General features: G+C 63.6%; 48 protein-coding genes, 1 tRNA gene and 1 pseudogene (1 of these 50 running past the window's edge). 22 read left to right on the top strand and 28 right to left on the bottom strand.

Annotated elements, in window-relative coordinates; translation table 11 throughout:
• Positions 1-248 precede the first annotated feature (248 nt).
• The 4 genes from CO656_RS18865 to rpsU all read right to left on the bottom strand — a co-directional run bounded on the left by CO656_RS18865 (position 249) and on the right by rpsU (position 3,615).
• The gene (locus CO656_RS18865; RefSeq protein ID WP_037420355.1) at positions 249-1,481 is read right to left on the bottom strand and encodes an adenylate/guanylate cyclase domain-containing protein; all 1,233 of its coding nucleotides are present in this window, start codon (positions 1,479-1,481) and stop codon (positions 249-251) included.
• Positions 1,482-1,647: 166 nt separating this feature from the next.
• Positions 1,648-2,121 carry a DUF992 domain-containing protein gene (locus CO656_RS18860; RefSeq protein ID WP_097526707.1) on the bottom strand — a complete coding sequence of 158 codons (474 nt, stop codon included), beginning with the start codon at positions 2,119-2,121 and terminating at the stop codon, positions 1,648-1,650.
• A gap of 145 nt (positions 2,122-2,266) precedes the next feature.
• Complete coding sequence (locus tag CO656_RS18855) at positions 2,267-3,157, bottom strand: tetratricopeptide repeat protein (RefSeq protein WP_037420349.1); 891 nt, start codon at positions 3,155-3,157, stop codon at positions 2,267-2,269.
• Between the two features lie 245 nt (positions 3,158-3,402).
• Entirely contained in the window at positions 3,403-3,615 is a 213-nt protein-coding gene (rpsU, locus tag CO656_RS18850) for a 30S ribosomal protein S21 (RefSeq protein ID WP_012709405.1), read from the bottom strand.
• Between the two features lie 328 nt (positions 3,616-3,943).
• Here rpsU and CO656_RS18840 point away from each other — a divergent pair, with 328 nt between their 5' ends.
• The 4 genes from CO656_RS18840 to CO656_RS18825 all read left to right on the top strand — a co-directional run bounded on the left by CO656_RS18840 (position 3,944) and on the right by CO656_RS18825 (position 9,139).
• A complete protein-coding gene (locus tag CO656_RS18840; protein WP_037420346.1) occupies positions 3,944-5,197 on the top strand; it encodes a sarcosine oxidase subunit beta family protein in 1,254 nt (417 codons plus the stop codon).
• A 69-nt stretch (positions 5,198-5,266) separates the two neighbouring features.
• Positions 5,267-5,608 carry a sarcosine oxidase subunit delta gene (locus CO656_RS18835; protein WP_097526706.1) on the top strand — a complete coding sequence of 114 codons (342 nt, stop codon included), beginning with the start codon at positions 5,267-5,269 and terminating at the stop codon, positions 5,606-5,608.
• Positions 5,605-8,598, top strand: a complete 2,994-nt coding sequence (locus CO656_RS18830) for a sarcosine oxidase subunit alpha (RefSeq protein WP_097526705.1) — start codon at positions 5,605-5,607, stop codon at positions 8,596-8,598. The genes CO656_RS18835 and CO656_RS18830 overlap by 4 nt, the downstream gene beginning before the upstream one ends.
• Complete coding sequence (locus CO656_RS18825) at positions 8,591-9,139, top strand: sarcosine oxidase subunit gamma (protein ID WP_037420338.1); 549 nt, start codon at positions 8,591-8,593, stop codon at positions 9,137-9,139. Before CO656_RS18830 ends, CO656_RS18825 begins: the two co-directional genes overlap by 8 nt.
• Before the next feature lie 228 nt (positions 9,140-9,367).
• Here CO656_RS18825 and CO656_RS18820 read toward each other — a convergent pair whose 3' ends face one another.
• The 12 genes from CO656_RS18820 to CO656_RS18765 all read right to left on the bottom strand — a co-directional run bounded on the left by CO656_RS18820 (position 9,368) and on the right by CO656_RS18765 (position 31,023).
• Positions 9,368-9,856 (bottom strand): MaoC family dehydratase, encoded by a 489-nt coding sequence (locus tag CO656_RS18820; RefSeq protein WP_097526704.1) that lies wholly within the window; start codon positions 9,854-9,856, stop codon positions 9,368-9,370.
• Positions 9,857-9,933: 77 nt separating this feature from the next.
• Positions 9,934-11,898: a glycogen debranching protein GlgX gene (glgX, locus tag CO656_RS18815; protein WP_097526703.1), complete on the bottom strand. Its 1,965-nt coding sequence runs from the start codon at positions 11,896-11,898 to the stop codon at positions 9,934-9,936.
• 266 nt (positions 11,899-12,164) lie between these two features.
• Positions 12,165-13,793 carry an alpha-D-glucose phosphate-specific phosphoglucomutase gene (locus CO656_RS18810; protein ID WP_097526702.1) on the bottom strand — a complete coding sequence of 543 codons (1,629 nt, stop codon included), beginning with the start codon at positions 13,791-13,793 and terminating at the stop codon, positions 12,165-12,167.
• Between the two features lie 5 nt (positions 13,794-13,798).
• Entirely contained in the window at positions 13,799-15,241 is a 1,443-nt protein-coding gene (gene glgA / locus CO656_RS18805) for a glycogen synthase GlgA (RefSeq protein ID WP_097526701.1), read from the bottom strand.
• 8 nt (positions 15,242-15,249) lie between these two features.
• Entirely contained in the window at positions 15,250-16,512 is a 1,263-nt protein-coding gene (glgC, locus tag CO656_RS18800) for a glucose-1-phosphate adenylyltransferase (RefSeq protein ID WP_037420325.1), read from the bottom strand.
• A 114-nt stretch (positions 16,513-16,626) separates the two neighbouring features.
• Positions 16,627-18,837, bottom strand: coding sequence for a 1,4-alpha-glucan branching protein GlgB (gene glgB / locus CO656_RS18795; protein ID WP_097526700.1), 2,211 nt, complete (start codon positions 18,835-18,837; stop codon positions 16,627-16,629).
• Positions 18,834-21,296: a glycogen/starch/alpha-glucan phosphorylase gene (locus CO656_RS18790; RefSeq protein WP_179864790.1), complete on the bottom strand. Its 2,463-nt coding sequence runs from the start codon at positions 21,294-21,296 to the stop codon at positions 18,834-18,836. The genes glgB and CO656_RS18790 overlap by 4 nt, the downstream gene beginning before the upstream one ends.
• Positions 21,297-21,571: 275 nt before the next feature.
• Positions 21,572-22,813 carry a VWA domain-containing protein gene (locus tag CO656_RS18785; protein WP_037420319.1) on the bottom strand — a complete coding sequence of 414 codons (1,242 nt, stop codon included), beginning with the start codon at positions 22,811-22,813 and terminating at the stop codon, positions 21,572-21,574.
• A gap of 183 nt (positions 22,814-22,996) precedes the next feature.
• On the bottom strand, positions 22,997-23,875 hold the full coding sequence (locus tag CO656_RS18780) for a transglutaminase family protein (RefSeq protein WP_037420317.1): 879 nt from the start codon (positions 23,873-23,875) through the stop codon (positions 22,997-22,999).
• A 251-nt stretch (positions 23,876-24,126) separates the two neighbouring features.
• On the bottom strand, positions 24,127-26,535 hold the full coding sequence (locus tag CO656_RS18775) for a circularly permuted type 2 ATP-grasp protein (RefSeq protein WP_097526698.1): 2,409 nt from the start codon (positions 26,533-26,535) through the stop codon (positions 24,127-24,129).
• Positions 26,536-29,862, bottom strand: a complete 3,327-nt coding sequence (locus CO656_RS18770; RefSeq protein ID WP_097526697.1) for a transglutaminase family protein — start codon at positions 29,860-29,862, stop codon at positions 26,536-26,538.
• Positions 29,863-29,988: 126 nt separating this feature from the next.
• The gene (locus tag CO656_RS18765; RefSeq protein WP_037420310.1) at positions 29,989-31,023 is read right to left on the bottom strand and encodes an aldo/keto reductase; all 1,035 of its coding nucleotides are present in this window, start codon (positions 31,021-31,023) and stop codon (positions 29,989-29,991) included.
• Between the two features lie 108 nt (positions 31,024-31,131).
• Here CO656_RS18765 and CO656_RS18760 point away from each other — a divergent pair, with 108 nt between their 5' ends.
• Positions 31,132-32,085 carry a LysR family transcriptional regulator gene (locus CO656_RS18760; protein WP_037420307.1) on the top strand — a complete coding sequence of 318 codons (954 nt, stop codon included), beginning with the start codon at positions 31,132-31,134 and terminating at the stop codon, positions 32,083-32,085.
• Between the two features lie 47 nt (positions 32,086-32,132).
• Here CO656_RS18760 and CO656_RS18755 read toward each other — a convergent pair whose 3' ends face one another.
• Together CO656_RS18755 and CO656_RS18750 are read right to left on the bottom strand one after the other, a co-directional pair.
• Entirely contained in the window at positions 32,133-32,897 is a 765-nt protein-coding gene (locus CO656_RS18755) for a VOC family protein (protein WP_097526696.1), read from the bottom strand.
• Positions 32,898-32,953: 56 nt separating this feature from the next.
• Positions 32,954-33,427: a DUF1579 domain-containing protein gene (locus CO656_RS18750; protein ID WP_037420303.1), complete on the bottom strand. Its 474-nt coding sequence runs from the start codon at positions 33,425-33,427 to the stop codon at positions 32,954-32,956.
• Between the two features lie 260 nt (positions 33,428-33,687).
• On the opposite strand from CO656_RS18750, the gene CO656_RS18745 reads away from it, so the two are divergent.
• Complete coding sequence (locus CO656_RS18745) at positions 33,688-34,158, top strand: MarR family transcriptional regulator (RefSeq protein WP_097526695.1); 471 nt, start codon at positions 33,688-33,690, stop codon at positions 34,156-34,158.
• Here CO656_RS18745 and CO656_RS18740 read toward each other — a convergent pair whose 3' ends face one another.
• Positions 34,159-34,620 carry a MarR family transcriptional regulator gene (locus CO656_RS18740; protein WP_097526694.1) on the bottom strand — a complete coding sequence of 154 codons (462 nt, stop codon included), beginning with the start codon at positions 34,618-34,620 and terminating at the stop codon, positions 34,159-34,161.
• A gap of 93 nt (positions 34,621-34,713) precedes the next feature.
• On the opposite strand from CO656_RS18740, the gene CO656_RS18735 reads away from it, so the two are divergent.
• Positions 34,714-35,118, top strand: a complete 405-nt coding sequence (locus CO656_RS18735; RefSeq protein WP_037420295.1) for a GFA family protein — start codon at positions 34,714-34,716, stop codon at positions 35,116-35,118.
• Between the two features lie 3 nt (positions 35,119-35,121).
• Here the strand turns inward: CO656_RS18735 and CO656_RS18730 are convergent, their stop codons facing one another.
• Together CO656_RS18730 and ilvD are read right to left on the bottom strand one after the other, a co-directional pair.
• Positions 35,122-35,697: a nucleoside 2-deoxyribosyltransferase gene (locus CO656_RS18730; protein ID WP_097526693.1), complete on the bottom strand. Its 576-nt coding sequence runs from the start codon at positions 35,695-35,697 to the stop codon at positions 35,122-35,124.
• Between the two features lie 111 nt (positions 35,698-35,808).
• Positions 35,809-37,647, bottom strand: a complete 1,839-nt coding sequence (gene ilvD, locus CO656_RS18725) for a dihydroxy-acid dehydratase (protein WP_097526721.1) — start codon at positions 37,645-37,647, stop codon at positions 35,809-35,811.
• A gap of 315 nt (positions 37,648-37,962) precedes the next feature.
• Here ilvD and CO656_RS18720 point away from each other — a divergent pair, with 315 nt between their 5' ends.
• The 4 genes from CO656_RS18720 to CO656_RS18705 all read left to right on the top strand — a co-directional run bounded on the left by CO656_RS18720 (position 37,963) and on the right by CO656_RS18705 (position 43,462).
• On the top strand, positions 37,963-41,223 hold the full coding sequence (locus CO656_RS18720; protein ID WP_097526692.1) for an adenylate/guanylate cyclase domain-containing protein: 3,261 nt from the start codon (positions 37,963-37,965) through the stop codon (positions 41,221-41,223).
• 90 nt (positions 41,224-41,313) lie between these two features.
• A complete protein-coding gene (locus tag CO656_RS18715) occupies positions 41,314-41,994 on the top strand; it encodes a peroxiredoxin-like family protein (RefSeq protein ID WP_097526691.1) in 681 nt (226 codons plus the stop codon).
• 280 nt (positions 41,995-42,274) lie between these two features.
• Entirely contained in the window at positions 42,275-42,442 is a 168-nt protein-coding gene (locus CO656_RS18710) for a hypothetical protein (protein WP_083854105.1), read from the top strand.
• Positions 42,443-43,159: 717 nt separating this feature from the next.
• Positions 43,160-43,462: a DUF982 domain-containing protein gene (locus CO656_RS18705; protein WP_245428531.1), complete on the top strand. Its 303-nt coding sequence runs from the start codon at positions 43,160-43,162 to the stop codon at positions 43,460-43,462.
• Positions 43,463-43,827: 365 nt separating this feature from the next.
• On the opposite strand, the gene CO656_RS30845 is transcribed toward CO656_RS18705, so the two are convergent.
• From CO656_RS30845 to CO656_RS18690, 3 genes are all read right to left on the bottom strand, one after another.
• Positions 43,828-44,052 carry an NADH dehydrogenase ubiquinone Fe-S protein 4 gene (locus tag CO656_RS30845; protein WP_272938912.1) on the bottom strand — a complete coding sequence of 75 codons (225 nt, stop codon included), beginning with the start codon at positions 44,050-44,052 and terminating at the stop codon, positions 43,828-43,830.
• A 193-nt stretch (positions 44,053-44,245) separates the two neighbouring features.
• Positions 44,246-44,755, bottom strand: coding sequence for an Hsp20/alpha crystallin family protein (locus CO656_RS18695; protein ID WP_097526688.1), 510 nt, complete (start codon positions 44,753-44,755; stop codon positions 44,246-44,248).
• Positions 44,756-44,850: 95 nt separating this feature from the next.
• Positions 44,851-45,312 carry an Hsp20 family protein gene (locus CO656_RS18690; protein WP_037420281.1) on the bottom strand — a complete coding sequence of 154 codons (462 nt, stop codon included), beginning with the start codon at positions 45,310-45,312 and terminating at the stop codon, positions 44,851-44,853.
• Positions 45,313-45,648: 336 nt separating this feature from the next.
• On the opposite strand from CO656_RS18690, the gene CO656_RS18685 reads away from it, so the two are divergent.
• From CO656_RS18685 to CO656_RS30835, 7 genes and pseudogenes are all read left to right on the top strand, one after another.
• The gene (locus CO656_RS18685) at positions 45,649-45,963 is read left to right on the top strand and encodes a co-chaperone GroES (protein WP_037420378.1); all 315 of its coding nucleotides are present in this window, start codon (positions 45,649-45,651) and stop codon (positions 45,961-45,963) included.
• Between the two features lie 29 nt (positions 45,964-45,992).
• Positions 45,993-47,621, top strand: coding sequence for a chaperonin GroEL (groL, locus tag CO656_RS18680; protein WP_097526687.1), 1,629 nt, complete (start codon positions 45,993-45,995; stop codon positions 47,619-47,621).
• 144 nt (positions 47,622-47,765) lie between these two features.
• A pseudogene (locus tag CO656_RS18675) lies at positions 47,766-48,553 on the top strand (PDZ domain-containing protein); the annotation flags it as partial.
• Positions 48,554-48,632: 79 nt separating this feature from the next.
• Entirely contained in the window at positions 48,633-48,989 is a 357-nt protein-coding gene (locus tag CO656_RS18670; protein ID WP_179864787.1) for a hypothetical protein, read from the top strand.
• Positions 48,990-49,072: 83 nt separating this feature from the next.
• Positions 49,073-49,531 (top strand): ABC transporter permease, encoded by a 459-nt coding sequence (locus CO656_RS30840; RefSeq protein ID WP_272938910.1) that lies wholly within the window; start codon positions 49,073-49,075, stop codon positions 49,529-49,531.
• Positions 49,450-49,686 (top strand): ABC transporter permease subunit, encoded by a 237-nt coding sequence (locus CO656_RS31255; protein ID WP_272938909.1) that lies wholly within the window; start codon positions 49,450-49,452, stop codon positions 49,684-49,686. Before CO656_RS30840 ends, CO656_RS31255 begins: the two co-directional genes overlap by 82 nt.
• 48 nt (positions 49,687-49,734) lie before the next feature.
• On the top strand, positions 49,735-49,932 hold the full coding sequence (locus CO656_RS30835) for a hypothetical protein (RefSeq protein ID WP_234819794.1): 198 nt from the start codon (positions 49,735-49,737) through the stop codon (positions 49,930-49,932).
• 93 nt (positions 49,933-50,025) lie between these two features.
• Here CO656_RS30835 and CO656_RS18660 read toward each other — a convergent pair.
• Positions 50,026-50,100 (bottom strand) — tRNA-Val (locus tag CO656_RS18660).
• A gap of 302 nt (positions 50,101-50,402) precedes the next feature.
• Positions 50,403-50,765, bottom strand: a complete 363-nt coding sequence (cpdR1, locus tag CO656_RS18655) for a response regulator CpdR1 (protein ID WP_037389271.1) — start codon at positions 50,763-50,765, stop codon at positions 50,403-50,405.
• Positions 50,766-50,955: 190 nt separating this feature from the next.
• Between cpdR1 and CO656_RS18650 the strand changes: the two genes are divergently transcribed.
• Both CO656_RS18650 and hisN read left to right on the top strand, forming a co-directional pair.
• Complete coding sequence (locus CO656_RS18650; RefSeq protein WP_037420278.1) at positions 50,956-51,837, top strand: N-formylglutamate amidohydrolase; 882 nt, start codon at positions 50,956-50,958, stop codon at positions 51,835-51,837.
• A gap of 345 nt (positions 51,838-52,182) precedes the next feature.
• A complete protein-coding gene (gene hisN, locus CO656_RS18645) occupies positions 52,183-52,959 on the top strand; it encodes a histidinol-phosphatase (RefSeq protein ID WP_097526686.1) in 777 nt (258 codons plus the stop codon).
• Positions 52,960-53,028: 69 nt separating this feature from the next.
• Here the strand turns inward: hisN and CO656_RS18640 are convergent, their stop codons facing one another.
• Positions 53,029-54,012, bottom strand: a complete 984-nt coding sequence (locus tag CO656_RS18640; RefSeq protein ID WP_097526685.1) for an alpha/beta hydrolase — start codon at positions 54,010-54,012, stop codon at positions 53,029-53,031.
• A 382-nt stretch (positions 54,013-54,394) separates the two neighbouring features.
• Here CO656_RS18640 and CO656_RS18635 point away from each other — a divergent pair, with 382 nt between their 5' ends.
• Positions 54,395-54,856, top strand: a complete 462-nt coding sequence (locus CO656_RS18635; protein ID WP_037420270.1) for an Hsp20 family protein — start codon at positions 54,395-54,397, stop codon at positions 54,854-54,856.
• A gap of 80 nt (positions 54,857-54,936) precedes the next feature.
• Here the strand turns inward: CO656_RS18635 and CO656_RS18630 are convergent, their stop codons facing one another.
• A complete protein-coding gene (locus CO656_RS18630; RefSeq protein WP_097526720.1) occupies positions 54,937-55,983 on the bottom strand; it encodes a low specificity L-threonine aldolase in 1,047 nt (348 codons plus the stop codon).
• A gap of 644 nt (positions 55,984-56,627) precedes the next feature.
• Here CO656_RS18630 and gltB point away from each other — a divergent pair.
• Positions 56,628-57,620, top strand: the start of a protein-coding gene (gene gltB, locus CO656_RS18625; RefSeq protein ID WP_097526684.1) for a glutamate synthase large subunit. Its footprint extends 3,732 nt past the window's final position; only the first 993 of its 4,725 coding nucleotides appear in the window; the start codon lies at positions 56,628-56,630; its stop codon lies beyond the right edge, outside the window.

Genomic DNA, 57,620 nt, shown 5'->3' with positions numbered 1-57,620 from the left:
ACGGCCCGCCAAGCGCGGGCCTTTTTGCGTTCGCCTCCCCGCGCAACCCCCGCTGAAGCCGGCACAAGCCCCGCCGACGCGTGGATTTCTACCTCTCGGAGCAGGCAAGGGTGCAGGCGGCGCCGTGTCGCCGTCACGAGCTGCAGGTCTTCCAAAAAACCTTCGATCTCCAGGATTTAAACGCTTTCCGCAGCAAGTGCCGAAGCCTTGCCACTTGTAGGCAAGGGCGATGCTCCGGCTCGAAATGGTCAGTCCGGCTCTGGCGCGCCGGCGATCTCCGGATCCCAGGTGAACAGTTCCTTCGCTCTTGCGACGCCGCGAAGCGCGAAGCGGCCGAGCGAAACGGCGTTGGCGCGATGGGCGGCCGGAGAGGCCTCGATGAACTCCGAAGACATGATGAGGTGCCGTTCCACCGAGCGACACATCGAAACAATGCGGCTCACCTCGTTGACGGCCGGGCCGACCACGGTGAAGTCGAGCCTGTTCCGGCTGCCGATGTTTCCGTAGAAGACCTCGCCGATATGCAGGCCGAGATACACGTCGGTGGTCGGCTTTCCTTCCCCGAGCCGTTGCTCGTTCAGCTCGGCGAGCATGACGCGCAGTTGCCGCTCGGCGGCGATCGCCGCATTGCAGGCATCGGCCGGCTGGCGGCCGTTGAAAATCGCGAGGACGCCGTCGCCGATCAGTTTCAGTACGCTGCCGCCATGCTCCTCGATTGCCGTGATCACCGTACCGGAATAGTCGTTGAGGAAGGGAATGACCTCCTCCGGCGCAATGCTCTCGGCGATGCGCGTGTAGTTGCGCAGGTCCGAGAACCACATGACCGCCTCGATGCGCTCGGCCGCCCCCCGTTCGATGCTGCCCTCGACCACGCGCCGCCCGGCGTCCTGGCCGAGATAGACGTCTGCGAGCGTGCCGATGATGCGGACGCAGGAGGCCGCCTTCACGGCGAGCGCAAGCGTCGGCACCAGCGTCCGGAGCACGTCAAGGTCCTCGTCGCTGAAGCCTGCACGTCTCTTCGTCGCCCAGTGGGAGTAAAAGCAATCCATCTGGCCTACCCGGCCGCGGTCGGTGAAGCGGTGGATGAAGCCGACACAGTCGGTGTGTCCCTCGGACTTGAGCGTGTCGAGGGTGGTGAAGGGGATGTCTCGCTCCTGCGCAAGGCGAATGCGGCGTTCTGTTTCGTCTGCCTGGAGCATGTGGAAGAAGAGAGAGCGCTGCCAGTTCGCCAGGGCCTCGCCGCTGGTCGTCGAGCCGTAGTGCAGAACGTCCGGCACTTCATCGCTTTCTCTGTTCCACTGGAAGGCGCGACCCTCGAATTCCGGGTGGAGCGTGTCGATCAGCCCGAGCGCGCGGTCGACGTGAACGCCGGCAGCATGGCAACGGTCGCAGAAGCCCGCAAGAAGGTCCTGTTCCTTGAGCCCGCGAATTGCCTCGTCCGACATCCATAGAACGATGTCGCGGATTGCCTGGTCCTTCATCCTCTATCCCGTCGTACTGTCGCGCCGGTTTCACCCGGCGATCAGCAGCACAGTGGCGCGCCTTGCCGTCGCGCGCAAGTCGGCGGGGTTTCAGTCGAGGGGGCTGCGGGAGGCGTGAACCTGCTGGGGGCCCGCGACGGGCCCCCAGCAGTATCTGAGTGTTCGGTCAGCCCGCCGGCGCCAAAATCAGATGATCAATGCCAAGCGCGACGTTCAGGCCCTCCTGGACCTGGACATTGATCGGCTGCAGCATGAAGGCCTTGTTGGTGCCGCCGGCGATAACCTTTGCGCCGCCGCCGACGGCGAAGCTCGCATCGGCACCGAGACCGGTATATTCGCCGGCCAGCGCATACTCGGTGAAAGGCGTGCCGGTCTTCGCCAGCACGTCCCAGACCATGACGGTCTTGCCGGTCGAGCCAATGTCGATGCCGATCTTGGTGATCCTGCCGGCATAGACGGCTCCTGGCGATCCATCCGCAGGCTTGAAGGTGCACATCAGGTTTTTAGTGGAGGTGACGATGAGCCCCGTGCCGCCCTCGGAGCCGCAGGTCAGGCGACCGAGCGCCATATAGTTCTGGGCGGGCGCCGTTCCTGAAAGGGCCGCAAGGGCGGCCGCCGCGATGACAATGTGTCTGATCATGGCTCAGATCTCCGTTTGGAAGCTCTGGTCAAACGGATAGAACCCCTGATGGTTCCGCAATCTGCCGGTGCTACCAGATCGGCATTCCACAAAGAAAACGCCCGCGGCATCGCCACGGGCGTCTGAAATTAGCGAGGGAGCGACCTCAGGACATTGCCTTGACGCGCTCCAGCCCGGCGCGGGCCGGCTCATATTTCGGATCGAGCTGCAGCGCGTGCGAATAGGACTTCTGCGCCTTGGCCTTCTCGCCGCGACGCTCGTAGATCAGCGCCTGGTTTGCCCAGGATTCTGCGAGCTTGCCGTTGAGGTTGATGGCTGTGTTGAAATCCGAGAAGGCGTTGTCGTCGTCGCCTTGCGCCGCATAGGAAATGCCGCGGCCGTTATAGGGCTCGGCCGAGCTCGGCGACAGCGAGATCGCCGTCGAGAAATCCTCGATCGCCTTGGCGTGATCATTGCGCGCCTGATAGATCAGGCCGCGATTGTGGTAGGCGCGGGGATCGGTGGTGTCGAGCTGGATCGCCTTGCTGAAATCGTTGAGGGCAGGGTCCAACTGGTTGGCCTGGCGATAGAGATTGCCGCGGCCGATATAGGCGACGTCGTAATTCGGATTGAGCTGGAGCGCCGCATTGTAGTCGGCAAGCGCCGCCTGCTGGTCGCCCATGTTGCGATGGACGAGCCCGCGGTTGGCATAGGCCTGGTAGAAGCTCGGGTTGAGCTTGATCGCCTGGTCGAAATCGGCAAGCGCCCGGCGGAATTCGCCGGCGCGGCCATAGGCCGAACCACGCACATTATAGGCTTCCGGGTCGCTCGGATTGGAGGCGATGACGCTCGACAGCGACGCGATGTTTTCTTCCGAGCCCTGCTTCCGCTCGACGCGGATCATCGATTCGGAGGCGTTGTCGGTCTGGCATCCGGCAAGCAGCAGAGCCGAGCCGAGTATCAGCATGGCAGCAAGCTTCGGATTGCGCTGGCGGCGGCGGTGCGCCTCTTGAAAGGTGAAACCGGAGACGTCCGCAGTCATGGCAGCAAGTGTCAAAGTCGATCCCTCAAGCGACAGGTCCCAGTGCTTTCCTTTACGGAGAGCGGCGAAGGCGCGGGGCTCCGGGGCTCAATGAGCGCCTCGGATGAACCGACCGGCCTATTTCCGGGCGGCTGACCGTCGCCAACTGATGCGGCAGTCACGCTAAACTGCCGACGGACAGGGTGTCCATATCAAAATGGCGGCGGCGATGCCTCGCCCCCGCCACGATTTACATTGGAAAGCGTCGAAAAAACGACCAATCAGCGGGCCAGGAGGCCTTCACGCTGCGCGCGCTTGCGAGCCAGCTTGCGAACGCGGCGGACAGCCTCGGCCTTTTCGCGCGCACGCTTCTGGGACGGCTTTTCGTAGAAGTCACGCATCTTCATTTCGCGGAAAATGCCTTCGCGCTGCATCTTCTTCTTGAGTGCGCGAAGCGCCTGATCGACATTGTTATCGCGGACAAGTACCTGCACGTGAATCCCGTTCCTTTGTTCGAGTTGGCAGCCTCACCATCAGGTTTGGGAGGCAATAAGTCTACGTTCGCCGAGCCGAAAGCTCTACGATTAGAGGAGCGGATACCAGATGACGGGCCGAAAGTCCAGCGGCGAGAGCATCGCTGCCGGCAAAAATGCGCCACAGCGGGACAGAAGGAGGGCTTGCGCCTCGAATGCTTGTCGCCCATGTCGCAAGTCCGACCAAGTCCGCCGGATCGCGTCGCAAAAGAAACGTTGCGCCGTCACCGGATTTGCGATTTCTAACGCCGACAGAACGTATTTTCGGGGTTCATGGAGTAGCAGGCGGATGCGCAAATATTCTGTTTTCGCCGTGGCGCGTGAGGCACTGCGCGGCCACAAGGGCTGGGGCCCCCACTGGGCCTCGCCGGAGCCACGCCCGCACTATGATGTGATCATCATCGGCGGCGGCGGGCATGGCCTTGGGGCAGCCTATTATCTCGCCAAGGAGCACGGCATCACCAATGTCGCCGTGCTTGAAAAGGGATGGATCGGCGGCGGCAATACCGGCCGCAACACGACGATCATCCGGTCCAACTATCTCTATGAAGAGAGCATGGATATCTACGAGCATTCGTTGAAGCTCTGGGAGAACCTGTCGCAGGACCTGAACTATAACGTCATGTACTCGCCGCGCGGCGTGATGATGCTGTCGCACAACATCCACGACCAGCAGTCCTTCAAGCGGCATATCAATGCCAACCGGCTCTACGGCATCGACAACGAGTGGCTGACGCCGGAACAGGCAAAGGCCTATTGTCCGCCGCTCGATATTGCCAAGACCGCCCGCTACCCGATCAACGGTGCGGCACTGCAGCGCCGCGGAGGCACGGCGCGTCACGATGCGGTCGCCTGGGGCTATGCGCGTGGAGCGTCCGACCGGGGCGTGCACATCATCCAGAATTGCGAAGTGACCGGCATCCGCCGCGACGAAACCGGCCGCGTTACCGGCGTCGACACCAATCGCGGCTTCATCGGCGCGAAGAAGATCGGCATTTCAGCCGCCGGCCACAGTTCGGTGCTGATGCAGATGGCGGATGTGCGCGTGCCGCTGCAGAGCCAGCCGCTGCAGGCGCTGGTCTCCGAGCCGCTGAAGCCGATCTTCCCCTGCGTGGTGATGTCGAACTCGGTGCATGCCTATATTTCGCAGTCCGACAAGGGCGAGTTCGTCATCGGCGCCGGTACCGACCAGTACAATTCCTATTCGCAGACCGGCGGCCTGCAGATCATCACCCATACGCTCGACGCGATCTGCGAGCTCTTCCCGATGTTCCGCCGCGTCAAGATGATGCGGCAATGGGGCGGCATCGTCGACGTGACCCAGGACCGCTCGCCGATTCAGGGGGTGACGCCGGTGCCGGGGCTTTACCTCAATGCCGGCTGGGGCACGGGCGGCTTCAAAGCGACGCCGGGTTCGGCCAATCTCTTCGCCCATCTGATCGCACGCGGGGAGCCGCACCGGCTCGCCGCCGGGCTGACGCTGGAGCGCTTCCGCACCGGGCGGCTCATCGACGAGGCGGCTGCCGCCGCCGTTGCGCACTAGAGTTGAAGGATAGAGCGACCTTTGCGCCTTCCGGGGAAGACGCGGCGCTCTAACGCGAGGAATTACCAGATGCTTCTGATTTACTGCCCCTATTGCGAGGAAGAGCGCTCGGAGCTCGAATTCCGCAACGGCGGTGATGCCCACATCGCCCGTTCGACCAACATCGCCGAGATCAGCGACGAAGAATTCGAGGCCTATTTCTTCCTGCGCGACAACCCGAAGGGCGTGATCTTCGAGAGATGGCGCCACATCCACGGCTGCGGCCGGTTTTTCAACGCCGCCCGCGATACGGTCAGCGACCGGTTCCTGACGACCTACAAGGCCGGCGAGCCGAAGCCCAATCTCGACGCGGCGCCCGAGACGAGCGCGACGGTCGAAACCTACGAGGCCCTGGAAGGAGCAGCCCAATGAGCGGGGTCAATCGCATTTCCGGTGCGGGGCGCCTGACGCCGGCCCGCACCGCACGCTTCAGCTTCGACGGCCGCACGCTGACGGCGCTAGAGGGCGATACGGTCGCCTCGGCGCTGATCGCCAACGACATCCATCTCGTCGGCCGTTCGTTCAAGTATCACCGCCCGCGCGGCATCCTTTCGGCCGGCGCTGAGGAGCCGAATGCGCTTCTCGACGTCTCGCGCGATGCGGCCCGCCGCCAGCCGAACGTGCGCGCCACCGTCCAGGAAGTGTTCGACGGCATGAAGGTCGCGTCGCAGAACCGCTGGCCGTCTCTTGCCTTCGACGTCGGCGGCTTCAACGATCTCCTGTCGCCCTTCTTCGCCGCCGGCTTCTACTACAAGACCTTCATGTGGCCGAAGGCGGCGTGGCACGCGCTCTACGAGCCCTTCATCCGCCGGGCAGCCGGCCTCGGCGTGGCGCCGACCGAGCCCGATCCGGATCATTATGCGAGCCGCTATGCCCATTGCGACGTGCTGGTGGTCGGCGCCGGCGTTGCCGGTCTCGCGGCCGCGCTCGCCGCGGCAAAGGCGGGGGCGAAGGTGATCCTCTGCGACGAGCAGCCGGATGTAGGCGGCGCGCTACGTTATGACAGCGGCACGACCATCGACGGCAAACCCGGTTACGACTGGGCCCAGGAGACCGGCAGGGCGCTTGGCGGCATGGACAACGTCACCGTGCTGGCGCGCACGACGGCCTTCGGTTACTACAACCACAATTTCGTCGGACTGGTCGAGCGGGTGACCGACCATCTCGCCTCGCCTGACAAGGCGCTGCCGCGGGAGCGGCTCTGGCAGGTGCGCGCCAAGAAGGTGATCCTCGCCAACGGCGCGATCGAGCGCCACATGGTGTTCGCCAACAATGACCGGCCGGGCATCCTGCTGGCCTCGGCCGGCCGCACCTTCCTCAACCATTTCGGCGTTGCCGTCGGCAAGAAGGTCGGCATTTACACCGCGCATGATTCCGCCTACGAGGCCGCCTTCGACCTCAAGAAGGCCGGCGTCGCGGTTCCGGTCCTCGTCGATTGCCGCGAAAAACCGGGCGAAGCGGTGCTGGAAAAGGCGAGAGAGCTCGGCATCGAGGTGCTCAAGGGGCACTCCGTCGTCAACACGACGGGGAAGCTGCGGATCGCCTCGATCACCGTCGCCCGCAATGGCGGCAGCGGGGCACGCAAGATCGCCGTCGATGCGCTGCTCGTCTCGGCCGGCTGGACACCCTCGGTGCACCTCTTCTCGCAGTCGCGCGGCAAGGTGAAGTTTGATGCGGAGACCGAGCGCTTCCTGCCGGGCACTTATGCGCAGGACTGCCTGTCGATCGGCGCATGCAACGGCACCGACGATCTCCAGGCGACGATCGACGAGGCGCTTGCCGCCGGCGAGCTGGCGGCGCGGGCCTCCGGCGCAGAAGGTGGTGCGCAGGTAACGCTCACCGGTCAGAACGCCTTCGAATGGACCGGCGGTATGATCGGGGCGGCCGAAGGGGCGGGGCCCGATACGACGGTCAAGGCCTTCATCGATTTCCAGCACGACGTCTGCGCCAAGGACATTCGCCTGGCCGTGCGCGAGGGCATGCACTCTGTCGAGCATATCAAGCGCTTCACCACGAACGGCATGGCCTCCGACCAGGGCAAGCTCTCCAACATGCACGGGCTCGCGATCGCCGCGGAAGCGCTCGGCAAGGGGATCCCCGAGGTGGGGCTGACGACCTTCCGCCAGCCCTATACGCCGGTTACCTTCGGCGCGATCGTAAACCATTCGCGCGGCAGCCTGTTCGATCCGGCCCGCAAGACGCCGATGCATGCCTGGGAGGAGGCGCAGGGCGCCGAGTTCGAGGATGTCGGCAACTGGAAGCGCGCCTGGTTCTATCCGAAAGCCGGTGAGAGCATGCATGACGCCGTCGCCCGCGAGTGCAAGACCGTCCGCGACGTTGCCGGCGTCTTCGACGCCTCGACGCTCGGCAAGATCGAGGTCGTCGGCCCCGATGCAGCCCAGTTCCTGAACCTGATGTATACCAACGCGTGGGACAACTTGAAGCCCGGCCGGTGCCGCTACGGCATCATGCTGCGCGACGATGGCTTCGTCTATGACGACGGCGTGGTGGGCCGGCTCGCCGAGGATCGCTTCCACGTGACGACGACGACCGGCGGCGCGCCGCGCGTCCTGCAGCACATGGAAGACTATCTCCAGACGGAGTTCCCGCATCTCAAGGTGTGGCTGACCTCGACGACGGAGCAATGGGCCGTCATCGCCGTGCAGGGACCGAAGGCGCGCGAGATCATCGCGCCGCTCGTCGAGGGCATCGATCTTTCGAACGAAGCCTTCCCGCATATGAGCGTCGCCGAAGGGCGGATCTGCGGTGTTCCGACCAGGCTCTTCCGCATGTCGTTCACCGGCGAGCTCGGCTTCGAGGTCAACGTCCCGGCGGATTACGGCCAGGCGGTTTGGGAGGCGATCTGGGCCCGGGCCGAGCCGATGGGCGCCTGCGCCTACGGGACGGAGACGATGCACGTTCTGCGCGCCGAGAAGGGCTACATCATCGTCGGCCAGGACACCGACGGCACCCTCACGCCGCATGACGCCGGTGTTTCCTGGGCGGTGTCGAAGAAGAAGCCGGACTTCGTCGGTATTCGCGGCCTGAAGCGGCCCGATCTCGTCAAGGATGGCCGCAAGCAGCTCGTCGGCCTGCTCACCAAGGATCCGAAGGTGGTGCTGGAGGAAGGCGCGCAGATCGTCGCCGATCCGAACGAGCCGAAACCCATGACCATGCTCGGTCATGTGACCTCGTCCTACTGGTCGTCGAATTGCGGCCGCTCGATCGCGCTGGCCGTCGTCGCCGGCGGACAGGCGCGCCTCGGCCAGACGCTCTACGTGCCGATGGCCGACCGGACGATTGCGGTCGAAGTGAGCGACACGGTGTTCTTTGACAAGGAAGGAGGTCGCCTCCATGGCTGACCAGGCAATTCGCAAAGCTCCGCTCGCCGGCCTCAGGGGCGGCTCGCACGCGGCGATCCTCACGCCGGCGGCACCCGCCTCGCGGATATCCCTGCGCGCCGGCAAGGACGCGGTGCCGGCCCTCTCGGCCGCTCTCGGGGTGACGCTCCCGACGCGGCCGAAGACCTCGGCATCGACGGCCAAGCGCCACGCGCTCTGGCTCGGTCCGGACGAGTGGCTGGTGATCGACGAGGACGGCGCCGACCTGATGGGCGCTGCCGCCCAGAGCGGTACCCTGCATTCCGCGGTCGACGTGTCGCACCGCAACACGGCGGTCATCGTCAGCGGACCAGGCGCGGAAGTGGCCATCAACAGCGGTTGCCCGCAGGACCTGTCGCTCGGCCTCTTCCCGGTCGGCGCCTGCTCGCGCACCATCTTCGGCAAGGCCGAGATCGTTCTCCTCCGCACGGCGGAGGATACGTTCCGCCTCGAGTGCTGGCGGTCGTTCGCCCCCTTCGTCTTCGGCCTGCTTTCGGAAGGCGCTGAAGACGCGGCGCATTGAAAAGAGCATCGGAAGCGGCGGAGCGATCTGCCGCTTTTTCTTTTTTCCGATGTTCGCCCCTCATCCGGCTGCCGCCACCTTCTCCCCGCAGGCGGGGCGAAGGACTGTTCCGCGCCGGCGCCAGTCCCGTCTCCCCGTCGCTACGGGCAGAGGGCTAGTCCCCGGGTTAAACCCGAGGAGAGGGGCAACTTTCGGCGTTCCTCGTCATTGGCGCATAAAGTTGGCTCGTCAGACATCCGCCGGCCGGTCCTTCGGGTCGAATTGGATGATCGTCTGCCACACCGCCGTCAGCGCCGGCTTGCGCTCGCCCTCGATTTCCACGGTCGCGTCATAGGTGATCATCAGCATGCCGGCGCCGCGGAAGCGGGCGTCGGCCATGCTGAAGCGGCCGCGCACCCGCGCGCCGCTCTTGACCGGCGCCATGAAGCGCACCTTGTCGAAGCCGTAGTTGATGCCCATCGTCTGCTCGCGGATCTTCGGCAGGCAATTGTAGTTCATCGCCGAGAGCAGCGAGAGCGACAGGAAGCCGTGCGCGATCGTGCCGCCGAAGGGCGTCTCGGCGGCCGCGCGCTCGGGATCGATGTGAATGAACTGGAAGTCGCCCGTCGCTTCGGCAAAATTGTCGATTGTCTTTTGGGAAACGGTGATCCAGTCGGACACGCCGATTTCTTTGCCGATCAGATTCTTGACGTCGGAAAGTGAAATGTCTTGCGGCATTTGTTTGTCCTGAACCAGCGGCCTCCCTATCGATCTATAGGCCGGCCGGGCAATTTCTAGCAAGTGGCGGTAAAACTTTAGAAAACCTCGACGAAGAAGCTGACCGAGCGCGCCGGAGCGAAGGCCGGCAGCCTAGCACCCGAGAGGGCATCGCGCCATTCGCCGACGAGGCTGGTGGGCGGGCTGAAGGGATGGGGCGCATGGCTGCGGTTGATGACGACGGCGAGCCGGGTCGAGCGCTGCTGCTGCCGATCCTCGGTCGCCAAAACCATGGCCAGGTTGTCGGTTGCCGGATGTTCCCAATCCTCGACCGTCATCGGGTGACCGTCGAGGCGAAGCCAGGCGACGTCGCCTTGTCCGGTGAAGAATGACGTCTCGGCGAAGATGCCGAAGCGGCGGCGCATGGCGGAGAGCGCGGCCGTGTGGTCGACGAGTTTTTGGTCGAGCTTTTCCCAGTCGAGCCAAGTGATCGCGTTGTCCTGCGCATAGGCGTTGTTGTTGCCGTGCTGGCTGCGGCTGCCTTCGTCGCCTGCCGCCAGCATGATCGTTCCGCGCGAGGCGAAGAGGCTGCCGAGGAGCGCCATGGCATCGCTCCGCCGGGCCGTCACGACCTCCGGATCGTCGGTCGGGCCTTCGGCACCGTTGTTCCAGGCGTAGTTCTCGTTGTGCCCGTCGCGATTGCTTTCGCCATTCGCCTCGTTGTGCTTGCGCGCGTAGGAGACGAGGTCGCAAAGCGTGAAGCCGTCATGGGCGGCGATGAAATTGACGGTGCGTGTTCTCGTCTCGCCCCAGCGCGAAAACGTGTCGGAGGAGCCGGCAAGCGCTGTGGCGAGCGCGCCCACAGCATGCCGGTCGCCGCGCCAATAGCGGCGGATATCGTCGCGCGCCCGATCGTTCCATTCGAGGAAGCCTTCAGGGAAATTGCCGAGCTGATAGCCGCCGGGACCGGTGTCCCAGGGCTCGGCGACGAGTACGCGGTCCGACAGCAGGGGATCGGCTGCTATTGCCGAGAAGAGTGCTGCGTCGCGATGAAAACCGCTCATATCCCGGCCGAGGATCGAGGCAAGGTCGAAGCGGAATCCGTCGACGCCGGCGGCAAGAACGAAGTGACGCAGGCTATCGAGGATCAGCCTTTGAACCATCGGGTGGTCGCAAGCGATGGTATTGCCGCAGCCGGTGTCGTTAATAAGTTCTCCCGGCTGGTCGATGACATGGCGATAATAGGTAAGATTGTCGAGCCCGCGCATCGAAAGCGTGGCGCCGTAGCGGTCGCTTTCGCCAGAATGGTTGAAGACGAGATCGAGGATGACGCCGATGCCGGCCTTGTGCAGGGCTTCGACGGTTTTGCGCAGTTCCTTGACGCCGCCTGGAACCAGGCGCGGATCGAGCGCCATCGGCGCGATCGGGTTGTAGCCCCAGCCGTTGTGAAGCCCGAGCGGCGGCAGGTGCCGCTCGTCGATCCAGGCGACGATCGGCATCAGTTCGACGGCGGAGACGCCGAGGCGGTGCAGGTGCTCGATGACGACCGGCTCGGCGAGGGCGGCCAGCGTGCCGCGCTTCTTTTCCGAAATCTCCGGATGAAGGATAGTGAACGGCTTGACCGCGACCTCGTAGATCAGCCCGCCAGGCTGGAACAATGGCGGATTCGGGTTGAGTGCCTTGACGTCGGTCACGATCGCTTTCGGCACGAGGTCGGCGGTCTCCTCGCCGAAGACGGTCAGGCGCGGATCGTGGAGAAAGGGGCGGTCGAGTTCAATAGCATAGGGATCGACCAGCAGCTTCGATGGATCGAACCACAATCCGTGATCGGGTGAGTAGACGCCCTCGGCGCGTAGGCCATAGCGACTGCCAGGCGGCACGTCGGCAAGAGTGATGCTGTGCACATCGCCATCGCGCGCCATCGGCAGACGGCGCAATTCCTTTTCGCCCTGCTTGTCGAACAGGCAGAGCTCGATACGGGCGGCATTGTGCGACCAGACGGCAAAACGTGTCCCGCCAGGCGTGTGCATCACGCCGAGGGGTGGAATTCCGGTCGTCGGCATGACGGCACGTCCTTTTTGATTCACAACTGAATTCTGTATTCCGTCCACCCCCTCTGCCCTGCCGGGCATCTCCCCCACAAGGGGGAGATTGGATGTGGCTCGGCCGGTGCCCCGTCGCCGGACTCGGGCTGCCGGTTTTCCTGCGGGAGCGATGGGCTTGCCGCGAGTCGATCTCCCCCCTTCTGGGGGAGATGCCCGGCAGGGCAGAGGGGGTTGAGGGCAGTAGAGAGAAGGGCCGCGGGTCGCGATCCTCGCCGCACTGTTCCTCAGGTGATAACGCTCGGCTCCTCACGGCCGGTGCGCGACTTGATCTCGGCGATCTCGTCGGCGACGGCGATCAGGTCGGCCAGCGCTTCCTGGGTGTCGAGGTCGTGGCGCGCCGGGTCGGGCTCGAAGCGCTCGATATAAACGCGCAGCGTCGCGCCGGAGGTGCCGGTGCCGGAAAGCCGGAAGACGACGCGCGATCCGCCCTTGAAGAGGATGCGGATCCCCTGGTTCTTGCTCTCCGACTTGTCGACCGGGTCGTTATAGGAGAAATCATCGGCGGCGACGACCGTCAGCGCGCCGAAGTTCGTGCCCGGCAGGCCGGCGAGCTTGTCGCGGAGCGCGGCGATCAGGCCGTTTGCGGCGTCGGAATCGACGCCCTCGTAGTCGTGGCGCGAGTAATAGTTGCGGCCATAGGTCGACCAGTGCTGGCGGACAATGTCGAGCGCGCTTTCCTTGCGGACCGCCAGGATGTTGAGCCACAGCAGCACCGCCCACAGCCCGTCCTTTTCGCGCACGTGGTTGGACCCGGTGCCGGCGCTTTCCTCGCCGCAGATCGTCGCCAGGCCCTCGTCGAGCAGGTTGCCGAAGAATTTCCAGCCGGTCGGCGTCTCGTAAAGGCCGATGCCGAGCTTTTCGGCGACGCGGTCGGCAGCACCGCTCGTCGGCATGGAGCGGGCGATGCCGGCAAGGCCCTTGGCGTAGCCCGGCGCCAGATGTGCATTGGCGGCCAGGATCGCAAGGCTGTCGGAAGGGGTGACGAAAATGCCCTTGCCGACGATCAGGTTGCGGTCGCCGTCGCCGTCGGAGGCGGCGCCGAAATCGGGCGCGTCGGGTGCCATCATCGTCTCGTAGAGCGCGCGGGCGTGGACGAGATTCGGGTCCGGGTGATGGCCGCCGAAGTCGGGCAGGGGGATGAAGTTCATCACTGAGCCCTTCGGTGCGCCCAGCCGTTTCTCGATGATCTCCTTGGCATAGGGTCCGGTGACGGCGCTCATCGCGTCGAAGACGACGCGGAAGCCGCCGGAAATCAACTTGCGGATCGCCGCGAAGTCGAACAGGCTCTCCATAAGCTCGGCATAGTCGGCGACCGGATCGATGACCGTCACGGTCATGTCCTCGACCTGCTGCGACCCCTCGACATCGAGATTGACGTCGCCGACGTCGGCGATCCTGTAGCTGTCGATCACCTTGGTGCGGGCGAAGATCGCATCCGTCACCTTTTCTGGTGCGGGACCGCCATTGCCGACATTGTACTTGATGCCGAAATCCTCGGTCGGGCCGCCGGGATTGTGGCTTGCCGACAGCACGATGCCGCCGAAGGCCTTGTATTTGCGGATGACATTCGAGGCGGCCGGCGTCGACAGGATGCCGCCGCGGCCGACGAGCACCCGCCCAAAGCCGTTCGCCGCCGCCATCTTGATCGCCTTCTGGATGACTTCGCGGTTGTAGTAGCGGCCGTCGCCGCCGATCACCAGCGTTTCTCCCGCGAAGCCTTCGAGCGAATCGAAAATCGACTGGATGAAGTTCTCGGCGTAGTTCTTCTGCTGGAAGACCGGAACCTTCTTCCTGAGGCCCGATGTGCCGGGCTTCTGGTCGCCATAGGGGTTGGTGGAGACGGTTTTTATCATCTGTCTTAGCCTTTCGCGAGAAGACCGGAGTAGAGCGAAGCGTAGCGTTCCGCACTCTTGGCCCAGGAAACGTCGGACTTCATGCCCTGGTGCTGCAGGCGCGCCCACACTTTCGGCTCGTTGTATGCATGCATCGCGCGCCGGATCGCAAGACGCAGGCCGTCGGCGGTGACCGGGCGGAACTGGAAGCCGGTTGCGACTCTCGCCGACAGCGCCGCCTCGTTGGCGTCGATCACCGTGTCGGTGAGGCCGCCGGTGCGGGCGACGATCGGCACGCAACCATAGCGCAGACCGTAGAGCTGCGTCAGGCCGCAGGGCTCGAAGCGCGAGGGAATGAGGATCGCGTCAGAGCCCGCCTGCATGAGGTGCGACAGCGGCTCGTCATAGCCGGTGACCATGCCGATGCGGCCGCGATGGCGCGAGGCAGCCGCCAAGAGCGCCCCCTCGAGCGCGCTGTCGCCTGAGCCGAGCACGATAAGCTTGCCGCCGAGCGTGACGATATCGTCGGCCACTTCGGCCAGGAGGTCCATGCCCTTCTGCCAAGTGAGCCGGCTGATGACGCAAAAGATCGGGCCGCGGCTATCATCCAGGCCGAAACGCTCTTCCAGAGCCTTGCGGTTGACTGCTCGCTGCTTGATCGCCGTCGGACCGTAGTTGCGGACAATGTGCGGATCCGTCTCGGGATTCCAGGTGTCGACGTCGATGCCGTTGACGATCCCGGTCAGATCGAGCGCGCGGCTTGCCAGAAGCCCTTCCATCCCCATGCCGAATTCCGGCGTCAGGATTTCGTGCGCATAAGAAGGACTGACCGTGGTGATCGCCGTCGCCGTCTGCAGGCCGCCTTTCAGAAACCCGACATCGCCGTAATATTCGACGAGTTGCACCGAGAACGCCTCGGGCGGCAGAGAGAGCTCGGCGAACACCGAAGGGCCGAACTGTCCCTGGAAGGCGATGTTGTGGATCGTCAGCACGGTCGGCATGTTCCAGGCCGAGCCGAAGCGCATATAGACCGGCGTCAGCGCCGCCTGCCAGTCGTGAACATGGACGATATCGGGCTTCCAGCCGGAAACGACGCCGTCGCCGGCGATTTCGGCGGCTGCGAGCGACAGGGCCGCGAAACGGCGGAAATTGTCCGGATAGTCGCGCCCGGTCGGATCGAGATAGGGCCCGCCGTCGCGATCGTAGAGCGCCGGTTGATCAAGGACGAGCAGGTCCAGTCCGTCGAACTCGGCCGCAAGCACGGTCGCCGGATGGCCGAATAGATTGTCGATGCCGCCGACCTTCTTTTTCTTCTTGAGCTTGTGAAGGACGGCGGGGTAGCCGGGCACGAGGGTGCGGGTGCGGATGCCATGGGGAAGAAGCGCCGCGGGAAGCGCGCCGACGACATCGGCGAGCCCCCCGGTCTTGACCAGCGGGTAGACCTCGGACGCAACGGACAGGATGTTCATACGGCGGCCTACATTCCCAGCTTGTCGATCATCGTTTGGGTGATCAGGCAGACGCCGTTCTCGGTCCGGCGGAAGCGCTTGGCGTCGAGCTCCGGATCATCGCCGACGATCAACCCTTCCGGGATGACCACCCGGCTGTCGATGACGACATTGCGCAGGATCGAATGCCGCCCGACCGTCACGTCGGGGAGAACTACGGCATTTTCGAGTCGGGAGTATGAATTGATGCGGACGCCGGTGAACAACAGGCTCTTGTTGAGCGTTGCGCCGGAGATGATGCAATCGCCCGAGACGAGGGACGAGGTCGCCGAACCGCGGCGATTGTCGTCGTCATGGACGAATTTCGCCGGCGGCTTGATCTCGGAGAAGGTCCAGATCGGCCAGGTGCTGTCGTAGATGTCGAGCTCCGGCGTGATATGGGTGAGGTCGATGTTCGCCTGCCAATAGGCGTCGATGGTGCCGACGTCGCGCCAATAGGCCTCGCGTTCGAAGTCCGAGCGGACGCAGGAATGGGTGAAGCGGTGCGCCACGGCTTTCCCGTGCTCGACGATATAGGGAATGATGTCCTTGCCGAAGTCGCGGCTCGATTTGGGATCGGCCGCGTCGCGGCGCAGCATGTCCATCAGGAACTTGGTGTGGAAGACGTAGATGCCCATGGAGGCGAGCGCCATCTCCGGGTTGCCCGGAATGCCGGGCGGATCGGCCGGCTTCTCGACGAAGGCGATGATCCGGTCCTTGTCATCCACATGCATGACGCCGAAACCTGTCGCCTCCATGCGCGGCACTTCGAGGCAGCCGATCGTCACATCGGCGCCGGAATCGACGTGCTGCTGCAGCATCAACTCGTAGTCCATCTTGTAGATGTGGTCGCCGGCGAGGATGACCATGTACTCGACGCCGTGATCCTCGATGATGTCGATGTTCTGGAAGACCGCGTCGGCGGTGCCTTCATACCATTGCGTCTCCGAGACGCGCTGGCTGGCCGGCAGGATGTCGAAGCTCTCGTTGCGCTCGGGGCGGAAGAAGTTCCAGCCGCGCTGCAGGTGCCGGATCAGCGAGTGGGCCTTGTACTGCGTCGCCACGCCGATGCGGCGGATACCGGAATTCAGCGCGTTGGAAAGCGCGAAATCGATGATGCGCGCCTTGCCGCCGAAATAAACGGCAGGCTTGGCGCGCCGGTCGGTTAGTTCCTTCAGTCGGCTGCCGCGGCCGCCGGCGAGAACATAGGCCATGGCATCACGGGCCAGGGGTTGAGTACGCTTTTCCACCATTTGTCCTCCCCAAGATCAGTTCTTCGAGGACCGCCCGGCGGCATTCTGCGACGCCTCGCGGGCCCCATGATTTCTTTCTATCCGTCCGCCGGCGGTGCCGACGAGACCCATTCCTCAATCCTGCTCCAGCATCAGCGTCGCCAAGGGCGGCAGCGTGATGGTGGCCATCGTCCTTCCGTTCGATTTCTTTTCCGCGAGAACGGCGCCACCGTTGCCCTTGCCGCTTCCTCCGTAGATCTCTGCGTCGGTGTTGAGGATTTCCTTCCAGCGTCCTGCCACCGGCAGCGGCACGTCATAGCCCTCGCGATAGACGGGGGTGAAATTGGTGACGACGGCGACCAGCTTCTCGCCCGGTGCTTTTCTCAGCCAGGCGAAGACCGAATTGCCCCGGTCGTCGGCAATCAGCCACTCGAAACCCTCGCCCTCGCAGTCGCGCGCATGCAGCGCCGGCTTCGCACGATAGGTGCCGTTCAAGTCGCGGACCAGCCGCCGCATGCCTTCGTGCAGGTGGTATTCAAGCAGGTTCCAGTCGAGCTGGCGCTCTTCCGACCATTCGCGCCATTGCGCGAATTCCTGCCCCATGAACAGCAGCTTCTTGCCCGGATAGCCCCACATGAAACCGTAATAGGCCCTGAGATTGGCGAACTTCTGCCAATCGTCGCCGGCCATCTTGGCGATCAGCGATCCCTTGCCGTGCACGACCTCGTCATGCGACAGCGGCAGGACGAAATTCTCGCTGAAGGCGTAGAGCAGCCCGAAGGTCATGTCGTTGTGGTGGAACTTGCGGTGCACCGGCTCGCGCGACAGATATTGAAGCGTGTCGTGCATGAAGCCCATGTTCCACTTGAAGCCGAAGCCGAGCCCGCCGGTGTGGACAGGATGGGAGACTTTCGGCCAGGAGGTCGACTCCTCGGCGATCGTCATCACGCCCTGATGAATGCCGTAGAGACGGGAGTTCATCGTCTGCAGAAAGCGGACCGCCTCGAGATTTTCATTGCCGCCATACTCGTTCGGCACCCATTCGCCATGCTTGCGCGAATAGTCGAGATAGAGCATCGAGGCGACCGCATCGACGCGCAGGCCGTCGACATGGAACTTCTCGGCCCAGTAGAGGGCGTTGTTGACGAGATAGGCGGCGACCTCCTCGCGGCCGAAATTGTAGATCGCCGTGTTCCAGTCGGGGTGGAAGCCCTGGCGCGGATCCTCGTGCTCGTAGAGCGCCGTGCCGTCGAACCAGCGCAGGCCATGCTCGTCGGTCGGAAAATGTGCCGGCACCCAGTCGAGGATGACACCGATGCCGACCTTGTGGCAGCCATTGACGAAACGGGCAAAGCCCTCCGGCTCGCCGAAGCGGGCGGTCGGTGAAAAAAGCCCGGTGGTCTGGTAACCCCAGGACGGGTCGTAGGGAAACTCGGAGATCGGCAGGAATTCGATATGGGTGAAACCCATGTCGGTGCAATAGGGGATGAGCCGCTCTGCCAGTTCGTCCCAGGTGAGCATATCGCCATTGTCGCGGCGCTGCCACGAACTGGCATGGACCTCATAGATCGCAATCGGCTGGCGGCGCGGATCGACCTCTTCCCAGTGCTGCCGATGCGCCTCGTCCTCCCAGACCTGGACGATCTCGGCTGCCGTTACCGATGCGGTATCAGGGCGCAGTTCCGAGCGCCGGGCGAAAGGATCCGCCTTTAGCGGCAGCAGCGTGCCGTCCTTGCCGAGGATCTCGTATTTGTAAGGGGCGCCGATCGGCACGCCGGGGATGAAGATCTCCCAGATGCCGGTATCGGTCCGCAGCCGCATGACGTGCCGGCGCCCGTCCCACTCGTTGAAGCTGCCGACGACCGACACGCGCCGGGCATTCGGTGCCCAGACGGCGAAGTGGAAGCCTTCGGCGCCGTCATGTGAGATCGGATGGGCCCCCATCCTGTCGAAGAGCCTGAGGTGCGAGCCTTCGCGGATGTAATAGTCGTCCATCGGTCCGAGGACGGGACCGAAACTGTATGGATCGACGACGATCCATTCGCCGCCCTTGTTGCGGGCGCGGTAGCGGACCGGCTGCTCCTTGCGGAGCGAGACGGGACCTTCGAAGAAGCCGGCACCGTCTCGCCGGTGAAGTGCTCCGATTTCGCTGCCGGAGAGTGTCTCCGCGACCACCGTTTCTGCGCCGGGGATGAAGCATCGTGCCACATAGCTTTTGCCGGATGCATGCACGCCGAGAACGGCAAAGGGGTCGCTGTGGGTGCCGGAAAGTATTGCCTCGATCTCCTGCGCCGGCAGGAAGCCTGACGCAGCTGGCGTTTCGTCCTTGCCGGGCGGTGAGGTCATCCAGCTCTCCAGATCTCACCGGCATATTGCCGGATCGTGCGGTCGGATGAAAACCAGCCCATGCGCGCCGTGTTGCGGATCGTCTTCGAATACCAGTCGGACGGGGTCGTCCAGAGCTGGTCGACTTCGCGCTGCGCCTTTGCGTAGGCTTCGAAATCGGCGGCGACCATGAACCAGTCATGGTTGTAGAGACCGTCGACGAGGCCGGCGAACCGGTTGCGGTCGTCCGGCGAGAAGACGCCGGAGGCGATTGCCGCGAGCGCCTGCGACAGCTCGCGCGACCCCTCGATGATGGCCCGCGGGTTGTGCCCCTCGGCCCTTGCCTTCGCCACTTCATCGGCGGTCATGCCGAAGATCTTGATGTTCTCCTCGCCGACCCAGTCGCGCATCTCCACATTGGCGCCGTCGAGCGTACCGATGGTGAGCGCGCCATTGAGGCCGAATTTCATGTTGCCGGTGCCGGACGCCTCCATGCCGGCGGTCGAGATCTGCTCGGAGAGATCGGCGGCCGGAACCATCACCTCGGCAAGTGAGACGTTGTAGTTGGGGACGAAGACGATCTTCAGGAGACCGCGCACTGCCGGGTCGTTGTTGATGACGCGGGCGACATCGTTGGCGAGCTTGATGATCAGCTTGGCGTGGTGGTAGCTCGGCGCCGCCTTACCGGCGAACAGCTTGACGCGCGGCACCCAATCGAGTTCCGGATGCGAGCGGATCTGATCGTAGAGCGCCACGGCCTCGATGACGTTGAGCAATTGCCGCTTATACTCATGGATGCGCTTGATCTGGATGTCGAACATCGCCGAAGGGTCGAGCCTGATGCCGAGGGTTCCCTGGACCAGCTTCGCCAGCCGAACCTTGTTGGCACGCTTGACGGCGGCGAAGTGCTCCTGGAAATCCGCCTTGTCGGCGAAGGCGTCGAGCGCCTGCAGGGCTTCGGTATTGTCCATGAACTCGTCGCCGATCGCTTCGCGGATCAGCGCGAAAAGGCCGGGATTGCACTGCATCAACCAGCGGCGCGGCGTGATGCCGTTGGTCTTGTTGTTGATGCGGTCCGGATAAAGGCGGTGCAGGTTGGCAAACACCGTTTCCTTCATCAGCTCTGTATGCAGTGCCGAGACGCCGTTGATGGAGTGCGAGCCGACAAAGGCGAGATTGCCCATCCGTACCCGTCGCTCGCCCGTTTCGTCGATCAGCGAGATCGAGCGGATCTCCTCGTCGGCCGCATGCTTCTGCCGGCGCGCCTCGATGAGGACCTTCGCATTGATGGCGTAGACGATCTGCATGTGGCGCGGCAGCAGCCGCTCGAAGAGCGGCACCGGCCAGCTTTCGAGCGCCTCCGGCAGCAGCGTGTGGTTGGTATAGGCGAAAGTCCGCCGGGTGATGTCCCACGCCTCTTCGAAGCCAAGCCCGTGGACGTCGGTCAAGAGCCGCACCAGTTCCGCCACGGATACGGCCGGATGGGTATCGTTGAGCTGTATGGCAACCGCATCCGGCAACGACGTGAAGTCCGGATATTGCTGCAGATGCCGGCGCAGAATGTCCTGCAGCGAGGCGGAGGAGAAGAAATATTCCTGCCGGAGGCGCAATTCCTGGCCGGCGGGCGTTGCATCGGCCGGATAGAGCACGCGGGTCAGCGACTCCGCCTTGTTGCTCTCGCGCAGCGCACCGATATGGTCGCCGGCATTGAAGGCGTCGAGCAGGATCGGGTCGATCGGCTGTGCGGCCCAGAGCCGCAGCGTGTTGACGCGCTTCGCCCGCCAGCCGACCGCCGGCGTGTCGAAGGCGGTGGCGATCACCCGTTCCGCCGGCTTCCAGACGTAGCGCTGAACTTCCTCGTCGATATTGACCGTTTCGACGCTCCCGCCGTAGCCGATCTCGTAGGAGCTCTCGCGCCGTTCGAATTCCCAGGGATTGCCATGCGCCAGCCAGGTTTCTGGCAGTTCGACCTGCCAGCCATCGGCCATCTGCTGGCGGAATAGGCCGTGCATGTAGCGGATGCCGTAGCCATAGGCGGGGACGTCGACCGTCGCCATAGATTCCATGAAGCAGGCCGCAAGGCGCCCGAGGCCGCCATTGCCGAGCGCGGCGTCGGGCTCGAGCTGCGCGACCACATCGATATCGACGCCGAGCGAGGCGAGCGCGTCACGCATCTCGTCCATCAGACCGATATTGGTCATCGCGTCGCGCATCAGGCGACCGATGAGGAATTCGAGGGAAAGGTAGTAGACCCGCTTCGCCCCGGTGGCATAGGTCTTGCGCGTCGACTCCATCCACTTGTCGGTGATCCGGTCGCGGGCCACCAGAATGGCGGCGGTCAGCCAGTCGTGCGGCTTGGCGACCTTCGGATCCTTGCCGATGCGGTATTTCAGGCGCTCCAGAATCTCGACGGCGAGCTGGCCGGGTTCGGAGGATCTCAGGGCCGGCTGCGGCAGTTCGTTGGTGGAGAGCCGATTCATCATGAGAACTGTCAAACCCTTGTTGCATTTCAGGAAACCGCAGGCCGAAGCGGCCGGGAACAGGGCATTTATGCATCGATCCGAAGCGCTTGCAACAGCTGTTTTTAAATGGATTAGATCGTTTCGACGCCGGGTACGGATGTACTTAGGCTTCTATTTCAATAGGTTCGCAGCACGAAAAATGCCATCCGGCAAAGGCCGAACGGCATGGGGAGGGGGGACAGCGGCGATTTCGGGCTCCGGTCCGACCAAAGCAGCCTGCCCGCCGGTGTCGCTCACTTCGTGAGGCGGGAAACCACTGCTGCGGCGCGCTCGCCGATCGCCTGGAAGGCCGCGACGAGGTCGGTGACTTCCTCGGCCTCGAAATAATGCGAGGCGGACGAGGCGCAATATCTCAGCAGTTCCTGGCCGCGCTGCGGCGCCATGAATGCGACGCTATAGATCTCGACTTTGTTGGCCTTGGCGGTGTCGCACCATTGCTTGGTGACCGTGTCGTCATTGGCGTAGTTGTTCTCGCCGTCGGTCATGAAGACGAGGTATTTCGACGGCACCTGGCCATTCTTGGCGGCGTGTGTCGTGTTTTCCGTCTCGGCAATGACCTTTTGGTAGGCGGTCTTGAAAGCGCCGGCCGAGGCCGTGCCCCCGGTTGCGACGAGCGCATTGACATAGCTTGCGGCGCCGCTCGTACCCCAGGCGAGTGTTCCGGCGGCATCCTGTACGGAGTTATAGGAGACCGCAGCGGTACGAACGTAGATCTGATCCGGATCGGCGACCAGCAATTGCGCCAGCAGGTCGCTCACCGCAGTCTTCAGGGCGTCGATCTTGGTGACGTAGCACGGGCTGGTCGCCTTCAGGTAAGGGTACTTGCTCCAGGTCGCTTCGGTATAGTTGGGGCAGCTCTTTTTTGTCGTGTTGATGGTGTTCGTCTTCCATGCCATCGAGCCGGATCGGTCGAGAACCAGATACATCGACAGCGCGTTCTTGCTCTCGGTCGCGCTTTCCGCCGTGGAACTCGCTTCGAGCTCGACCGAATCCGTCCCGAGCAGCCGCGTCATGGCGTTGAATTCGATGACTCGCTTGTTGACGACGGTCACCTGGAAGATTTTTCCCTTCGTGCCGTTCGGCGTCTCGGTGATGTTCACCTCGAGCGTGTTGACGTCGTCCCATGTTGGAGGCGACGATTGAGTGCCGGTCGGAGTTCCATCGCCGCTGACGGCCGGAGTATCCGGCGTCGTGGTGCCGCCCCCCTGGGTTTTCAGGAATTTGCGGGCGAGTTCCTTGGCTTCTGCGATACTCGGCTGTTCCTCGGAGACGAGCGCAGACGCCGCCGCAAGAGCGGCCGCATCGGTCGCGTCCTGCAGCTGGTTCTTCGTCATCAGCATATTGGCCATGTCGATGGACACGCCGCCGGCCGCGAGAAGCAGCGGCGCAGCGACCGCCGTCATCATGCCGAAATTGCCGCCCCGATCCTTCAGCATCTTCATGAAGGATTGGCCGATAGTGGACCGTCTTCCCATGCTGCACCCCCACACGTTATAGCCTGTCGCCTATGACACTAGTGGATGATGCGTTACCGTCCCGTTCAAGCAATCGCTGCAATCTTAACGAACCGCCGCAAAGCCCATGCTTTCTGTGGGGCGCCGGCAAGCGTGGATTTGCCTTTATCTGTGTGAAAACGGCACGAAGCGTGCCAGTTTCGGTCATTCCACCGGAATGACGTCGACGGCCTGTTCGGTGGTATGGCTGCCGTAGCTTTTCAGGACACCGATGACCGGCGCCACGTCGCCATAGTCGCGCCCGTGGCCGACGACGATATGGTCGGTGCCTGCCGGAATATTGTTGGTCGGGTCGAGCTCCATCCAGCCACCGGTTGTGCCGCACCAGAAGCGGACCCAGGCATGCATGGCGTCCGCTCCTTCCAGCCGCTCCTTGCCAGGGGGCGGCAGGGTCCTGAGGAATCCGCTGACATAGCCGGCGGGAATGCCTAGGCTGCGCAGCGCCACGATCATCACATGGGTGAAGTCCTGGCAGACGCCGCGCTTCAGCTTGAAGGCTTCGGCCGGCGTCGTCGTCACCGTCGTCGCTTCGGCATCATAGGCGAAATCGCGGTGGATGCGCTCGCAGATGGCGATGCCGATCTGGCGAACCGTCATGTTCTCCGCGGCGATCTCGCGCGCATAGGCGGCGATTTCCGACGCTTCCGGCAGCAGCGGGCTCGGGCCGATGAAATGGTGCGGCGACTCGGCATCGACCGACCAGCAGGAGGCGAGTTGCAGGGGCAGGCCGGCGAGAGGCGGCGAGAAATCGGCGGTGAGCGCCGTCGCCTCGGCCTGCACGCGCGCCTGCATGCGAATGACCAGGTGCTCGTGCATGGAGCGGAACAGGATGGAGGTGGTGGCGTTGGCGAAAAAGTCGACGCTCTCCGATCGCTCGCCGGGGGTGGGCTGGAATGTGACGGAGCCCGCTATGAGGCGCTGGCGGCCGGGAATCGAGGCGGGCAACACCCGCACCAGATGGCGACCGCCGCTCACCGGAACTTCGTAGCCGTAGGTGATCTTCAGGTTGATGTCATAGAGCATGCGAAGTGACGCCCTTGGTTCGATCGCGATGCGGTCTCGGTTCGTGGCTGAAACCCCTGCCCAACCCCTCCCTACAAGGGGGAGGGGCTAGGCGCCCGCGGCGATCGCCTGTCATTCCAGACTTGCGTCGAGCACAGAGGCTGACGGCGAGGAGGGGAGGGTGCGGCAAAGAGTTCCTCTCCCCCTTGTGGGGACGGGCTGGGGAGGGGTATTCGCATGCTTCGTTAGCCGCCATGCCGCCTTATACCATTCTAGCCGAGGTAGGTTTGGGCGAGCAGGTCGGAAAGTCTTTCCAGATCCTGCTCCAGCCGCCTGTAGACCGCCTCGGTCATTGCCTCGGGCGTCATCACCGCAAGGCCGGAGTGAAGCCGCATCGTCTCCCGGTAGAAGGGCGACATCTGGCCGTTGACGAAGGCATTCGGCAGCAGCTCTACCTCCGTCTTGATCTCGTTCAATTGGAAGAGCACCGAGCGTGGGTTGAGCGGATCGAGCGCCAGCAGGTCGGTGACCGTCAGGGCGGCCGTGTTGACGTTGTAGCGGCGGCGATGGGTCATGACGCTGTCGCCGATCTCGAGCAGCATGTCATAGGCGCCGTCCGGAGCCTCCGGTCCGGACATATGGCCGAGCAGCCGCGTCATGTGCAGGCCGCGCTCGAGATAGCGCCCGATCGACAGGAAGCGCCAGCCGGTAAAGCGATACATGTTTTCGTGGACGAGACCGGCAAAGCCCGCCAGCTTGCGCAGGAGGATGGTCATCGCATGGGTCGCGTCGTCGCCGGCCTGAACGGTCGCGTGGAACTTGCGCGCCGTCTTCGACAGGTCGTTCAGCGCGAGCCAGCCGTCGGGAGAGAACCTGTCGCGAATGTTGCCGGCGCTGAATAGGGCGCTGTCGATATTGGCGAGCAGGCTGGCAGGCACCGGCTGGCGCGTGCTGATATCGAGGGCCGCGAGATAGCTGCTGACATCCTTCAGGAGCGGCATGTTCGGATCCGCCGCCTCGGCGAAACGGGCGTGCCAGGCGCGCAGGATCCGGAGCGCACCCTCCGCCCGCTCGATATAGCGGCCGAGCCAGAAGAGATTGTCCGCCGCGCGGCTCGGCAGGCTGCCCGGCAGGTTGCGGGTGAAGCTCTCCTCGGCCGGCAGCAGCGTAGTGCGCTCGACCGGCTTTTCGCTGACGATCCAGACATCGGCGGCGGTGCCGCCCGCCTGCATGGCGATCGCCGCCACGTCGTCACCGGAGCCGATGCGGGCGAAGCCGCCGGGCATGATCTGCCAGCCGTCGCGGGTGCGCGCTGCAAAGACGCGCAAGCTCATCGGCCGCGGCGTCAGCCGGCCGCGCACCCAAGCCGGCGTCGTCGACAGCGTCACCACCTCCTGCCCGACCAGCTTGCCCCCGCCTGCCGCCAGCCATTCGGCGGCCGAAGTCTTGGTGGTTTCGCGCAGCGCCGCACCGAGCACCGATTGCCCGTTGTCGTCGAAGAACGGCCGCGTCGAATAGGCCGGGCCAATGACCATGCCCTCGATATTGCTCGCGACGTGCTGACGCTCCTGTTCCTGGCCGCACCACCAGGTGGCGATCGACGGCAGCTTCTGCTCTTCTCCAAGCAGGTGGCGGCAGAGCGTCGGCATGAAGGCGAGGAAGGCGCGCGTCTCGAGAATGCCGGAGCCGATCGCGTTGACGATCGAGACGGAACCGCCGCGTAGCGCTTCGACGATGCCGGGCGTGCCGATATGGGAGGATTGATTGAGTTCGAGCGGATCGGCAAAGGAGGCGTCGAGGCGGCGCCAGAGCACGCCGATCGGCTTCAGGCCGGCGACGGTGCGCACCATCACCCGGCCGCCGACGACCGTCAGGTCCTCGCCTTCGAGCAGCATGAAGCCGAGATAGCGGGCGATATAGGCATGCTCGAAATAGGTTTCGTTGGCGATGCCGGGCGAGAGCACGGCGATGCGGTCGTCCGGATGCAGCTTTTGCGCCTGAAGAGTGTCGCGGAAGGCCCCGAAGAAGCTCGCCAGGCGACGGACGTGGGTTTCGGCGTAGAGGTTGGAAAAGGCGCGCGTCGTCGCCACGCGGTTTTCAAGCGCGAAGCCTGCGCCGGACGGCGCCTCCGTCCGATCGGCAAGAACCCACCAGGTGCCGTCAGGCCCCCGGCCGATCTCGAAAGAACAGAAGTGCAGGAAATGTCCGTCTGCCGGCTTTACGCCGACCAGCGGGCGCAGGAACTGCGGATTGGAGCCGACGAGCGCCGGCGGCAGCAGACCTTCGCCCACCAGGCGGTTCTCGCCATAGATATCTGCAACGACCTTCTCCAGAAGCTCGGCCCGCTGGATCAAGCCTTCCGAAACGGCGGCCCATTCGGCTTCGTCGATCAACACCGGTATGTGCGAAAGCGGCCAGCTTCGTTCGGTGTTTTCCTTGCCGTAGGCGCGATAGAAGACGCCGGCGTCGCGCAGATAGCGGTCGGCACGGGCGAAGCGGTTGGCGAGCTCCGTTTCGTCCATGCGGCCAAGAGCGGCGAGCAGCCGCTGCCAGACCGGCCGGACATCACCCTGCGGGTCGAGCATTTCGTCGGCGACCCCCGGCAGGGCGCGATAGCCGAACGCCGGGTCGCCATCGAACCGCCCCTCGCCTGTTGCCTCTGCCGCCTGCTTCTTCGCCATTTACACTCCTGCCGGACGCCTCAAGTCGAGCGTCAGGGGAAACTCCGCCGAGGGTGCCTCGGATCGCAGCCGATACATGCCGGTCGTGTGCCCCCAGGGTTCGAAGCGCGCCAGCCGGCGTGCCTCCGCCTCGTTGCCGTTGACCGGAAAGGTCTCATAGTTACGCCCGCCCGGATGCGCAACATGGTAGACGCAGCCGCCGATCGCCCGATTCGACCATGTATCATAAACGTCGAATGTAAGGGGAGTGTTCACCGGCAAAACAGGGTGCAGGCCGGATGCCGGTTGCCAGGCCTTGTAGCGCACGCCGGCGACGGCGACGCCGTTCGTACCGGTTTTCGACAGCGGCACCGGCCGGCCGTTGCAGGTCACCGTGTAGCGATCGGGGTTGCCGGTTTCGAGCTTCACCTGCAGGCGCTCGACGGAGGAATCGACATAGCGCACCGTGCCGCCGATTGCACCCTGCTCGCCCATCACGTGCCAGGGTTCGAGCGCCTGGCGGATTTCGAGCTTCGCCTCCTCGTATTCCACCTCGCCGCAGAAGGGGAAGCGGAATTCAAGCTGCGCCGCGAACCATTCCGGCCGGAGGTCGAAGCCGTGCGCTTTCAAATCAGCGAGAACGTCGAGGAAATCCTGCCAGACGTGGTGCGGCAGCATGAAGCGGTCGTGGAGCGCGGTGCCCCAGCGAACGAAGCTGCCTTCGACAGGGTTTTTCCAGAAACGGGCGATGAGCGCGCGGACCAGCAATTGCTGGGCGAGCGACATGCGGGCATTGGGCGGCATCTCGAAGCCGCGGAACTCGATCAGGCCGAGGCGGCCGGTCGGACCGTCGGGCGAAAACAGTTTGTCGATGCAGATCTCGGAGCGATGCGTGTTGCCGGTGACGTCGACGAGCAGATTGCGGAACAACCGGTCGACGAGCCACGGGAGAGGCGGCACGCGGCCTGCGCCGGGCGAGGGCACCTGCGCCAGGGCGATCTCCAGCTCGTAAAGCGAATCGTGGCGGGCCTCGTCGATGCGCGGCGCCTGGCTGGTCGGCCCGATGAACAGGCCGGAAAAGAGATAGGAGAGCGAGGGATGGCGCTGCCAGTGCAGCACGATGCTCTTCAGCAGATCAGGCCGGCGCAGGAAGGGACTGTCATTGGGGCTGCGGCCGCCCACCACCACGTGGTTGCCGCCGCCGGTTCCCGTGTGGCGGCCGTCGATCATGAACTTGTCGGCACCGAGCCGGCTCTGGCGCGCCTCCTCGTAGATCGTCGTGGTGATGTCGACGCATTCGCCCCAGTTCGAAGCCGGGTGGATATTGACCTCGATCACGCCCGGGTCGGGTGCCACGCGGATGACGTTGATGCGCTCGTCTTGCGGCGGCGGATAGCCTTCGATATGGACGCTGAGGCCGAGCGCCGCGGCGGCCTTTTCGGTCGAGGCGATCAGATCCAGATATTCCTCGATGCTCGTGGTCGGCGGCATGAAGACACTCAGCCGGCCGTCGCGCGGCTCGACGCTGAGGGCGGTTCGCACCGAGCCGCCGATCTCGTCGCGCGAGGCGGGCAGCGGCGTCTGCGGCTCTTCGAAGGGCTGGAAACGTGACTGCTGGGCGCGTCCCTTCTCTTCGGCGAAGTCCGGCAAGTCTCCGCGCGAAACCGTGGGGTCGACGGGGTTGATATAGGGATAGGACGAGGGGGAGATATGGGGAAGGGAGGCGAGCGGCAGGCGATAGCCGACCGGGCTGTCGCCCGGCATGAGAAAGATGCGGCCGCGCCGCGTCGTCCACTTCTCGCTCGTCCATTTCCGGCCAGAGGCCCGAGAATTCCAGGCCTGCACCGGCAGCACGTAGCCGGTCGGCGTCGTCAGGCCGCGCTCGAAGACGCGGGCGAGACGGCTGCGCTCCTCCGGGTCCTTGAGCTTCGAGTTGGACGGATCGACATTGTCCGGCAGGTTCGCTTCCTTGACGATCCATTCTGCCGGATCCTCATAGGCCGGAACGACCATGTCGGCGGCGACGTCGAGCTCGCCGGCGATCGCGACCAGCAGGCGCTCGGCATCGCGCTCGGTTACATTATTCCTGCCGCGTTCCTCGGCGATGAGCTCCGGCCGCTGCCAGATCGGCAGGCCGTCCCGGCGCCAATAAAGCGAGAAGGTCCAGCGCGGCAGGCTTTCGCCCGGATACCACTTGCCCTGCCCGTAGTGCAGGAAACCGCCCGGCGCGAAGCGCTCGCGCAGGCGGCGAATGAGGGCGTCGGCCTTTTCACGCTTGGTCGGGCCGACGGCGGCGGTGTTCCATTCGTCGGATTCGAAGTCGTCGATCGACACGAAGGTCGGCTCGCCGCCCATGGTCAGGCGCACGTCGTTGTCGGCGAGCACCCGGTCGACCTCGTTGCCGAGCGCGTTGAGCGCCTCCCAGCTCTCGTCGGAAAAGGGCTTGGTGATGCGCGGATGCTCGGCGACGCGCGCGACCTTCATGTCGAAGGCGAACTCAGTTCTCGTGTCAGCATCGCCGAAGAAGCCGCCGGAGATCGGTGCGGCGTTGCGATAGTGCGGTGTGGCGGCCAGCGGAATGTGACTTTCGCCGGTCAGGAGGCCGGAGGTCGGATCGAGCCCGATCCAGCCGGCGCCGGGAAGATAGACCTCGGCCCAGGCATGCAAGTCGGTAAAGTCGTGCTCGGTGCCGGAGGGACCGTCGAGGGCCTTCAGGTCGGGCGTTAGCTGAATGAGATAACCGGAGACGAAACGGGCGGCAAAGCCGAGATTGCGCAGGATCTGCACGAGCAGCCAGCTCGAATCGCGGCAGGAGCCCCTGGCGAGCCCAAGCGTCTCCTCCGGAGGCTGGACGCCCGGTTCCATTCGGATGACGTAGCCGATTTCCTTCTGCAGCCGCGCATTGAGGCCGACGACCATGTCGACGGTGCGCTGGGGCGAGCGATCGACGCCCGCGAGAAATACGGAAAGCCTTTCGCCCGCCGGTTCCGGCGTCATGTAGATCTTCAGGTCCTCGCTGAGGTCTTCAGGGTACTGAAACGGCCAGCGTTCGGCCTCCTCCTCGACGAAGAAGTCGAAGGGATTGTAGACGGTCATGTCGGCGACGAGATCGACTTCGATCTTCAGTTCCGTCACCGGATCGGGAAAGACATAACGGGCGAGATAGTTGCCGTAGGGATCCTGCTGCAGATTGACGAAATGGTTCTCCGGCGAGACCCTCAGCGAGTGGCTGATGACCTTCGTCTTCGAATGGGCAGCCGGTTTCAACCTGATGATCTGCGGCGAGAGCCTTACCGGCCGGTCATATTTGTAATGAGTCAGATGATAGATACTGGCCTTGATCGACATGCAGCGTTTTTCCCCTCGATGGCGGGTCCGTCGCCCGCCATTCGAGACGACTTTGTGCAATGCAAAGAAAGAAAGCAAGCCGAAACCGAGACTTGGCCTGGGCCGGTCAATGTGCTCGATTCAGTATCAGACGGGCGGTGGATTGATCCTCGCGAAGCCCTCCTGCCGGTAGTAGGGGAAGTGAGGATAGGGCGCCGTCGTCGCGCTCGCCGCATCGAGGCGGGCGATCTGCTCGGCCGCCAGCGACCAGCCGCCGGCGCCGAGGTTCTGGCGGAGTTGCTCCTCGTTGCGCGCCCCGATGATGACGCTCGACACGGTCGGGCGCTGAAGCAGCCAATTGATCGCGATTTGCGGCACCGTTCGACCGGTTTCCTTCGAAATCTGATCTAGCACCTGGACGATGTCGTACAGCTTTTCGTCGTCAACCGGCGGCCCGAAAGCGGCGGTGTCGTGCAGCCTGCTTCCTTCGGGCCAGGGCTCGCCGCGGCGGATCCTGCCGGTCAGCCGGCCCCAGCCGAGCGGGCTCCAGACAAGCGCGCCGACACCCTGGTCGAGGCCGAGCGGCATCAGCTCCCATTCGTAGTCCCGCCCGACGAGAGAGTAGTAGACCTGATTGGCGACGTAGCGTGGATAGCCGTGGCGATCGGCAACCGCGAGCGACTTCATCAATTGCCAGCCGGAGAAATTGGAAACGCCGACATAGCGCAGCTTGCCGGAGCGCACGAGCATGTCGAGGGTCGACAACACTTCTTCGACCGGGGTGCCGGCATCGAAGGCGTGCAATTGCATCAGGTCGATGTAATCGGTGCCGAGCCGTCTCAGCGCCGCGTCGACGCCTTTGACGAGGCGTGCGCGGGACGAGCCGGCATCATTCGGTCCGTCGCCGGTCGGCAGCGATATCTTCGTCGAGACGAGCACGGCGTCACGCCGCCCCTTGATCGCCGCTCCGAGGATTTCCTCGGAAGCTCCATCGGAATAGACATCCGCCGTGTCGAAGAGGTTGACGCCCGCCTCGAGGCAAATGTCGACCAAGCGGCGGGCCTCCGCTTCCGCCGTGGTGCCCCAGGCACTGAAAAGCGGCCCCTTGCCGCCGAACGTGCCAGCCCCGAAGCTGAGCGCCGGCACCTTCAGGCCGGACGAACCAAGCCGTCGATACTCCATTCCAAGAACTCCTTAGTGCTCATGTCACCCATGCGAGGAGAAAGATGGAGCGGACGGCGTTTTGGATATAGACTGGCAACGGGAACATTATCTGTGAGTTGAGTTCACATGTCACGACCCTCGGTCAACCGCTCGGGTGAGATGGAAGTCTTCGCGAAAGCGGTGGAGCTCGGCGGTTTCTCCTCCGCCGCCCGCCACTTCCGCATGACGCCGTCCGCCGTCAGTAAGCTCGTGCTGCGCCTCGAAGAAAGGCTCGGAGTCCGGCTCGTCAACCGTTCGACGCGTAAGCTCCAGCTTACGCCGGAAGGCCATGCCTTCTACGAGCGCACGACGCGGATACTTTCCGACATCGACGAGGCGGAACGCTGCGCTTCGGCCGGCGAAAGCCCGACCGGCAGGGTGCGGCTGAACGTCAACGCCTCGTTCGGCACGCATGTCCTGATGCCGCTGGTGCCAAAGTTCCGCGAGCGATTTCCGGCGGTCACCCTCGATATCGTTCAGACCGATGCGGTGGTCGACCTGATGGAGGCGCGCGCCGATGTGGCGGTCCGGGCGGGGCCGCTCAAGAGCTCGACACTGATCGCCCGCAAGCTCGGCGCGACGCGGATGGTGATCGTTTCAGCCCCGTCCTATCTCGCGCGCAACGGCATGCCCTCAAGTCTGGATGAACTGCGGGCCCATGACCGGCTCGGCTTCTGCTATGCCCGCGCGGTCGACGGCTGGCCTCTCCGGCAGGCAGGCGAGACGATCGTGCTGCCCGCTTCGGGAGCGGTGCAGGTCAGCGACGGCGAGGGCTTGCGGCACCTCGCCCTTGCCGGCGCCGGGCTGGCCCGGCTTGCCGAGTTCACCGTGCGCGAAGACATGCGTGCCGGCCGGCTGCTGCCGGTGCTCGAGGACTTGAACCCGGGCGACCTCGAAGAGATCCATGCGGTTTTCCTGGGGCAGGGCGGGGCTCTCCCCTCCCGTGTGCGTGCGGTTCTCGACTTTCTTGCGAGCCATGCCCGCGTGACGCCGATGCTGCCCGACGAGCTCGATCGGCAGCGGTTGGGTGTGTCGGGATAGAAGAAGGCCCGCGGGGACCGCGAGCAATTTATTGATTGGCGCTTGCGTCAGCGCTTCGGTGCGACAAGCGCGAAAACTGCGCCCTGCGGGTCGGCGCCCTGCACGATCCAGGCGCCGCCAGGCACCTCCATCGGATCCTGAATGATCTTGCCGCCGCCGGACGTGACCCGATCGATCGCCGCATCGAGCGCCTCGACGTTGAAATAATAGAGCCAGTAGGGTGGCGCGGGGATTTCCTTCGGCTTGGTCATCATGCCGCCGATCGGCCGGCCGTTGAAGGCGAAGATCTGGTAGACGCCCATTTCGCCCATGTCCATCGTCTGGTCCTTCGTCCAGCCGAACAGCTTCGAATAGAAGTCGAAGGCGGTGTCGAGGTCGCCCGCCATCAATTCATGCCAGCCGACGTTGCCGGCTCCCATCTGGTCCATGGCCGGCGGCGGTTCGCCATCGCCCTTGAACAGCGCGAAGGCAGCGCCATGCGGATCGGTGACGATCGCGAAGCGGCCGACGCCGGGAATGTCGTCCGGCGCGCGGTGGACGGTACCGCCGGCGGCGGCGAGCTTGTCGGCGGTCGCGTCGACATCATCGACTGCCACATAGCCGAGCCAGGCCGGCGGCACCTTCATCTCGAGCGCACCGTCGGGCATGGTCATCAGGCCGGCGATCTGGTGCTCGCCCTTGGAAAAAAGCGTGTAGTTCATGTCCGGCATCCCCGCGTCGCGGGCGGACCAGCCGACAACGCTCTTATAGAAGGCTTCCGCGGCCTTCGTGTCCGTCGTCATCAGCTCGTACCAGATGAATTTCCCGTGCATTGTCGATCCTCCGGTTTGGGTCTATGCAGGCGACGCAGCGATCGCCATGGCTCCAGCTATCGGCGGCGATACTCCGCCCTCATCAGTTCCTTCCAGTCTCCGTCTGCCGCCTGGACGCGGGCCGTCAGCACTCTGCGGTTGGCGTCGATCAGCGTTATTCTGTCCTGGTATCTGGCGGACTTGCCTGGGTTCTCAAAGTCCGGGCCCTCGCAATTCAGAGCGAGCGTCTTGCCGTCGTCTTCGATCTCGCCGTCATAGACCCACATATGCGTCATCATCGAGCCGACCCACGTGCCGAGATAGCGGCCGGTCAGCGGATTGAAGCCCAGCGTCATCAGGGTCTGGCCGGAACTTCCGTCGGGCATGGTGCCTTGCCCTTCGCAAACGACCCAGAGTCCCTGCATCGAACGGACATTCTCGACCCATGGTTCACTCGACCCGCCGCTTCCCATCGACTCTTCCGACGTGACCGTCCATTCACCAAGCAGCTGTTCCAGCCATCGGTGTTCTTCCTGAGGCTCTGCTTTCACGTTCTCCTCCTTGGTTTTTTCGATTGCATCGCCGTGGTCTGCCGCGCCTCGATGCTACGCGGCACAGAGCGTCAGATAGGGCCGACGGCCCTTAAGTCCATTCGACCGCGGCAGGCAGGCGTGCGGTCACAGTCAATCGTCATACAGGTCGCAGTGGCGAACGAATTCCGTGCTCGAATTCTCATGGGTGAGAACGTCGAACGGTGGATGCATCGCCATTTTTGCTTGACTATTTAGGTTGATATCAACATTAGTCGAGCATGTCAAAGCTGCCGCTCATCCCCTTCTCGACCACGATCGTCGTCAGGGACAGCTGTCTGTGCCTGCATGTCCAGCGTGCCGCCCGGGCGCTCGCCCGCCGTTTCGACGAGGCGCTGAGGCCGCTCGACATCACCAATGGGCAGTTCTCGCTGATGATGTCGCTCAACAGGCCGGAACCGCCAAGCATGAGCGCGGTCGCGTCGCTTCTGGCGATGGACCGCACGACGCTGACGGCAGCGCTGAAACCGCTCGAGCGCCGCGGTCTCGTCGAGACCTTCGTCGATCCCGATGACAGACGGCTGCGCCGCCTGCGATTGACGGAAGCGGGAGAGCGGCTGCTGGCGGAAGCCGTCCCGATCTGGCAGCGCACGCATGCTGCGGTCGATGCGCAACTCGGCGACGTAGGTCCCGACCGGCTGCGGACCGACCTCCTCGCTCTCACGGAAACGCCGGCGATATGCGGCGCGTGATCAGGTCGGCGCGCGACGCTCTCCGAGCAGCGCGGCGAGTTCGGCGATCAGCGCCGTCGCCTGCCGCAGCCTCTCCTCTCCCATCTCAGCGCCAAGCGCGTTCGCCCAGACGGCCTGCCTTGCCGTGATCTCTGCGAGCGCCGCTTCCCCGCCGGGCGTGAGCGTCATCAGCTTGGCGCGCTGATGTGCCGGATTCTGCCGGTAGGCCAATAGGCCCTCGGCTTCGAGAATATCGGCGATGCGTTGCACGCCCTGCCGCGCCAGTCCGAGGGCGCGGGCCGCCTCTGCCACCGACAACGTCGAATGCCTTGCCGCAGCCAAGACCTGCCAGCGGGCGCTGGTCTGGCCGGATGGTTGCGCCAGCCTATCTCCTTCAGAGGTCAAGTGTCCGGCAAGGCGCAGGACCGAGATGGCGAACTCGGCGAAGGCGTCGCCGGAGGGAGTCCGTGAGGGCTGATTCATGTTGACAACATATTGTCATTTGCGATAGATGTATTTTGACAATAAGTTGTCATATTGGTTGATGATTGGCAAGAGAGCGCCGGGAGGAACGGGATGAAGATGACCTACAAGGGCAGCTGCCACTGCGGACGTATCCGCTATGAAGTCGATGCCGATCTCGAGGCCGGCACCAGCCGGTGCAATTGCTCCTATTGCTCGAAGACGCGCTATTGGGGCACGCTGGTGAAGCCGGAGGACTTCCGGCTGCTCTGCGAAGAAGCAAGCAGTGGCGACTATCAGTTCAACACGATGAGCGGCCATCATCGCTTCTGCCCGACTTGCGGCGTGTCGCCCTACGGCACGGGAAATGTCGAAGAGCTCGGCGGCGCCTTCGTCTCCATCAACGTTGCCTGCCTCGACGATATCGATCCGGCGGTGCTTGCCGCCCTGCCGATCCAGTATATGGACGGGCTGCACGACAACTGGTGGAATGTGCCGGCCGAGACGCGGCACCTTTGAACATCAGCGACAGCTGAGCTTGCTGGCTGCGGCGTCGAGACATGTCTCGAAAGCGGCGAGATCGGTGTAGATCGCATCGGGCCGGGCGTCGCCGACAATGACGACGCCGCCGCGGCGCTCGATGCCCGCATGCAGCATGAGGTTGTCAATCAGGCCGAAATCCTCGACCGACAGCCCGCCCGGATCGCGCAATTGACCGGCGGGATCCGGCTGCACAGCTCCCTTGAAGTGTTCGACAACACGGGCGGCGTGGTCGCGCGCCACATTCGTATAGGCGAAGACCGGCTTGCCGAGCGCGCACATGAAACCAAGCTCGAAGGTGGTGCCGGTATCGGCGGCAATCCCGCGAAAGGGCGTCAGATTGGCGATGATCGCGTCTGCTTCGAGCATCATCCGTTCATCCACGGCGCTGATCGCTGCCGCCCGTTCCCGTTTTGAATTGGTCGGAGGGATCTCAAGGTCACCCGGCGAAAGCGGTATCAGTCCGGCGGCACGCGTCAGAGACGCCTTGCGGTCGAGCATTTGGCGCGCGTTCGGAAGGAAGACTTCAGGTCCGGCCAAATAGACCTTCTTCGCCATGATTTCAGCCCCTGCACAGACAACATGGTTCGATCAGTGTTGCAATCGAGGCTCCGGAGCGGACGACGCTCACCCGGTCCGGGGCACCACTTTGAGCTGACGCGGTTTGGCTTAGCGGTCGCCGAGATCCCGCACCGCGCCGCGGTCGGCGGAGGTCGCGAAGGCGGCATAGGCCTTGAGCGCAGTCGTCACCTTGCGCTTGCGCGGCTCGGCCGGCTCCCAGCCTTTTGCGTCCTGCTCGGCGCGGCGCCTGGCAAGCTCGGCTTCGTCCACCCTCAGGCTGATGGTGCGGTTCGGGATGTCGATATCGATCATGTCGCCCTCGCGGACGAGCCCGATCGTGCCGCCATTGGCCGCCTCGGGCGAGACATGGCCGATCGACAGCCCGGAGGTGCCGCCGGAGAAGCGGCCGTCGGTGATCAGCGCGCAGGCCTTGCCGAGGCCCTTCGACTTCAGATAGCTCGTCGGATAGAGCATCTCCTGCATGCCGGGGCCGCCCTTCGGCCCCTCGTAGCGGATGACGACCACGTCGCCGGCCTTGATCTCGTTGCCGAGGATCGCCTTGACGGAGGCATCCTGGCTCTCGAAGACGCGGGCCGGGCCGGAGAATTTGAGGATGCTCTCGTCAACGCCGGCCGTCTTCACGATGCAGCCGTCAAGCGCGATGTTGCCCTTCAAGACCGCGAGGCCGCCGTCCTTGGAGAAGGGATGTTCGACCGAACGGATGACGCCCTTTTCCCGGTCGGTGTCGAGGTCGTCCCAGCGCGCCTCCTGGCTGAAGGCAACCTGCGTCGGGATGCCGCCCGGAGCGGCGCGGAAGAAGTTGCGGACAGTCTCGCTCGATGTGCGGGTAATGTCCCAGCGATCGATCGCGTCGCCGATCGTCTCGCTGTGCACGGTCGGGCAATCGCGGTTGATGAGGCCGCCTTTTTCCAGTTCGCCGAGGATCGACATGATGCCGCCGGCGCGGTGCACGTCTTCCATGTGGACGTCGCTCTTCGCCGGCGCGACCTTCGACAGGCAGGGAACCTTGCGCGACAGCCGGTCGATGTCGCCCATGGTGAAGTCGACCTCGCCCTCGTGGGCGGCGGCGAGGATGTGCAGCACGGTGTTGGTCGAGCCGCCCATGGCGATGTCGAGCGCCATGGCGTTTTCGAAGGCCTTCTTGCTGGCGACCGAGCGCGGCAGCACGCGCTCGTCCTCCTGCTCGTAATAGCGGCGCGCCAGGTCGACGACGAGATGACCGGCCTCGACGAAAAGGCGCTTGCGGTCGGCATGGGTCGCGAGCGTCGAGCCGTTGCCGGGCAGCGACAGGCCGAGCGCTTCGGTCAGACAGTTCATCGAGTTGGCGGTGAACATGCCGGAGCAGGAGCCGCAGGTTGGACAGGCGGAACGCTCGATGACCTTGACGTCCTCGTCGGAGACGCTGTCGTCGGCGGCAGCGACCATGGCGTCGACGAGGTCGAGCGCGTGCTTCTTGCCGTGCAGCACGACCTTGCCGGCTTCCATCGGCCCGCCGGAGACGAAGACGGCCGGAATGTTGAGGCGCAAGGCTGCCATCAGCATGCCGGGCGTGATCTTGTCGCAGTTGGAGATGCAGACCATGGCGTCGGCGCAATGGGCGTTGACCATGTATTCGACGCTGTCGGCGATGATCTCGCGCGACGGCAGCGAATAGAGCATGCCGTCATGGCCCATGGCGATGCCGTCATCGACCGCGATCGTGTTGAATTCCTTGGCGACGCCGCCGGCCGCCTCGATCTCACGGGCGACGAGCTGCCCGAGATCCTTCAGATGCACGTGGCCGGGCACAAACTGGGTGAAGGAGTTCACCACCGCAATAATCGGCTTGCCGAAGTCGCTGTCCTTCATGCCCGTCGCGCGCCAGAGGCCGCGAGCGCCGGCCATGTTGCGGCCGTGGGTGGTGGTGCGGGAGCGATAGGCAGGCATGACGTGTTCCTTCACGGACGAATATCGATACGCGAATATAATGGCGATGATGGAGCGCCTTGCAGGCGTACTAGCGCAAATTTGCGCGCGCGTCATCTTTCGCGTCAGATTATTTCCGCCGCATGAGCCCCGCGCAGCGCCGGTCATTCGTCGCACATTCGAGGCGGCGTTTCCTTGAGGGTTGCCGACCTGCCGCTTCACCTCCGCCTGCAAGGCGCATTGCTTGCCAAGCCACGTCAACAAGTCCATTGTTTTCGGCATTCCGACCTGTGCCGCGGACGTCTCGCGGCGGGTGGGTATCGAGGTTCGTCGGCGATGAACTGCCATGAATGCGGTAGCGAGATAGAGAGCGGCTTCGCGTTCTGCCCGAAATGCGGCGCCAAGCAGCAGAGTTCGTGCTCTGCTTGCGGCTATCTCTGCGCGCCGCATTTCGCCTTCTGCCCGCGCTGCGGCACCCGGCTCGGAGCGCCGGCGGATGTCAGACCGGCTCCAAAGCCGCCGGCGGTAGGCGTCGCGCAGGCGCCTGCAGCACCCTCACCGGATATCGGCGCCGACCGGCGTACCGTCACGGTCCTGTTCGCCGATCTCTGCGGTTTCACCGGTCTCAGCGAGCAGATCGATCCGGAAGTTCTGCAGGCGCTGCAGAACGAGCTCTTCGAGGCGCTGACGAGTGCCGTCGAGACGTTCGGCGGCTTCGTCGACAAGTTCATCGGCGATGCGCTGCTTGCCCTCTTCGGCGCTCCGGTGGCGCATGAGGATGATCCGGAGAGGGCCCTTCGGGCCGCATTGGAAATGCTCGAGCGGACCGCGCAGGTGAGCGAGCGCTGGCATGGGCGCATCGGCCTGCCGCTCAGCCTGCATATCGGCGTCAACACCGGCCCGGTCGTCACCGGCGGCTTCGGGGCGCGCGACGCGAAATCCTATTCGGTCACCGGCGACACGGTGAACACGGCGCAGCGGCTGCAGACGATGGCGGGGCCGGACGAAATCCTGGTCGGGCCGGTGACGCACAGGCTTACCCGGCACGCCTTCGCCTATGAGACGCTCGGCGCCGTCGCGCTGCGCGGCAAAACCGGCAGCCTTCAGGTGCATCGCCTGACCGGCGCGCTCGCGGCGCCGCGCCCGGCCAGGGGTCTCGACGCCCTCGGTCTCAGCGCTCCGCTCATCGGACGCAATGCGGAGATCGGCCGGATGCGCGACTGCCTGGCGCTCGCCTGCGCCGGTACCGCGCAAGTCGTCCGCCTGACCGGCGAAGCCGGCATTGGCAAGTCGCGTCTGGTGGGCGACTTCCTGGCCGCCATCGGCGAGGACCCGCGCTTTGCGCAGGTGGTCGTCAGGCGCGCGGCCTGTTCTCCGCTCGGCGAGCCGTCCTACGGGATGCTCGCCGCCGTGCTCGGCAGCGCCTACGGCATACCGGCCGGCGGCACGGCGGAGGAAATGCAGGAGCGGCTGGCTTCCGGTCTCGCCGAAATCGGCTTCACCGCCGATGAACTCGGTGAGGCGATGCCGCTTCTCTTCCATATTCTCGGAATGGGGGACCGGGACGGCGCCCTGCAGCACGTTCCTCCCGACCAGGTCCGGCGCCAGCTCCTCTCGGTCATCCGCACCATGTTCGAGCGGCGGCTCGAACGGACGCCCTTGCTCATCGTGCTTGAGGACCTGCATTGGGCGGATGCCGCTTCGCTAGAGGCGTTGCGCTTCGTGCTCGACCGGCTCGATCGCCGCCCCTTGATGCTGATCACCACGCAGCGGCCCGATTCCGGCCCGGAGCGCTTGGCTCCGGGGCGCACAAGCGTAACCGCATTGCGTCTCGGATCGCTCTCTCCCGCCGACGGACAGCGGCTCCTTGCGGGGTTCTTCGGAGAGAATTGCCTGCCTCAAGGCCTGCGCCGGCAAATTCTTGCGCGCGCCGGCGGCAACCCGCTGTTCATCGAGGAAATCGTCCGCGGCCTCATCGAACTTGGAACCCTCCGGCGCGACGGATCCCGGTGGCAGGTGGCCGCGGGCGAAGCAAGCGTCGACATTCCCGCTGGCATCGAGGCGATGCTGCTGGCGCGCATCGACCGCCTGCCGCCGGAGGTGCGCCGCCTCGTCCATGGCGCCGCCGTCATCGGCCCGCGCTTCGACGCGGAGCTGCTCGCCGCCATCTCCCCGCAATCCGGCGACGTCGCGACGGGACTGGAGTTGCTGTGCGACGCCGAAATCATCGAGGAGAGTGCCGGGGGCGGGACGCCGGCATCGCAAAGCTTTCGCTTCGTGCAGTCCTTGCTGCACGAAGTGGTCTACAACAATCTCCTCGTCAAGCGGCGAACGGAGATTCACGCGGCGATCGCCCATGCCCTGGAGCGCCGCCATGGGGAGAGCCCCGAGCGTTTCGAGGATCTGGCCGTCCTCGGGCATCACTACGGTCAGTCGGTCGACCGGGCCAAGGGGGCTCGCTACCTGATGGCGGCCGGAGACCGCGCAAGCCAGCTTTATGCCAACGAAGACGCGATCCGCTTCTATCGGCAGGCGATGGCCGCGCTGGCCACGCTTGGCGAAGAGGAGCCGGACTGGTTCGCCGCTCGCGAGCGGCTCGCCGATCTGCTGGTCCCCCTCGGCGAGCGCGCCCAGGCGGAGGAGCACTATCGTGCACTGCTCGATGCCCGTCCCGTCGCGGCGGATGCGGTAGCCTCTGCGCGGATCCTCCGCAAGCTCGGCCATCTTCTCTGGGAGGCCGGCAAGCGCGATCGGGCGCAGGCGCGCTTCACGGAAGCGGCCGGCCTGCTCGAGCGCGCCGAGGCACCGATCGAAAGCGCGTCGCTGCTGCAGGAGCGGGGTCATCTGGCTTTTCGCATGGGCGACTATCTCGGCGCGTCAGAATGGGCGGACGAAGCCTTGGAGAGGGTCAAGGCGCTTGGTCCCGCCATGGGTGCCGAATCGAGGCGCGAGGTAGCCCTCGTCACCGCCGAGGCGTTGAATACAAAGGCGGTGGCCCTCGCGCGGCGCGGTCGCACGCGAGAGGCGATCGAGGCGGTGGAGACGAGCGTCAAGGTGGCCGAAGCGGCGGCCCTGATGCACGCGGCCTGCCGCGGCTATACCAACCTCGGCGTGCTCTACACGATCGTCGATCCGAAGCTCGCCATCGACGTCTGCCGGCGCGGCCTCGACATGGCCCGCCGCATCGGCGACCTCGGCTTCCAGGCGCGGCTCCTTGCCAATCTTGCAGTCGCCCATTGCACCTTTACCGACCGCTGCGCGGCCGAAGGGGTGCCGGCGGCGCAAAAGGCGATCGAGATCGACCGGGCGCTCGACCAGCGCGATCATCTGCCGGTCTCGCTGCTGGTGCTGGGGCAGATATTCCAGTGCCACGGCAGGCCAGCAGAGGCTCGCAGGCTCTACGGCGAAGCGCTCGATCTTGCCGGTGAAACGGACGAAGCGCAGGTGCTGTTTCCGTGCTATGATGGCTTGGCGACACTTTGCCTGGATGAAGGCGAGCTCGCCGAGGCCGAACGTCATTTCCGTTTGGCGCAAGAAATCTGCGAAAGTCACGATCTCGATCCGGAAGCCCTGGTGATACTGCCTTTCCTCGACTGAGCAGCCTTCACTCGGCAATGGCCCGGAAAGAGGCAGCGCCGCACGCCTCGAGAGGCCTGCGCTGCACGGCATGCAGGGAGGAGAACAGCCATGGCGGAGTATACCAGTTCCGGGCCGTTGCAGCCGGGCGACCGGGCGCCGAACGTGGTGCTCGACGCGATCACCCAGGAGGGCAAGATCGCCATTGATGATTTTCGGGGGCGCAAACCCGTTCTGGTGGGACTGTTCCGGGGCCTGCAATGCCCGTTCTGCCGCCGGCAGATCGCCACCATGGCGCAGCTCAAGGCCGCCCTCAACGAAAAGGGGGTAGAGACCCTGACGGTCGTCAACACGCCGATCGAGCGGGCCCGGCTCTATTTCCGCTACCATCCCCTGCCGAATTTGCTTGCCGCGTCGGATCCCGAGCGGCTTTCGCACCGAGCCTTCGGCCTGCCGAATCTCGAATTCACCGAGGATGAGGACGATTGGCCGCATAAATTGGGCATGCAGACGGTGATGTCGATGCGTCTCGACATGCCCGGCGAACTGCCGGAACCGATGAATCCTGTCGCCGCGTCAGCCTATCTCCAGAAAGCCGACGGCTATGAGATGACCGAGGACGACAAGCGGATGGAGGCGGCCGCCATGGCGCAGCTCGTCGGTGAGTTCCTGCTCGACCGCGACGGCGTCGTGCGGTGGTCCTTCACCGAAGCTTCGCCGGACGGCCGCAACATGTTCCGTTCTCCTTCGCCGGACGAGGTGATGTCGGCTGCATCGCAGGTCCTCCATTGAGCGTGAGCGGCGGTGCCGGCCCGCCCTTCGGAACCGCTCCGGACAAACAAAAAGGCCGGGGTAAACCCGACCTTCCTCATCACCTTCCGCCTTTGCCAGTCCATCCGTGGTCAATGGCGAGGTGGGTTCTTCCTAGACGCTGTTCGTGACAAGTGCATGACGAGCAACCGAATACGCGATCGATTGCCGCGACAGGGAAGATCGATGCGCCGATACGATCCGTTTGAATGCAAGTTGGAACGTTAGCGCTTTCTAAAGAATTCATCGACAAGATGTCTATATGCGCGGCTTGCTACTGTTCATTGTTGCGTTGGCTGGTTTCTGGGCGATCGACCGGATCGCCTGCGAGGGGCGATACGGCCGCGCGGCCTGGCGCGAAGCAAAGCAGCAGGCCAATTCCGTTCGCTATCAAGTGGAATATTGGGTCGACGATATCGTCAGGCTTTAGCCCCCGCCGATGGCAGAACCGGTTGCAACAGAAAAGGCCGGGCTCGCCCGACCTTCCTCATCACCTCTCGCCTTTGCCAGTCCATCCGTGGTCAACGGCGAGGTGCATCTTTCCTACCCGAGGACCGTGACGATCTCGTGACAGCGGTTGCAACAAGCGCTGATCGGCTGCAATCGGTCGCAAGAGAAGGCGGGCGTGAAAGGATTGTGACCCTTACGATGTCAACAATGCTGTTCGGCTGCAAAAGGTCGACTTTTCTCGATCGAGCCTCGTAAAGAATCGCGAAGCATCCTCGTAGGAGAAAAGCGCAACTTGGGCAAAGCTCGGGCACGAAAAAGGCCCGAGCAGGCCACCGCCTCTCGGGAATCGCTGCCGAAACGTGAGGATTGCGCCCAAGCCCGTCGAGGGAAACCCCACGGTTCGGACAGTCCATATCCCACCTCGACGGAGCCAGACTCCGTCTGCGCCCATCGAATACAAAGCTAATGTGTCCGCGAGAAATAATCCCGAAGGACGCTCCACAAACTGATCGCGCTCCGACTGTAAAGCCCTATGGAAAAAGGCAGCCGAAATGTTTCGAGGGGATCAGATGGCGAGCCAGCTGCTCGGATGGTTGGTCAACTCGGGAAAGCGTTAGAAGCCTTGAAATCCGATCTGTTGGCGCCGATATTTTCTGCACTTCTTTTTCATCCGGTGTGAATGCGAAAGGAGGACATCATGCTTAACCCGGAACTGGTTTGGATGACGCCCGTCATCGTTCGCAAAAAGGACGGGACCCCGCAGGTCTTCGCCTGCGTCAACGATGCGCTTGATTTTCTCGAAGAGGACCTGGCCCTCCATCGAGGTGGAAAATACAGTCGAGCCGTTCAAACGTGCCGCCGTGCTCTGAACCGAATGACCCCAGTGGCCATCGCGCGCGAAGCGTTCATTGACGCCTGCCGAGATGCGGGCATGGCAGCGAGCGCGGATGCAATGTTCGGCGCGAAACCCGGTGCTGGCGGTCAACACTCGCTTGCCTAAAGGCTGGAGTCGGGGCACGCTTCCAGGCCCCGACCTATCGAGCAGCAACCCATGCGACCCGTCACCACGTTCTGAATGGCCCTGTCGTAAGGATTGCCCTAACCCCGCGACTACCGTCTCGCCTCGCTCCCGGGAATGTCCGGAAGTGCACGTCCGTCCAAACAAGTAATCAAGTCCGTCTTGAAGATTAATTTGCCCAAGATTACATCGTCTTACGCAGCGTGCGCAGCACGCGGAACAGCGTCAACAAGCTTCATTCGTGGCTCGGGCTCTGGTTGATCGTCTCGCCCTGCTGCAATTCGCGACACGCGCCGCTTCTGAAAGGTACGGCGCTTCGGCCACAGCCGGTTACTGCTCCCCTCAAACTAGCGGCTCCTGTCGTCCACGACGATGTAGTTAAGTTTCTGTCTTTCCGCATAGGCAATGGCGGCCTCGCGGGATGGGAAGTTCGACCTGAGACAGCGTGTCACTCCTCCGGTATAGCCGATGAGATAGTCGATGACCGGCGGGTCTTTCCGTTCGAACACCAGCAGCCAAGGTCGCCTTGAGAGGCGCGCTGACGTCATCACGGAACGTGACGGACGAAAGATGCGTGCTACCGGGTCACTGTTTGGTTTTAGCCGGTCCTCAGCCGCCGGATGCTGGCTGTCGCCGATCTGCTCCGCGAATTTCCGATCATCGCTACGAGAGCTTTTCCTGTCGAGGAACGGCGTCCCGTCATGAGATAGGTTGTCGTCACCAGAATAGCCGGCCGGGCAATCGACCCGGCCGGCGGCGACGGTACTATTTGGCTTTATCGATGCTGATCCGCTTGACGTTGGCTCGCGCCTTCACGGTCTTAGGCAGTGTCACCGAGAGCAGGCCGTTCCTGAACGTTGCGGCGACCTTATTCTCATCGACCTGGCCACCAAGAGCCAGCCGCCGTTCGAAGCGCCCGTAGTAGCGCTCTGTGAACCGGCGGCCATTGTCCTCCGTTTCCGATTTCTTCTCGCCGCGAAGCGTTAGCACACCATCGTCCAGCAGCACCTCGACATCGTCTGGATCAATCCCCGGCACCTCCGCTGTCACGCGGATCTCGTTGTCGTTCTCCTCGATCTCCACTGTCGGCCACGAGCCATTGAAGGACGTCGCAGCACCGAACAACGAGGGCTGGCCAAAACCGCGGAAGACGTCGTCAAACAGCCGGTTTACATTGCGGTGCAGCGAAAGGAACGGATCTAGGTCATCGCCGCGAAAGGCGCTTGGAACCTGGCTGCTGCTACGATTCCAGGGGATCAGGTCACGTACATTCATGGCTTCATCCTTTCTTCGGTTTCGTTCACTCCTTTTTTGCGCTCTCTCCCGGCCCTCGCCTTCGAAAACAGCCGAGGCTTGAGCGGCGCGCCGGTTTAGGCTGCCTTGTCGCCTTCGATCTGCTTCGAAGCGGGCTTGGTCACTTCGGTTTGGATGGTGATCCGATGTGGCTTCATCTCCTCAGGGATCTCCCTCCTGAGATTAATGACAAGCAACCCGTTTTCGAGCTTTGCGCCCTCGACAAAGACATGATCGGCGAGTTCGAATTTACGCGCGAACGGCCGTACGGCGAGCCCCTGATGGAGGTACTGTGCCTCCTCATCCTTGGACTTGGCGCCGTTGACCATGAGCATGTTCGCCTCATGGGTGATCGTTAGGTCGTCTTCGGCAAATCCCGCTACCGCGATTTCGATTCGGTAGGAATCTTCGCCAAGTTTCACGATGTTGTAGGGCGGCCAGTTTTCAGCGTTCAGACTGGCGTTTTCCAGCAGATCGAACATGCGATCGAAGCCGATGCTCGACCTGTAGAAGGGGGTAAAGTCGAGGCTTGTTCTCATAGCTACATCCTCCGTAGAGCAACATAGATACGAGGAAGCGCCAAGAAGCTCGGCGCTCCCTGACCTGGCCGACCCCAATGGGGCGTCGGCAGAAATGAGTTGGGGATCCCACCGCGTTACGTCAAGGGGGTGGCGGGAAATGAAGCTATAAATTCATGGGATTAGCACTCACATGGATCGAGTGCTAAAAAATTGCGCCGCCCTCTTGAAACTCGAAAAATCAGAAACCAGATCGATTGGCGCGATGCCAAAACATCGTGCGTCCCGCGTCGGATTCGAGCCGGATGCGGCGCGGAGGAGCTTCTAAGAAATCTGTTTGTCCACGAGGTGAGCGACATGACGTTCCGTCCCCTGCATGATCGCATCCTGGTCCGCCGCATTGTAGCCGAGGAAAAGACGGCCGGCGGCATCATCATCCCCGATACGGCGAAGGAAAAGCCGCAGGAAGGCGAGGTCATCGCCGTCGGCCCGGGCGCACGCGATGACAGCGGCAAGCTCGTCGAGCTCGACGTCAAAGCCGGCGATCGCATCCTGTTCGGTAAATGGTCCGGTACAGAAATCAAGCTCAATGGTGAGGAGCTTCTGATCATGAAGGAATCCGACGTCATGGGCGTGATCGAGAACGAAGCCTCGGCGAAGAAGGCCGCCTGAGAGCCGGGCCAATTGGAGGAGTAGAAAAAATGGCTGCCAAGGAAGTGAGATTCCATACGGAAGCCCGCGAGAAGATGCTTCGCGGCGTCGACATTCTCGCCAATGCGGTGAAGGTGACGTTGGGCCCGAAGGGTCGCAATGTGGTGCTCGACAAATCGTTCGGCGCTCCACGGATCACCAAGGACGGCGTCACCGTCGCCAAGGAGATCGAGCTTGAGGACAAGTTCGAGAACATGGGCGCCCAGATGGTGCGCGAAGTGGCATCAAAGACCAGTGACATCGCCGGCGACGGCACCACCACGGCAACGGTTCTCGCCCAGGCGATCGTCAAGGAGGGAGCGAAAGCCGTGGCCTCGGGAATGAACCCGATGGACCTCAAGCGTGGCGTCGACAAGGCGGTGGAGGCTGTGGTCGAGGAGCTGCGCAGCAATGCCCGCAAAGTCACCAGAAACGATGAGATCGCCCAGGTCGGCACCATCTCGGCCAATGGCGACACGGAGATTGGCCGCTTCCTCGCAGAAGCGATGGAAAAGGTCGGCAACGAAGGAGCGATCACGGTCGAAGAAGCCAAGACCGCGGTCACGGAGCTCGAAGTCGTGGAGGGCATGCAGTTCGACCGCGGTTACCTCTCGCCCTATTTCGTGACCAATCCCGAAAAGATGCGCGTCGAGCTGGAGGAGCCCTATGTGCTCATCCACGAGAAGAAGCTGTCCAATCTGCAGGCGCTGCTTCCGGTTCTCGAATCTGTCGTTCAATCCGGCAAACCGCTGCTGATTATCGCCGAGGACGTCGAGGGTGAAGCGCTCGCCACGCTCGTCGTCAACAAGCTGCGTGGCGGCCTGAAGGTCGCTGCAGTGAAAGCGCCTGGTTTTGGCGACCGCCGCAAGGCCATGCTCGAGGACATCGCCATTCTGACCGGCGGTACTGCGATCTCCGAGGATCTCGGCATCAAGCTCGAGAACGTCACGCTCGAAATGCTCGGCCGCGCCAAGAAGGTGGTTGTCGAGAAGGAAAGCACGACCATCGTCGACGGCGCTGGTTCGAAGACGGAGATCCAGGGTCGCGTCGCCCAGATCAAGGCGCAGATCGAGGAGACCACCTCGGACTATGATCGCGAGAAGCTGCAGGAGCGTCTCGCCAAGCTCGCCGGCGGTGTTGCCGTGATCCGCGTGGGGGGCTCGACCGAGGTCGAAGTCAAGGAACGCAAGGACCGCGTCGATGACGCAATGCATGCAACGCGGGCGGCTGTCGAGGAGGGCGTGCTGCCCGGCGGTGGCGTCGCTTTGCTGCGAGCCGTCAAGGCCCTGGACGGCGTTCAGACCGAGAACGCCGATCAGAGGCATGGCATCGAGATCGTGCGCCGTGCGATCGAAGCGCCGGTGCGCCAGATCGCCGAGAACGCGGGTGCCGAAGGCTCGATCATCGTCGGCAAGCTGCGCGAGAAATCCGAATTTGGCTATGGCTGGAACGCCCAGACCAACGAGTTCGGTGACCTTTACGAGCAAGGTGTGATCGATCCGGTCAAAGTCGTTCGAACCGCGCTGCAGGACGCCGCTTCTGTCGCCGGGCTGCTGATTACCACCGAGGCAATGGTCGCCGAGAAGCCGAAGAAGGAGGCGCCGGTTCCGCCGATGCCGCCTGGAGGTATGGACTTCTGACGGAAACGATGGGTTCGCGCCTCAGGGGCGCGGACCCATCGAACCATGGCTTGCCCCTCGATGGGTGAAGCGTTCGAACATCGGTTTGCAGCAGGGCGGCAGGAGCCCGAGATCGGCTCCAAGGAGGCCGGACCCGAGGCCCGTGTCAGCGCTCTTGGGCGTGGCGGCATCAATGTCGAGGGTTATGAGGATTTCATCCAGACCGACGCCTCGATTAATCCCGACAATTCGGGAGGGGCACTGGTGACTGCCGATGGTCGGCTGGTCGGCGTCAGCACCGCCATCATCGCGCCGGCCGGCGGCAACGTCGGCATCGGCTTTGCGGTTCCGATCGCGATGGCCTCCGCCGTGATGCAGCAACTGATCGAGCATGGCGAAGTGCGGCGCGGCCGGATCGGCGTTTCCATTCAGGACCTCACGCCGGACCTAGCCGAGGCGCTCAGCATAGAGGAGACTTCCGGCGCCGTTGTCGGAAGCATTGAGCAGAATTCGCCGGCAGCGAGTGCCGGTCTGGCGATGTCATCATCGCCGTCAACAATCGCAAAATCACCGGCTCGACAGATCTCCGCAATGGGATCGGTTTGGCTCAGGTCGGATCACAGGTCGAGATCGAATATCTGCGCGATCGGGCTCGCAAAAAGGTGACAATGCGCATTGAGCCGGCCGAGGCAAATGCTGAGGCCGATGCAACGCCCGCTCCCCTGCAGGGCGCGCAGTTCGAGGATGCGGCTGGTAATGTGGTTGTCTCCAGCATTGAAGGAGGAAGCGCAGCGGCGCGATCGGGTTTGCGCGCCGGCGACGTGATCATTGCCGTTAATCGAAAGCCCGTCGCCACCGTGGCGGAGCTCGCCGCGGCGTTGAAGGACGCCGGCGGCGCGATTGCGCTCGATCTGTTTCGCGGTGGCTCAAAACTGTTCCTGGTGATCGGTTAAGCGGCCGCCGCGCGCGTGAATGTCGAACGTTGAAGGGGAACGAGATGAGGAGCGCTGAGCCGCGACGGCATGACAGCACATGCTCAACGTGGTGCAAACGGTCTGCGATCGCATTGCGTTGTTCAGCAACGGCCGGATTGGATTCCTCGGCACCATCGAAGAGCTTGCCGACAAGATCGGGGGAGGCGCTTTCCTCATCGATGTCGAGGCCGATGGTGTCGACCTTACCGAACTGGGCACGTCGGCCGAGGGCGTGACGTCGATCGCACCCGGTCGCCACGGCCATTGGCTGGTCGAAAGCGACCGCGATGTTCGCCCGGAGCTCGCCCGCCTCGTCGTCGATGCTGGTGGTTCCCTGAAGAATTTGGACCTGCGTCGGGCGCGGCTTGACCAGGCCTACAATCGGTATGTCCGGGAGGTTGTCCATGACGCGTGAAGGCTCACCCTTCAAGGTAGCGGCAACGATTGCCTTCAAGGAAGCGGCCGATCATATGACCAGCCGCGCGGATGCATCTGATCATGCTGCTCGTGCTGCTGACCGCGATCGGCGCCGTCTATGGTGCGATTGGGCGCATCACCGCAACCACAGCCGAGGATCCTTTCCTGTTCCTGAAGCTGTTGACGGAGGCGTGCGAGCCGCTTCCATCCTTCGCCGCCTTGCTTGGCTTTCTGTTGCCGCTGGTGGCGATCGCGCTGGGTTTCGACGCAGTCAACGGCGAATACGCCTGGCGGACAATAAGCCGGCTCCTGGCGCAGCCGATCTACCGCGATGCGGTTTTGTTCGGAAAGTTCCTCGGTGGCTTGCTTGTTATCGCAATCGCGCTGCTGAGGCTCTGGCTGCTCATGACAGGCCTCGGCATCCTGTTCCTCGGTCTGCCCCGTCGGCCGCCGACATCGTGCGGGGTGCCGCCTATCTCGCCGCGACGCTTGCCTACGCCGGTGTCTGGCTGGCGCTGGCGATCGCCTTCTCGACCTTGATCCGCTCGCCGGCGACCTCGGCGTTGGCCGCCCTGTCGGTCTGGCTGGTGCTTGCGGTGTTCTGGGACATGATCGCGCCGCTGTTTGCAGGCGCGCTGGCTCCCATCGATCCGCTCGAGCCGATGACGGTGGTGACACAGCTCGAAACGCAGTAGGCCATCAGCAGGTCCTCGCCTCAGACGCTTTACGGGGAAATCACCGGAATGCTGTTGAACCCCGCGGCGCGCTCGGTCGGTCCCTTGTTCTTCGATCAAGTCCAAGGCGCGATTGCCAGCGCACCGCTACCGACCGTGCAAAGCCTGCTGGTCGTATGGCCGCAGCTCTCGGGACTAGTCGCTGCGATGGTCCTGCTCTTCACTTTGGCCTACGTCGTCTTCCAGCGTCAGGAGGTCAGGGCATGATGGCTGCTCGGCGCGAAGCCGCCCGCACCTTGGCGCCATTAGCCACCAGAAACGACAAAGGGCTCAGCGGGACCGCTAAGCCCTTGAAAAGGATGGTGGGCGTGACAAGGATCGAACTTGTGACCCCTACGATGTCAACGTAGTGCTCTCCCGCTGAGCTACACGCCCATCCGATGCGGCGCATAGACCATAAAACCGGCGTGCGCGTCAATAGGCTTTTCGAAGGTTTTTTGACAGAAAGTTCGAAGGTGCCGGTGGGGCGGGACTTCGATGGGCGCGCGTTCGGCCTTTAGCCCGCTGCGGGCGCATCGGGCAGCTAAATGATTGAAATAACAGAGGTTGCTGCCGGAGGAACGGGCAGCGTGACGCGCGGCTTGCGAATTCTGGCGGGGCAAAGCGCAAGCGGAAGCCGATCAAGCAGATCGGCTTGGCCAGCCGTTTTGACAGATAGGGAAACCGCTTGGGGGGTCTCAGGCAGCCAGCATCTTGTTGACCTCGTCGACGAGGTCGCGAAGGTGGAAGGGCTTCGAAAGGACCTTGGCGTCCTTCGGGGCCTTCGAGTCGGGATTGAGCGCGACGGCGGCAAAGCCGGTGATGAACATGACCTTCAGGTCCGGGTCGAGCTCGGTCGCCCGGCGGGCGAGCTCGATGCCGTCCATCTCGGGCATAACGATATCGGTCAGCAGCAGCGAAAAGGGCTCTTCGCGCAGCCGGTCATAGGCGCTGGCGCCGTTGTCGTAGGACAGGACCTTGTAGCCGGCCTTTTCCAACGCCTTCACGAGGAAGCGGCGCATGTCGTTGTCGTCTTCGGCAAGGAGGATTTTCGCAGTCATGAATTCGGCCGTGGCTACTTCTTTTCGATGCTTGTGGGATGCGGCAGCCTAGCAAACCGCAACAGCGTAAATATCCGGTGAACGGCAGGGGTCAACCCCCGGAACCGACGGGAGGCCACTATGGACACAGAGGCGGCCAACTGGCAACATGATCAAAACAGCAAGATCCGCATATGGTAAAAGGGTTCAGATGGGGGAAGTGGCCGAGTGGGACGTGTTCGAGGTCTTGGAACCCGCGAGCCAGCGGATCCCCCTCGTGTTCAACTCACCGCATAGCGGGCGCTACTATCCCCAATCCTTTCTCGATCAGTCGCGGCTCGATGCGCATTCGATTCGGCGGTCCGAGGATCACTTCGTCGACGAACTCTTCCAAAGCGCCACGCTCCTTGGAGCGCCGCTGCTGAGGGCCCATTTCCCGCGTGCCTTTCTCGACGTCAACCGCGAACCTTACGAGCTCGATCCGCGCATGTTCGAGGGGGCGCTGCCGCCCCACGCCAATATCAGCTCGATGCGGGTCGCAGGCGGGCTCGGCACGGTGCCGCGGCTGGTCGCCGAGAATATGGAAATCTATCGCAGCCGCGTGCCCGTCGAGGAGGCGCTGGCGCGGATCGAATCGATCTACAAGCCCTACCATGCGACGCTCCGGAAGCTGATCGCCCGCACCCATGTCCAGTTCGGCATGGCGGTGCTCATCGACTGCCACTCGATGCCCGGCAACGTTCACCTGGCAGGAAGCGGCCAGCGACCGGATTTCATCATCGGCGACCGCTATGGAACGAGCGCCGCGGCGGAACTGTCGCGCTTTGCGGTCGAACTCCTGGAGCAGCTCGGCTATGCGGTGACGCGCAACAAGCCCTATGCCGGCGGCTTCATCACCGAACATTATGGCCGGCCGACGCGGGGGCTACACGCGCTTCAGATCGAGATCAACCGCAGCCTCTATATCGACGAGGCGACGCTGGTCAAAAAGCCGGGATTTGCCGCCCTGGAAACCGATCTTGCGACGTTCGTCGCAGGTCTGGCGCGCCATGTCGAGGATTACGGCGCCTATCTGCCGCTTGCCGCGGAATAGCCTGCTCTTGCCCTTAAAAAGAACCGCGCCAATGGCGCGGTCAAGTCTAGGGAGGAAACACCCAAGGAGGGTATTTGCAGCCACTCGTGACTGCCAGGAAACTTTAATATTGCACTGCACAATTGTCAAGTTTCTACAGCGCCGCGCGTCTTATCAGACGCGCAAAGGTTGCTGTAGCACTTTGAATTTGCCGCATGTCTTTCTCCTTGAATCGGGTCGATTAAGGAGACAGGCAGTAGGCGAGCGTGTCTTGGCACCGCAGCTGCGAGCGCCCGGCGCAAGCGTTGCCTTTCGGCAGATTTCCTCTATTCAGAATGAACTTCCTTCTCGCCTCAAGAGAGTGACATGCTGCCCGACCGTTCCTTCTTCGACCGCCTCGCCGATGCCGCCAAGGCGGAAACCCTGCCGCGCTTCCGCACGGGCACGAGCGTCGTCAACAAGCTCGAAGGCGGATTCGATCCCGTCACCGAAGCCGATCAGTCGGCCGAGGCGGCCATCCGGCGATTGATCGAAGCCGCGTTCCCTGAGCATGGTATCCTCGGCGAAGAGCACGGCAATATCGGCCTCGACCGCGAACATGTCTGGGTGATCGATCCGATCGACGGAACGCGTGCCTTCATTTCCGGATTGCCGGTCTGGGGAACGCTGATCGGCCTCTATCGCCACGGCAAGGCGATCATGGGGCTGATGGACCAGCCCTTCACCGGCGAGCGCTATTTCGCCGACGGCGAGAAAGCGATCTATCGGGGCCCCGGTGGCGAGAAGGTGCTGTCCGCGCGTGCCTGCGACGCGCTTTCCGATGCTGTCCTGTTCACCACCTCGCCGCATCTCTATACCGGCGATCTCAAGGAGCGCTTCGAAGCGCTGCAGGCCAAGGTGCGGCTCTTCCGCTACGGATGCGATTGCTACGCCTTCGCACTGCTTGCGGCCGGCCATGTCGATCTCGTCATTGAATGCGGCCTGAAGCCCTACGATGTCGGCGGCCTCATTCCGCTAATCGAACAGGCGGGCGGCATCATCACCGACTGGCAGGGCGGTCCGGCGGAAATGGGCGGCGAGATCATCGCCGCGGGCAGCCCGGAGCTACATGCGCAGGCGCTGGAGACGTTGCGAGCGCGCTAAAACGCGCCCGCTTTGTGCATGTCGTTACCTCAAAGCTGCTGCCCACATTTGTGGGCGACATGCAATGAGTTACGCATCTTCCATCGTCTGCGGCGAAAGGTCGATTTCCTCGGCGTCGGTCCCCGGCAGGAAGGCCAGAATGGCGGCGAGCGCCTGGGCGCGGTAGCGGTCGGCTTCCTGGAAGAGCTCGTGGCGCGCCCCGTCGATCGGGATCAAATGGCCGGCGCGGAAATTGCTGGCGAGATATTCCATGGCGAGATAGGGCACGAGGCCGTCGGCCGTCGGCGCCAGGATGACCGTCGGCACGATTATCCTCGTGAGGTGCTCGCGGCGCGTCGTGCGCCTGATCACCCGGAACGCTTCGCTCAACCAGCGGCCGGTCGGCGGCCCGATGCGCAAATGCGGACAGGCGTCGATGACGGCAAGGTTGCGGGCATAACGCCGGCTGTCCGAGGTCAGCGGGTTGTTCCTGAAGGGAGACTGGCGCTCCTTGTCGCCGCGCACCGGCAGGTTGCCGAGGCCGAACCAGCGCATTGCCGTGGCGATCGCGACTATGCCGGGCTCGCCGATCGCCTGGCCGCTCAAGCCCAGAAATGGGGCCAGCAGCACCATTCGGTCGATACGGCTTGCCAGCATCGGCGCCAGCGACAGGGCGACGAGCGCCCCCATCGAATGGGCGACAATGGAAAAGGGCAGGCGCGTGTCGGGCAGGACGATCTGCTCCAGGAATATCGACAGATCGCGCTCGTAGTCGGCAAAATGCTCCACGTGGCCGCGGCCCGGCTGCGGCAGCAGCCGTTCGGATCCACCCTGACCGCGCCAGTCGAAGGTCGCGACCCAGAAACCGGCCGCCGTGAGATCGCCGATCGTTTCGAAGTATTTCTCGATCGACTCGTTGCGCCCCTGCAGGAGCACAATCGTGCCGCGCGTGACCGGCGCGTTCGCCTTGAAGACGGCGTAGCGGATCTTGCGGTCGCCGGCGCCGTCCAAAAAGCCCACCCGGGGCTTGCCCGGTATCGGATTATCCGGCGTGGAATGAAGGATCGTCGTCATTAAGCGCGCGGCCGAGGAAACGAAGTCGAGATAGTTTAGGGATAGGCGGCAGTCCTGCCCACGTCAAAGAAAAAAGCCGGAAGCGGCGGATGAAATCCGGACGATCACCGCTTCCGGCCGCTGAAGGAGAAGGGACATGTCGCTTCAGCCCTGGGCGCTTCCACCCAGTGTGTCTGTTTTAGCTGCGCGAGGCTGAACGGCGGCCGAACCCGTCGTTCATTTGCCGTTCACCAATGTGGCCAGGTCGGCCCTTGAACTCATGCGAAAGCGCTCCCATGTTTTGGCTGCGGGCGCCGAAGACGGGTCCGCTCACCGGTCATGCCGCAGCCTTATGGGGCGGCAGGCCAGACATCGCAAACCGTTGCTCTTGAAGGAGGACACCATGCGTCACTTTGACTTTTCCCCCCTTTACCGCTCCACCGTCGGCTTCGATCGCCTGTTCACCATGCTTGACAGCCTGGGCCAGCCCGATCAGGCGCAGACCTATCCGCCCTACAACATCGAGCGGACCGGCGAAAACGCCTACCGTATCACCATGGCCGTTGCCGGCTTCGACGAAAGCGAGCTTTCGGTCGAAGCGCGCGAGAATACGCTGACGATCAAGGGCGAGAAGAGCGAGGAGAAGGGTGAGGAAAGCCAGTTTCTCCATCGCGGCATCGCCAAGCGGGCCTTCGAGCGCCGCTTCCAGCTTGCCGACCATGTCGAGATCCGAGCTGCTTCGCTGAAGAACGGCCTGCTTCACGTCGATCTCGTGCGTGAGATTCCGGAAGCTGCCAAGCCGCGTCGCATCGAGATCACTTCGGTCTCTTCCCAGCCGAAGCAGATCGAGGCGCAGACGGCCTAACGTCCATCATTAGACCATCAAAGACGGCGTCCCTCGGGGCGCCGTTTTTTCATGGGCATTTCTGCCGCGCATTCCCTTGTTCAGCAGGCCGCGATGAACTGGTCGACGTCATCGGCGCGCGTCGCGAAGCTTGTGACGAGGCGGTAGAGGCCTTCATCCGCGGCGAGGCTGGAGGAGAGGTCTTGCGGCGCGGGCCAGTCGTAGAAGACCGCCCCCTGCTCCTGCAGACGCGCGGCCACGTCGCGCTTCAGGATCACGAAAACTTCGTTGGCCTCCGGCGTCCAGGCGAGCCGGCTCACGGCCGAAGCCGCGATTCCTTCCGCAAGGCGGCGGGCCATGCCATTCGCATGGCGGGCGAGATCGAGCCATAGATCGCCCTTGAGATAAGCGTCGAATTGGGCGGCGATGAAACGGGACTTCGAGAAAAGCTGGGCCGCCCGCTTGCGTAGGAAGTGCATCTCGTGCGCCTTCGACAGGTCGAAGAGGATGAGCGCCTCGGCGCACCAGCAGCCGTTCTTCGTGCCGCCGAAGGATAGAAGGTCGACGCCGCGCTTCCAGGTCATCTCGGCCGGGGTTGTGTCGAGGCTAACGAGGGCATTGGCGAAGCGCGCGCCGTCCATGTGCAGCGGCAGCCTGTGTGACTTGGCGATCGAGGCGATCGCTTCGATCTCCGGGAGCGAATAGACCGTGCCGCTCTCCGTCGCCTGCGTCAGCGTCACCGCCATCGGCTGGCCGCCATGCACGACGTCCGGCGGAAAGCGGCGGATCTCGGCCTCGAGCCGCGCCGCATCCATCTTGCCGCGCGCGCCGGCGACCGGGCACAGCCTGGCGCCCTGCGAGAAGAATTCCGGCGCGCCGCATTCGTCCACATTCACATGCGCTTCGCGGTGGCAGAAGGCGACCCCTCCGGCCCGATTGGTGCTCGCCAGCGCAAGCGCGTTGGCCGCCGTGCCGGTGCCGACGAAGAACACCGCCACGTCCGTTTCGAAAATCTCCGACAGGCGCTTTTCCACATTCCGGTCGAGTTCGCTCGTGCCGTAGGCGGAAACATAACCCCGCGCTTCGGCGGCGAGGTTTTCGGAAATGGCCGGATGAGCGCCAGCCCAGTTGTCGGAGGCAAATATCATCAGAATCATCCTATCTGTCAGCCTCGGCGGCCGATTCGGGGTGACCATAGCCGAGTTCGGCGTCCAGACAATGCCTACAGCGCCGCGCGTTTATCGCGCGCGCAAAGGCCGCTGTAGCACTTCAATGTCTTTGTCCGTTGAACCGAGTTCGATTTAAGGAGACATGTGGTAGCTTCTTGGCGATGCCAACAGAAGACCAGTTTGAAACCAAAGTGAAGAAAGCGACGGCGTCGCGTAATTTTATTTCAAACCGGCGAAATTTTTGGCAATGTTCGGCAAAGTCTCCAGCATTATTTGCGGCCATGCCCCTTGCGGAGGGGGGCGCTTTCTGGCATAGAACGCATGAAATAGGACAGGTTTGCTGTCCTATTTCGGTCTAGGGACCGGAACAATCGCCGGAAGGGCCGCGAAAAGCGGCCTCGGGCGGGGAGCGTAAGGGGTTTCGCCGGGTTTCATTCGGCTGTTATCGCCTACCATCACCATGGTCGCGGACATTCGTGCCTGATGGGCCGCGCTTCATTTGCGACCTGCTCAGGATCATGCGACGATAATGCCCCGGCTTGCCGCGATGCGAAAACGCGAGGCGGCTTAGGCGCGCGGGCCGCGGTATGCCCGGATTTCCGGGTACAACAGGAGGGACGACGATGACGGATCATTCGCCATCACAACAGATTGGGCTCCACCTCGCACAGAATGCTGCGACGGCTGTGAAAACGCCCGCATTCCCCTCCGGTCTGCCGCGAAAACAGGGCCTTTACGATCCACGCAACGAGCATGACGCCTGCGGCGTCGGCTTCGTCGCGCATATGAAGGGCGAGAAGTCGCACCAGATCGTGCGCGACGGGCTCTTTATGCTTGAAAACCTGACGCACCGCGGTGCGGTCGGCGCCGACCCGCTGATGGGCGACGGCGCGGGCATTCTCGTGCAGATCCCCGACCGCTTCTTCCGCGAGGAGATGGCGAACCAGGGGGTCACCCTGCCGAAGGCGGGCGAATATGCCGTCGGCTATCTCTTCATGCCGCGCGACGAGAAGCTGATCGCCCATTTCAAGGAGGTGATCAGCGAGGTGGTGGCCGAGGAAGGCCAGCATCTGCTCGGCTTCCGCGACGTTCCGGTCGACAATTCGTCGCTTTCGAAGGCGCCAGACATCGCCGCCACCGAGCCGCACCATGTGCAGGTCTTCATCGGCGCCGGCCGCGATGCTGCCACCAATGCGGAATTCGAGCGGCGACTGTTTACGCTGCGCAAGGTGATCTCCAACCGCATCTATGCGGAGGCGGACGGCGGCGACCTCGGCTTCTATGTCGTATCGCTGTCGACCTCGACCATCGTCTACAAGGGCATGTTCCTTGCCTACCAGGTCGGCGCCTATTACAAGGACCTTGCCGACGAGCGTTTCCAGTCGGCGGTGGCGCTGGTTCACCAGCGCTTCTCGACGAACACCTTCCCGTCCTGGAAGCTGGCGCATCCCTACCGCATGGTAGCGCATAACGGCGAGATCAACACGCTGCGCGGCAACGTCAACTGGATGGCGGCGCGGCAGGCGTCGGTTTCCTCGCCGCTCTTCGGCGACGACATCTCCAAGCTCTGGCCGATCTCCTATGAGGGCCAGTCGGACACTGCCTGTTTCGACAAC

Source organism: Sinorhizobium sp. FG01, assembly GCF_002531875.1.
Classification (GTDB): Bacteria; Pseudomonadota; Alphaproteobacteria; order Rhizobiales; family Rhizobiaceae; genus Sinorhizobium; species Sinorhizobium fredii_C.
Note: the sequence above shows the minus strand (reverse complement) of the source record. Positions and strands in the feature narration are given on the sequence as shown.

Coding starts and splice junctions, on each gene's coding strand:
- CO656_RS18830 (WP_097526705.1), top strand. CDS start 5,605: ATGAGCGGGGTCAATCGCATTTCCGGTGCGGGGCGCCTGACGCCGGCC.
- CO656_RS18730 (WP_097526693.1), bottom strand. CDS start 35,697: ATGGCGAAGAAGGTCTATTTGGCCGGACCTGAAGTCTTCCTTCCGAAC.
- CO656_RS18825 (WP_037420338.1), top strand. CDS start 8,591: ATGGCTGACCAGGCAATTCGCAAAGCTCCGCTCGCCGGCCTCAGGGGC.
- CO656_RS18740 (WP_097526694.1), bottom strand. CDS start 34,620: ATGAATCAGCCCTCACGGACTCCCTCCGGCGACGCCTTCGCCGAGTTC.
- CO656_RS18735 (WP_037420295.1), top strand. CDS start 34,714: ATGAAGATGACCTACAAGGGCAGCTGCCACTGCGGACGTATCCGCTAT.
- CO656_RS18720 (WP_097526692.1), top strand. CDS start 37,963: ATGAACTGCCATGAATGCGGTAGCGAGATAGAGAGCGGCTTCGCGTTC.
- CO656_RS18755 (WP_097526696.1), bottom strand. CDS start 32,897: ATGCACGGGAAATTCATCTGGTACGAGCTGATGACGACGGACACGAAG.
- CO656_RS18705 (WP_245428531.1), top strand. CDS start 43,160: ATGCTTAACCCGGAACTGGTTTGGATGACGCCCGTCATCGTTCGCAAA.
- CO656_RS30835 (WP_234819794.1), top strand. CDS start 49,735: ATGCTGTTGAACCCCGCGGCGCGCTCGGTCGGTCCCTTGTTCTTCGAT.
- CO656_RS18780 (WP_037420317.1), bottom strand. CDS start 23,875: ATGCTCTATGACATCAACCTGAAGATCACCTACGGCTACGAAGTTCCG.
- CO656_RS18715 (WP_097526691.1), top strand. CDS start 41,314: ATGGCGGAGTATACCAGTTCCGGGCCGTTGCAGCCGGGCGACCGGGCG.
- CO656_RS18670 (WP_179864787.1), top strand. CDS start 48,633: ATGCTCAACGTGGTGCAAACGGTCTGCGATCGCATTGCGTTGTTCAGC.
- CO656_RS18630 (WP_097526720.1), bottom strand. CDS start 55,983: ATGATATTTGCCTCCGACAACTGGGCTGGCGCTCATCCGGCCATTTCC.
- glgX (WP_097526703.1), bottom strand. CDS start 11,898: ATGCCGACGACCGGAATTCCACCCCTCGGCGTGATGCACACGCCTGGC.
- CO656_RS18820 (WP_097526704.1), bottom strand. CDS start 9,856: ATGCCGCAAGACATTTCACTTTCCGACGTCAAGAATCTGATCGGCAAA.
- CO656_RS18695 (WP_097526688.1), bottom strand. CDS start 44,755: ATGAATGTACGTGACCTGATCCCCTGGAATCGTAGCAGCAGCCAGGTT.
- CO656_RS18775 (WP_097526698.1), bottom strand. CDS start 26,535: ATGGCGAAGAAGCAGGCGGCAGAGGCAACAGGCGAGGGGCGGTTCGAT.
- CO656_RS18760 (WP_037420307.1), top strand. CDS start 31,132: ATGTCACGACCCTCGGTCAACCGCTCGGGTGAGATGGAAGTCTTCGCG.
- CO656_RS18790 (WP_179864790.1), bottom strand. CDS start 21,296: ATGAATCGGCTCTCCACCAACGAACTGCCGCAGCCGGCCCTGAGATCC.
- CO656_RS18640 (WP_097526685.1), bottom strand. CDS start 54,012: ATGACGACGATCCTTCATTCCACGCCGGATAATCCGATACCGGGCAAG.
- glgA (WP_097526701.1), bottom strand. CDS start 15,241: ATGAACATCCTGTCCGTTGCGTCCGAGGTCTACCCGCTGGTCAAGACC.
- CO656_RS18650 (WP_037420278.1), top strand. CDS start 50,956: ATGGGGGAAGTGGCCGAGTGGGACGTGTTCGAGGTCTTGGAACCCGCG.
- CO656_RS18865 (WP_037420355.1), bottom strand. CDS start 1,481: ATGAAGGACCAGGCAATCCGCGACATCGTTCTATGGATGTCGGACGAG.
- groL (WP_097526687.1), top strand. CDS start 45,993: ATGGCTGCCAAGGAAGTGAGATTCCATACGGAAGCCCGCGAGAAGATG.
- hisN (WP_097526686.1), top strand. CDS start 52,183: ATGCTGCCCGACCGTTCCTTCTTCGACCGCCTCGCCGATGCCGCCAAG.
- CO656_RS18710 (WP_083854105.1), top strand. CDS start 42,275: ATGCGCGGCTTGCTACTGTTCATTGTTGCGTTGGCTGGTTTCTGGGCG.
- CO656_RS18685 (WP_037420378.1), top strand. CDS start 45,649: ATGACGTTCCGTCCCCTGCATGATCGCATCCTGGTCCGCCGCATTGTA.
- CO656_RS30840 (WP_272938910.1), top strand. CDS start 49,073: ATGCTGCTCGTGCTGCTGACCGCGATCGGCGCCGTCTATGGTGCGATT.
- CO656_RS18690 (WP_037420281.1), bottom strand. CDS start 45,312: ATGAGAACAAGCCTCGACTTTACCCCCTTCTACAGGTCGAGCATCGGC.
- CO656_RS18765 (WP_037420310.1), bottom strand. CDS start 31,023: ATGGAGTATCGACGGCTTGGTTCGTCCGGCCTGAAGGTGCCGGCGCTC.
- CO656_RS18635 (WP_037420270.1), top strand. CDS start 54,395: ATGCGTCACTTTGACTTTTCCCCCCTTTACCGCTCCACCGTCGGCTTC.
- CO656_RS18785 (WP_037420319.1), bottom strand. CDS start 22,813: ATGGGAAGACGGTCCACTATCGGCCAATCCTTCATGAAGATGCTGAAG.
- ilvD (WP_097526721.1), bottom strand. CDS start 37,647: ATGCCTGCCTATCGCTCCCGCACCACCACCCACGGCCGCAACATGGCC.
- CO656_RS18840 (WP_037420346.1), top strand. CDS start 3,944: ATGCGCAAATATTCTGTTTTCGCCGTGGCGCGTGAGGCACTGCGCGGC.
- CO656_RS18860 (WP_097526707.1), bottom strand. CDS start 2,121: ATGATCAGACACATTGTCATCGCGGCGGCCGCCCTTGCGGCCCTTTCA.
- CO656_RS18745 (WP_097526695.1), top strand. CDS start 33,688: ATGTCAAAGCTGCCGCTCATCCCCTTCTCGACCACGATCGTCGTCAGG.
- cpdR1 (WP_037389271.1), bottom strand. CDS start 50,765: ATGACTGCGAAAATCCTCCTTGCCGAAGACGACAACGACATGCGCCGC.
- CO656_RS18810 (WP_097526702.1), bottom strand. CDS start 13,793: ATGATAAAAACCGTCTCCACCAACCCCTATGGCGACCAGAAGCCCGGC.
- glgC (WP_037420325.1), bottom strand. CDS start 16,512: ATGGTGGAAAAGCGTACTCAACCCCTGGCCCGTGATGCCATGGCCTAT.
- CO656_RS18770 (WP_097526697.1), bottom strand. CDS start 29,862: ATGTCGATCAAGGCCAGTATCTATCATCTGACTCATTACAAATATGAC.
- glgB (WP_097526700.1), bottom strand. CDS start 18,837: ATGACCTCACCGCCCGGCAAGGACGAAACGCCAGCTGCGTCAGGCTTC.
- CO656_RS18835 (WP_097526706.1), top strand. CDS start 5,267: ATGCTTCTGATTTACTGCCCCTATTGCGAGGAAGAGCGCTCGGAGCTC.